Genomic DNA, 57,206 nt, shown 5'->3' on the forward strand with positions numbered 1-57,206 from the left:
AAAAGTCACCGCTAAACTTGGCCGCGATATCGGAACCAAGGGTGTGCTTGCCGATGAGGCGATTGAACTGGCGATGCGCGGTCTCAGGCGCTTTGCGTTGCTTCTTCGGGACCTCAAGGTGGAGGATGTGGAGACGGTGGCGACCGCTGCTGTGCGCGAGGCTAGCAATGGCAAGGCATTTATCGCTGAGCTTAAAAAGCTGGGCTTCAAGCCTAAGATTATTTCAGGCGAAGAAGAAGCGCGTTTGAGCGCCAATGGCGTCATGGGAGCGTTCCCCGGCGCGCGCGGGACGGTTGCTGATCTGGGCGGCGGCAGTCTGGAGCTGGTGCGCCTCACCGACGATGGCCCACAAGAGGCCGTGTCATTGCCGCTTGGCACTTTGCGCCTGCCGGATTTTCGCAGCGATAGCCGCGCAGCCATGCGCAAGGCCCTTGAAAAGGCGCTCAAGAAGGGCGCGCCACATATCGTCAGCGATGAGCCGCTATACCTGGTCGGCGGGACGCTTCGCACCATGGCCGTGTACGCCATGCAGGAAGAAGGCCACCCCCTTTCTGATCCGCACGGCTTTGAGCTGTCACCTGGCGAGGCGAAGCGCTTCATCGGGAAGGCTCTTGCAAATGAAACCATCGACACTTTGAAAGCGCGCGACCGGGTGTCCTCGATGCGCGCTGAAAAATTGCCTGATGCCTCTGTTCTGGCAGAGGCGATGCTGTCCAGATTTGAACCCAGTAAGATTGTGTTCTCCTCATGGGGTCTTCGCGAAGGGCTGCTTTACGCAGGTTTGCCCGAACACACCCAATCGCGTGATCCGCTGCTTGCCGGGGTTTCCGTTTTTGCAGCTCAGCGCGGCGCGCCGGTGACTTTGGCACAGCGCATCGCAGCTTGGACGGTGGATGCTGCCCCATCGCGCGAACATGGGAGCGAGCGGCTTCGCATGGCCTCGATCATGCTCGCGCTTGCCTCTATGCAGATCGAGCCGAACATAAGGCTTCCCCAAGCGACCGATTGGGCGCTGCATAAACGCTGGATCGCGGTGAGCAGCAAAGAACGCGCAATGCTTGCAGCGGCGATAGAGGCGAATGGCAATGCGCTTGATCTGCCCAGTGATGTCACCGCTTTGGCGAGTGAAGAAGCGCTGGATGAGGCGATTTGCTGGGGGCTTGCGGTGCGGCTTGCGCGGCGTTTGGGGGCAAGTTCGCGGCGATCCCTTCAGGAAAGCCGCCTGAGCGTTGAGAACGATGTGCTCACGCTAAAACTTGCCGAAGCACAGGCCGATTTATTTGGCCTTTCAACCGAAAAAGACATGCGGCTTTTGGCAGGGCGATTGGGCCTGGATTGGACGGTCCAGATCGTGCCCGATGATGCTTTGCGAGCCGAAGGCTAAGCCGCTTTTCCTGAGCATCGCGGCGCACTTGCACAAAATGCAAGGTGACACATGTGTCACCTTATTCCAACACAAATTCCCAACAAGCCAAGCTTTATCAATGCTTTGCCTTTGCCGAGAAAGTGACACTTTGTAAGCGCAATTCGCCGCCGGATTTGATTGTGAAAGAGCCGCAGCCATCATGACGCGCATGCCTGATGTAGGAAAACGGTTTTTCTCATGTGCTTGCAGGCGGGGCTGGCTCTAAGCCTTCGTCCTCGAAAAGGGTGAGAAGTCGGTGTCAGTGTCGAACAAATCCACCCCTTCGGCCTTCTTCAACTTGCCCACCACCAGATAGGTGACAGGCGTCAGGGCGGCCTCCCAAAACACTTTCAACAGCCAGTTGGTGATCATAACGGTGATAACCAATTGCGTGCTCCAGATCCCGTAGAAGGCAAGCGGGTAGAAGATCAGGCTGTCCACGCCTTGCCCCACAACTGTCGAACCGATGGTGCGGGTCCACAGCGCTTTGCCTTTGGTCCAGACTTTCATCTTGGCCATGACATAGGAATTGACGAATTCGCCTGCCCAAAACGCGATGATTGAGGCCGCCACAATCCGCCATGCATTGCCAAAGACCGAGACATAGGTTTCCTGGCAAATCTGTCCCAAAGGCACATCATCACCGGCGCGCGCGGTGAGGGGGCCTTGCCCGTCAAAGCCGCTTGCCGCGCATCGCCAATCATCAAACGGGGGAAGGGCCACCACCACATAGCTCATGAACGCAAGGAAAAGCATCGCGGCAAAGCCGGTCCAGATCACCCGGCGCGCACGGGCAAAGCCGTATATCTCTGTGAGAACATCGCCAATGACATAGCCCAAAGGGAAGAACAGGATGCCTGCGCCATAGATAAGGACGCCGTCTGGTGCGGGCCAAAGCCCATCGGGCCAAAAGGGCACAGAGACATAGGTGGTCTTTGCTGCGCCGATGATGTTGGAGAGGAGAAGGATGGCGACAAAGGCGGCCATGACGAAATCATAATATTTGAACGTCACAGGCGCATGGCTTGTCGCCTGAATGCCGTCAGACGGGTCATGATCGAATGCAGCAGCTGTATCGGAGGCTCGATTAGCGGCGATATCTGGCGAAATTTGATCTTTTTCCATCAAGAAGCCGTTAGCGCGATTTGAATGCAGCGCAAAGCACGCTATTGGCACCACCAACGCGCCCTTAGCTCAGCTGGATAGAGCACGGGACTTCTAATCCTGAGGCCGCAGGTTCGACTCCTGCAGGGCGCGCCACAAAGGGGACTGCCTTTCCAAAGGCGGTCCCCTTTTTGGTGGGTCAGTGGATGTGGCGGACTTTCGGAGTCGTAGCCCCAGCGACAGCGGGGCGAAGACGGGGTGGCCGAAAGGCCAGCCCACTCCTGCAGGGCGCGCCATTTTTGTTTTTCCCGGCGGTATCTTCTGGAGTGTCCTCGCTAGAGGGGCAGACACCCGTTTTAAAGACACTAAGGCCCACACCTTCCCCCCGAAGGTGTGGGCCAGTGCGCCGCAAAGAGTGCACCACTCTTTGCGCTCGGGTCGCCTCTCATAAAAAGGGCCCGCGACGCCCCCCGTCGCGGCGTGCCCTTAAGCTGCGTAAGAATTCTTTAGGTATGATTTCCAGGGGCTTCTGTGATGGCCATCACGATTATCAAATTAGGGGCCCATTTGACCGCGTGTTACACCCAATTTGCATGCCGCGCGCTCGCGCGGTAACGGATTGGCGTGCAATAGGGTTTGGGGGCACAATGAATTCTGTCGATTCTATCTTGGAAACGCTTGCGCCAGACAGCTTGCTGCGCGCGCTATCACGCGGGCAGCTCGAAGCGCTGTTGGCAAAGTCGTCGCGCCGTGAGCTTAAAAAGGGTGATGTCCTTATCAATCAGGGCGATGAGGATGGGGATTTTGCGGTTTATCTCCTTTCAGGCGCGCTCAAGATCAGTTTTGTGAGCGCAAGCGGGCGCGAGATTATCCTCAATTATTGCGCGCCCAACGAACTTGTCGGTGAGATTGCGCTCCTCGACAGTGGCCCTCGCACTGCGTCTGTTTCTGCCGTGGTGCCATCTGAAGTGCTGCTCTTGCCGACGCGCACCTTTATCGAGACAGTCTCGACTAATCCTGCATCTGTGGTGGCCGTGATGCGCGAACTTGCCCGGCGGGTGAGACAGCTCAACCTTGTGGTCGAAAGCGATCGCACCTTCTCCATGGGGCCACGCCTTGCCCGCGCGCTGGTGCGGCTTTTGGATCGAGGTGCTCAGGACGGAAGCCTTATCTATAGCCCGAGCCAGAACGATCTTGGCGCATTTGCAGGCCTTGCGCGCGAAAACGTCAGCCGGCTTTTGTCGGATTGGGAGGCGCAAGGGATCATTGCCCGCGAAGGACGCGCGCTAAAGGTGTGTGATGCCGAATATCTCGAACAGCTCGCCGAATTTGGCGATGATGCTTAAGACCCGCTAGCGGTTCTGCCGCCCGTCGATCAGCCTCTCCACCAAGCTGGGGTCAGCCAGCGTCGATGTATCGCCCAACGAGCCGTAGTCATTCTCTGCCACTTTGCGCAAAATGCGCCGCATGATCTTGCCGGAACGGGTCTTGGGAAGGCCGTCGGTGAACTGCAGGTGATCGGGCGTTGCGATGGGGCCGATTTCCTTGCGCACATGCTGGCGAAGCTCGGCGTATAGTTCATCTGAACCCTCTTCGCCTGCGTTCAATGTGACATAGCAATAGATGCCTTGGCCTTTGATATCATGCGGATATCCCACCACAGCAGCCTCTGCGACAAGCGGGTGGAGGACCAGCGCGCTTTCAACTTCGGCTGTGCCCATGCGGTGGCCTGAGACGTTGATCACATCGTCAACCCGGCCCGTGATACGATAGTATCCATCTGCGTCGCGCTTGCACCCATCGCCTGTGAAATATCTGGCTGAGTAGGTGCTGAAATAGGTTTGGATAAAGCGGTCATGGTCGCCAAAAACGCTGCGCGCCTGGCCCGGCCAACTGTGTGTGAGGCACAAATTGCCCTCATTCGCGCCTTCCAGCACGGCGCCATCATTATCGACCAATTGTGGCTGCACGCCAAAGAAGGGGAGGCCTGCAGAACCCGGCTTCATATCGTGTGCGCCGGGCAAGGTGGTGAGCATGCAGCCACCCGTCTCGGTCTGCCACCAGGTGTCAACAATTGGGCAGCGTCCATCGCCAACGGTGTCGAAATACCAGCGCCAGGCTTCGGGATTGATCGGCTCACCCACGCTGCCCAGCAAACGCAATGAAGAGCGGTCCCGGCTGGTCACATGGGCGTCGCCCTCGCGCATCAAGGCTCTGATGGCAGTGGGGGCTGTGTAGAGGATGTTGACCTTGTGCTTGTCCACTACGTCCCAGAAACGGCCGTGATCGGGATAATTGGGCACCCCTTCAAAGACGACCTGCGTTGCCCCGTTTAACAGCGGGCCATAAACGACGTAAGAATGCCCAGTGACCCAGCCAATATCCGCGCTGCACCAGAACACCTCTCCTGGTTGATAATCGAACACATAGTGGAATGTGGTGGCTGTCCAAACGCCGTATCCGCCTGTGGTGTGGAGCACGCCTTTGGGCTTTCCGGTCGAACCCGAGGTATAAAGGATAAACAGCGGGTCTTCTGCTGCCATAACCGCACACGGGACATCGGCATCGTTTCTGACATCTTGGAACCAGTGATCGCGGCCCTTTTGCATGGGGACATCGGTGCCCGTGTGCTTCACCACAAGCACGCCTTCGACCCCGCTTGCCCCCTCGATTTGCAACGCGGCATCCACATTGGCTTTTAGGGGAATAGGCTTTGCCCCGCGAAGGCCCTCATTGGCTGTCACCACAAAACGAGAGCCGCAATCTTCGATACGTCCCGCAAGCGCTTCGGGTGAGAAACCGCCAAACACCACCGAGTGGATCGCTCCGATCCGGGCACAAGCGAGCATGGCTGTGACGCCTTCGATCACCATGGGCATGTAAATGGTCACGCGCTCGCCCTTGGTCACGCCAATAGCAAGTAGCGCGTTCGCCATGGCGATCACTTCGGATTGAAGCTCGCCATACGTCAAAGTGCGGCCGGGCGCTTTGGGATCGTCCGGCTCGAATATAAGTGCAATCGTGTCACCGCGCCCCGTCTCAACATGGCGGTCCACTGCATTGTGGCAAAGGTTGAGCGACCCGTCTTCAAACCATTTGATTTGGACCGGATCGTATGACCAATCCCCGCCTTTCGCAGGAGCCTTCGCCCAATCCAAACGCTTTGCCTGCTCCAACCAAAAGCCATCAGGATCGGCAATCGAGGATGCGTACATTTCCTCATACTGCTCAGCGGTGCAGTTCGTTTCGTATGACAGGCTTGGGGCTTTGACGGCGTCGGTCACAGGTTCACATCTCCCTCACAATTCTCGTTCGTGCGCACAATAGTCGCAAGAACGGGCGGAGAGAAAGCTTTGATTATGCCGCGCGAACTTCTTCCAGAAACGCGTTGACCTGTTCGCGCAAAGTTGCCGCTTGCTTCTCTAACGAGGTGGCGCTTGAGAGGACTTGGCTTGCCGCAGCACCGGCAGAGGTTGACAGTTCTTGCACCTCTTCGATGTGCTGGGAAACTTCCTTCGTGCCTCGGGCCGCGATATCGATGCTGCGCGCAAGATCTTGTCCGGCATAGCTTTGTTGATTGACCGCGCCCGCAATGGAAACCGCAACGCCTTCGAGGCCTGACACCTGATCGGCAATGGATCGCAAGGTCGAAACGCTTGCTCCGGTGGTTTCCTGCATAACGCGAATTTGCATAGCGACTTCTTCGGTTGCGCGGCTGGTTTGCATGGCCAATTCCTTGACCTCGCTTGCCACCACGGCAAAGCCGCGCCCGCTCTCGCCGCCGCGCGCTGCCTCAATTGAGGCGTTGAGGGCAAGCAGATTGGTGCGCTGTGCAATGGTTTGAATAAGTTCAACAATATGCCCCACCTCTTCAGCACTCTGAGAGAGTTTGGCGATTGTCGCATCGGCCTTATGCGTGGATTCTGACGCGGTTCGGGCGAGCTCTGCGGAGGATGCCGCCTGCTCGCTGACTTCGCTGATCGACATGGCAAATTCGTCCGAAGCTGCCGCCGCCGCCGTCGCCCCGGCATCCGCCTCATGCATCGACGTGGTGACTTCGCTGGTTCTGGCAGAGGCGCGCTCTGCGCTTTGCGCCATGGACACAGCGGTGCTCTGCAATTGGCTTGAAGCGCTCGCGACCTGGGCAACGACATCTGTGATTTTGCTCTCGAATGTGTCGGCCAGCCTCTTGAGGGCCCGTTCTTTTTCTGCGCGTGCCTCCTCGCGCTCTTTTTGAAACTCAGCTTGCGCTTTGAGTTCTTCCTGCGCCTTTTGTGATCGCTCCATGCTCATTCGCTCAAGGCGCAGTCCCGCCTTATGAAAGACCATCATAGCGCGGGTCATGTCACCGATTTCGTCCTGCCGGTTGCTCGTTTCAATTTCGGCAACGTGATCGCCTGATGAAAGGCGCGACATTCGTGACGCAAGGCCCGACAAGGCTGCACCGACGTGTTTGTCAAAATAGCGTTGCGCGACCAGCGTTAGCAATATCAATATCCCGGCGGCCCCGATCCAAAGGGATAGCATTGTGGCAATCACAGTGCGGCTGGAATCTGTCGCGGCGCTGGCCTCTTGTTCGAATTCTCCGGCCAAACCACGCGCTTTTGCAAGGGTGCTCTCGCTCAGGTCTGTGGCATTGCCGTCACCGTTCAATCGGTCCTTCATTGTCAAAACATCAAGCGTGATCGCGCTCAATTGCTGTGCGTAAGAGGGGGGCAGGCCTGCGGATAATGCGCCCAGTTCGTCAAGCGAGGCGAGCGCGCTGTCCAAATCTCCTAGTGCGACGCTTGGGCTGACATCGGTGTTGCCTGCTGCAATGCTGTCACTGTGGCGCGCGGCTTCAGACAGGTCGACCACCAAACGCTCTGCCAAAAAGGCGCCGCGATGGGTGTCTGCTGTTTCTTGTGCTGTGTTGCTTATCTGGATGAAGGCAAGCACCACGCCAAGGCCTGCGATGAGGGCAAAGGACAGGTTCAGCCCGAAAAACAGCGTGATTTTGCGACCGATGGGAAGGCGATGAAAACGCGCCGAAAGCGCCCCGAAAAGGCCTTTGTTCATGGTGCTTTGTTCAATTTCTTGAACCGCGCGATCAGCCTGCAGGTCGATCGCGATCTCTTGCAAGGTGCTCATCGAAGGGCTCCTCTGGATACAGGTGGCAAAGGCGCAAAACCGTTCGCAGTGTCGCCTCTTTGTTGTAAAATCAGCGCATCGATTTCGTCGGCGGGCATAGCCTTGTAGTAAAGCCAACCCTGGATCTGATCGCACCCGGCCAAGCGCACCATGTCAGCCTGGTCTTGGGTCTCGACCCCTTCCGCGGTCACGCCCATTTTAAGGGCTCTGGCCACAGCGATGCTGGAGAGCATCATTGCGCGGCTACCCTCATCTTGGCAGGCTTGGACGACAAGGCTGCGATCAAGTTTCAGTTTTTCAAATCGGAATTGACGCAAAAAGCCAATCGAGGCGTAGCCTGTACCAAAATCATCGAGCGAGATTTTGACACCGAATTTGCGAATGACGTCCAAAGTGCGCTCGGCAACAATTGGGTCCACCACAAGGCAAGTCTCAGTCACCTCAAGCTCGAGCAAATGCGGGGGATAGCCCGTTTCCTCAAGAATTTCGCCAAGCTTGATCGGGAATTCAGAATTGCGCAGTTGAGCAGCGGAAATATTTACCGAAAGCGCAATGCCCTCCCAATCGCGCGCCTTGATCATGGCATCGCGCAAAACCCAAAGGCCGATGGGGTTGATGATGCCCGATTCTTCGGCCACCGGGATAAAGACATTGGGGCCAACCTGCTCACCATCCGCCCGGTTCCACCGCAGCAAAGCCTCAACCGCAACAATATCGCCTTTGTCGGCATCGACCAGCGGCTGATAGGCGAGGCTGAATTCATCGTTCTTAAGCCCGATCCGCAAAGCCTCTTCAAGGTCGCGGACAGCTTCACGCTTTCTGTCGAAGCTTGGATTGTACCAAGTGCAGCGCATTTTGCCGCCGCGCTTGGAATTGTACATGGCCAAATCTGCCCTGCGCAAAAGCTCCGATGGCATAAGGTTGAGCTCAGCGGTGCTGCAGGCAAGTCCGATGCTCGCGCCAATGGCAAGGTCGCGGTCACCCACCCGGATTGGCGTTTGCAGGCGGTCGAGGATTTTTCGGCTCAGGCCTTCCAAAATGGTGCCAGCCACCGTCCCTGAAACAACGGCTGCAAACTCATCCCCTCCAAGGCGATAGCACCGCGCCTCCTCGCCGATGATTTCGTGGAGCAAAAGCGCGCATTGATAAATCAGCTCATCCCCTTCGGCATGGCCAAAATGGTCGTTGATCTGTTTAAAGCCATCAAGATCAAGGATCGCTAGAGCGACCTCTTCTCCGCTTTTCGATAAGTTCGCCAGATCAAGCCTTAGCGCCTGGCGATTGGGCAATTGGCTCAGCGCATCAATATTTTTGCGCGTTTTGCCGTTATCCGTTTCATTGCTGGCAAAGCGGGTGATGAAGAAGATCGAAGCGGCGTAGACGAGCACCCCTGAGGTGATGATTGCCCCTGCCGCGGCAAAGGAGAGCTTTTCGCCCACCAGAAACACCAGAGCGATGGCTGATACCACAAGGGAAAGGGTCGCTGCGGGCAGCAGGACCAGTCCTCCTTGTGTCAGACGCATTCGCTGGCTTGGTTCAGGCACGCGTGATCCTTTGTTGGCGCAAATTCGCGCAACTTCCACGTCAAAAAGCCTAAAGGGCAATGGCTAATGATAGGTAAAATTGAGGCTCTGGCGAAGCTACGCGGCGGGCCTTTATGCTTAAAGCCAAACAGGCTTAGGCATGTATCGGATTAGACCCGCGAAGCACCTGATTTTGCGGCATATTGTGCTCAAAAATGCTGGCGCGGTTGCCTGATGGGACAAAGGCATTGGTGTGCGGTGAGACAGTCTCTCCGGCCCCTAACATCAAGAAACCATCGCTTTCGAGCCCTTGTGCCACACGTTCGAAGGCTCGGGCGCGATTTTGTCCGTCGAAATACAGCAGGACGTTGCGGCACAAGACAAGATCAAACTTTGTTCGTCCCGGTGCAGCTTCAAGCAGATTGTGTTGCTCAAACCGGCTGAATTGGCGCGCGCCTTCGCGCAAATGCCAGCCTTCTTGAGTTTCATCGAAATGATTGAGCATCTCTTTAACACCAAGCCCGCGCTGGACCTCAAACTGGGTGTAGACCCCGCGCTCGGCAATCCCGATGGCTCGCCGCGAGATATCTGTCCCCAAAATTTCGATGGTCCATCCGTTCCACAGCTCTTTCTGATCGTGGAACAGCATCGCGAGGCTGTGTACTTCCTGGCCCGTTGAACATCCAGCGCACCACACTTTGAGACGCCGCGAGTGTGAACGGCGTTGCCTTAGCTCGGGCAAAATTTCGTTGGGGATCTGATCAAATGTGGGCTTGTCGCGAAAGAAATAGGTTTCATTGTTGAGAAGCGCCTCGACCACCTCATCAGCCAGATCCCGGCCATCGACGCGCGTGGTACCTGCATCCAGCAGGCACACCAGCTGATCAAAATTGCTAATCCCGTGCTCACGAAAAAGCCCGGACAAAGCCGAACCCAATCGCCATTTGCGGCTATTGGTCAATTGCTGCCCGGTGCGAGCGAACAAGAGCTCGGCGATGATCTGATATGAGGCCTGACTGACTTCCATTTGCATCCAGCCCGGCCGCTATCGGCGCTCGGCGTTGATGCTGGAAGGCCTTGTGGTTGAACCTTGCGCCATGATCGCGCTGCCCAATTCCTCAGGCGGCGCAATAAGGCTGGTCAATCCCGCCTTCGCAACCGCTCCGGGCATGCCCCATACAGCGCAGGTATCGGCATTTTGCGCCCAAACCGCGCCTCCAGCCTGCGCAACTTCGCGTGCCCCTTCAAGACCATCGCGGCCCATGCCGGATAAAAGGATCGCAAGCACCTTACCCTCGCAAGCCGTGGCAAGGCTGCTGAACATTGGATCGACAGAGGGCAGGCAACCGCTTGGTGCAGGATCGTTGATGGTGCTGACCACCAGCCTGTTGGCGATGCGTCGCACGCCCAGATGGCTGTTGCCATTCGCGATCGTGATTTCGCCTGCTCGTATCTCCAAGCCGTCTTGGGCGATGTGTGAGGAACGACCACTTGCAACTTCAACTTGCCGCGCGAAAACGGGGATGAAATTGTCTGGCAGGTGCTGTGTGATGAGGATCGGCAGCGAACATTCAGGTGATAGCTCGCGCAGCATCAGATTGAGGGCATGGATACCCCCGGTCGATGCGCCAATGGCGATAACTTCAGCCCGTTTTGCAGGTCGATCAAACTTGGCGGGTCGGTTGCCGGCAGGGCTTGGTGCATCGGGTTTGGATGGGGCGGCATTCGTATCGGCACAAGGCATCCGATCCGCCGTGGAGGTCGCGTTGCCAAGCGCCCGGACTTTGCCCAGCAGCTCGCTGCGGTACTCTTCGTTGAAGCCTCCCGGGCGCGGCTTTTGCAGCGTGTCTGCCGCCCCGTTTGAAAGGGCTGCGACTGTTGCTTCTGCGCCATTTTGCGTCAGCGATGAAACCACCAGGACTTGAACACCGGGTGATGCCTCACGGATGGCTGGCAAAGCTTCAAGCCCGCCCATGCCGGGCATTTCCAGATCGAGGAGCACCACGTCTGCAGGCTCTTTCTTGATCTGAACGATGGCCCGCTCACCGCTGCTGGCGGTTCCGGCGATCTCCATCGCGGGGTCGCCTTCGACCATACGCCGGAAGATCGTACGCACGGTGAGGGAATCGTCCACAATCATCACCCGAATGAGCTTTGATGAGGTCTGGGCCTTAGATGTCTGGGCCTTAGATGTCTGGGTTGGGGAGGGCTTAGAACGCCCCCGCGCAGACGGGGAGCGGGGCGGGGCGTTCATGCAAAGCCCACCAGCTGAAGTTTGATTTGAAGCGTTTCATGATCGAACGGCTTCATCACATACTCATCAGCTCCCGCATCAATAGCCTCGCGGATATGAGCAACGTCATTTTCCGTGGTGCAGAACACAACTTTGGGTTTGTCGCCGCCTGGGCGTTTGCGCAAAGCGTTGATGAACTCGATCCCGGTCATCACCGGCATGTTCCAGTCCAAAAGGATCAAATCCGGCATCCCCGCTTCGCAGGCGTCCAAGCCCAGCTTGCCGTTCTCGGCCTCATCCACGGTGAAGCCCAAGGTCTCAAGAATATGCCTTGAAACCTTTCGGATCACTTTGGAATCGTCGACGACAAGGCAGGTCTTCATGCTCGGTTCCTAAATTGTGAGACTTGGCGATTAGACATGTAAGGTAAGAATAGCATTAAGCAGCCACCCCCATTGATGCGTGGCCACCGATTAAGGCTTCCAGATCGAGCAGGAGGGTGGGACCAACGCGCGTTTCGACTAAACCATTGGCAACACGCGACCATTGCTCTCCAAAACCGCCGGGCACGCTTGTAGGTTCGCTAACGGCGGTGCAAATATCATCGATTGAATCCACGCGAAGAGCGTAAGAATCGCCATTATAGCTGGCAACAATCGCGCGGTGATCAAGGGTGAATTGCGCGGCATGAAAGCCAACCGCGGTGCGGCAGTCCAGCACCGTCAACGCCTGACTGCGCATGGCAGTGAGCCCGGATATATATTCCGGGGTGCGCGGGATTGGGGTGATGGCCCCAACCTCGATGACCGACTGAACCTCAGGGGCAAGAAACGCACAGCGGCGCCCGGCGATAAGCGCCATAACCAAAAGAGAATTTGTCATTAAGCGGCCCCTTTCGTCGTGAGTGGTTTGGCGCGCGCCTTGCGAAGAGCATCCACCAGCCCATCGCGGTCATAACGGTAAATGGTGGGCGAACCCTCGGCGCCATCAGGCGCATCGCGCAGGCGCACAATGGGCGCTGTAAATTCGGTATCAAGGGCAAGGGCTGCCTCATATTCGTCCTCAAACCAGATCGCCACGTCCTCGCGCGCGTCAGGATCAGAGGCGATTTCATATCCAGCCGATGCAACCAGCGGGGCTAGAATTGTGTTTGACCATTCCCCGTGGGGCAGGCGGCAAACAGGCTTGCTTGGCGCATCAGGCACTTCGCCAAATTGCGCAAAAAGTTCGTGACCATCAAGCACACTTACCGTGCGATCGGCGACCAATGTGACCGCCTCGACCAATGGTTCATCAATTGCCGGTTTGAGTGCGCCATCGAGCTCCACAGCCTCTTCGACCTCGCGAACGGCATGGAGCAATTGGCTCGATCCATCGCTAAGCCGCAATAGCCGCAGCTTTTTGATGTCAGGGTTTTCGTCAGGCAGGCCGATCAGGGGCAGGATCACGCCATCAAGCACCGCGCGCACTTTTGCGCCCGAACGATCGACCGCCGATATCGGGATCGTCTCAATCCGCTTGACCAGCTCCAATCGAATGGCAAGGCTTCGCCCGTCAAAATCCTTGAACAACATGGCGCGGCTCTTGGCCTGCGAGGCGCCGTGTTCTTCGGCCTCATCATCCCCTAGCATCCGGCCGAGCACTCGGCTGCGAAGATCAGTGGCGATTTTGTTTTCAGCAGCGATGCTTGTGATATCCAAAAGCAGCACCGGTTTCCCATCATCAAGCAGTGTTGATCCTGCATAAATACCGGTCTTCATGACCGCCGGTGCGAGGGGTTTTACCACAATATCGCCGTGCGAATGGATGCCATCCACGCCAAGCGCAAACAGATCGCCATTGGCAAGGCGAAGCATGACCATGGTTGCCTCAGTTTCCGAAAGCTCGCTTGGCGGCAGTTGCAGCACATCTGTAAGGAACAGGCATGGCACCCGCTTACCCCTAAAAGTGACAAGGGCAGTTTCACCAACGCGGCTTAGGTTTAGAGCTTTGGACGAGGAGTGAATGATCTCCTCAATATAGCTTTGCGGGATGGCGAAGCGCTGTTCGCTGGCTTCAACGGTGAGGCCTGCAATGATGCTAAGGGTGAGCGGGATTTGCAAAGTGAACTGTGTGCCCACGCCTTGGGTGGAACTCACCGAAATAGAGCCGCCCACGCGCTCCAGGTTTTGGCGCACCACATCAAGGCCAACGCCTCTTCCCGACACGTTGCTGACTGTCTCTGCGGTGGAGAAGCCGGGCTGGAAGACCAATTGCATAATCGCATCATGGCTTTGCTCTGCGCTTTCAGCTTCGGTGATGAGCCCCGTTGCAATCGCCTTGTTGATGATCCGTTCAACGTTGAGACCTTGCCCATCATCGCTCACCACAATTGAGATCATATTGCCCGATTGGCGCGCTGTGATGGACAAAAACCCTATCTCGCGCTTGCCAGCAGCAAGCCGTGCGGATGGCTTTTCAATTCCGTGATCGATGGAATTGCGAATGATGTGGGTGAGAGGATCGCGGATCATCTCGATCATCTCGCGGTCGAGTTCGACATCGCCGCCTTGCACGTCGATCATGACCTGTTTGCCAAGGTCGTTGGAAAGGTCCCGCACAAGCCGGGGAAGCGCGCTAAACAGGGTTTCGATCCGCTGCATGCGCATACGCGTAATGGCGTCGCGAACATCGCTTAGAATTGCGGTCAGACGCTCAAATGGTCCGTCGATTGTGGGCTGTGTGCCTGCCTGTCGCAAGCGGTGGGCAAGATCGTTGCGCGCCAACACCATGTCAGAGACGCCGCTCATGACGCGGTCTAGCAGATCAACCGGCAGCCGGATGGAGCGTTGAACCGTGGGCGTGTTTGATTGTTTTGGGGCCGGTACGCTGCTTGTTGGCGATGCGTCTTTAGGAGCCCTATCTGCGGGGGCCCTATCTGTGGGGGTTCTATCTTTTGGGTCAGGGTGTGCGTGTGGAGGCTCCTGGTCGATCCCGGATGCGCCTGTTTCGGCCTCTTCCAGGGGCTCAAGCGCTGAAATCAGGACCTCGTCGCTGTCTTCAGGCAATTCTTCGCCAGCCTCGATAGCATCAACCATTTCAACAATCCGGTCGACAATAGCGAGCACTGCGGTGACCAATTCGCTATCCGGATCGCGCCGTCCTGCGCGGCAATCGGCAAGGGCGTCTTCGGCTGCGTGGCTGAGCTTTGCCAGGCGCGGAAAATCGAAGAAACCGCAATTGCCTTTGACCGTGTGGACAAAGCGGAAAATGGTGTCGAGACGCGCACGGTCGGCTGGATTGGCCTCCCAAGCGACAATTTCGCCTGAGCTCGCCTCCAGCATTTCGCGTGTTTCTGCAACGAAGTCCGCCAGCAGGTCGTCCATTGCGCTCGTGCCCCGTTCATCCAGAAAGACAATTACACTTCGCGTCCAATACGCGTCTTAGGGGCTTATGAACGGGGATGGTTAACGAAAGCCTACTCCAACCACTGGTTTAAGCGGAGCCTGGCGCTCTTACGCGGGTGCTTTTTGGGCGTCGGGGGCTTTGTAAGCGAGAAGCCAATAGGCCAGCGCTGCGCCTGTGATCCCGCCAAAGATGTTGGCGGCAAGTTCAGCAGAGTAAACAGCGGCGCTTCCCCAGCTGGCAAGGAAAACCCACGCAAATGGGAGCATGACCAAAAACACCCGCAAGGCCGATTGGGTGAGAGCAAAAGAGGCTTTGCCGATGGCGTTCAATATACCGTTTGCAACAATCAGCACCCCGAACCCTGCATACCCCCATGAGGCGATCTGGATGTAGAGGACGAATTGATCGACAATCTCAGGGTCCTGGGAAAAGAACCCGGCGAACCACGCGGCCATCGGCACAAAGGCCGCGACAAGGATAAGCCCCCAGACAAGGCAAAAGCCAAAGGCATACAGCGCTGCCTGGCGGGCTCTTGCGTATTCTTCTGCGCCCCAGTTTTGCCCAACGATGGCGCCAATGGACCCTGATAAAGCAAGCAGGGGCACAGTGGCGAGACCTTGCAAACGTCCCGCTGCGCCAAAGGCGGCGACGGCCGCTTCGCCTTGCGTGGCGATAACGGCGGTGAGCACGGACAGGCCAATGGGATTGATCGAATTGGAGAAGGAGGCAGGGCCTGCCACCTTCAGGATCGACATGGCCGGGTCCACCCAGCTTCCCTCGCGGATAAGCGAGAGATCAAGGGGCAAATCAGTCTGACGCAGCAGGATGAAAGCCATGACCACGCCAATGCCATACCCGATGATCGAGGCATAAGCCGCGCCCGCTATCCCGTATCCTTCAAACCCCAATGCACCTGTGATCAAAAACGGATCAAGCACCCAATTGGCAGCGGCATAGGTGATGGAGATATAGCTCGTCTTCTTTGCTTCGCCTTGCCCGCGAAGAACGCCGTTAAAGCCCATGATCGCAAGGACCAGTGGGAAACCCAGCGCGAAAGGCTGCATATATTCCAAAATCAGGGGAAGAAGGTGAGACGGTGCGTTCATTAGGGTGAAGAGCGGCTGTGCCAACGCATAAAGTACAAGCCCAATGATGATCCCGATGACCACTGAGAAAAGGAGGCCAAAGTTGGCTCTTCGCGCACATCGCGGGCCGTCGCCTTCTCCCAATGCCCTGGCGACGACGGAATTGATCCCAACCATCACGCCCACGCCAAGCGAGGATAGCGCCACGGTCACTGGGAAGATAAAGGCAATCGCGGCAAGCGCCTCCGGCCCCAATTGGCCAATGAAATAGGCATCCACGAGGCCGATCGACATGATTGCCGTAACGCCGATGATAGCAGGCAGGGTTTGTCCCACCAAATGCCCGGTAATGCTCCCTTTGGTGAGCTTTGCAGTCATGGCTGTCTGGGAAGGCGGGTCGGATTTGCTCATCGAGACGGTCGGCTTATCCGCGTGGACGCCATCGCGCAAAGCAATTCCCCTTGGGCGGGGGAAAGAATGGCTTTGCCTCCCATTGCATGACCATCACGACAGGTGCTTGCCGGGAAGGGCTGAATAATGCGATAAGCCTCTCAAACACGATGACGATGAAAAGGGATACCCCATGGCAACGCAATTGAAGCCTTCAGAAAGCCTTGAAGGGCAAGTGAGCAAAGAAGAGTGGCAGGCGCGCCTTGATCTGGCGGCGTGCTACCGGATTTTTGAGCACCTTGGTTGGGGCGAATCGATCTATAACCACATCTCATTGGCCGTGCCCGGTGAAGAGGGCGCGTTTCTGATCAACCCGTTTGGGCTCCTTTATGATGAGGTAACCGCATCCAATCTCGTGAAGATTGATGTTGAGGGCAACAACATCGGCGGTTCGCCTTACATGGTGAACAAAGCAGGCTTCACCCAGCACGCGCATTTCCACAAGACACTTGGCGGGCGTGCCAATGCAATCTGCCACGTGCACACCACCGCAACGATGGCCGTATGCAGCCACAAGGACGGCCTTCTTCCGATCAGCTTTTACGCCTGCAACTTCCAAGACCAAATCGGTTATCACGATTTTGAAGGTGTGACGGTTCGCTCAGAGGAAGGCGATCGTCTGGTCCAAAACCTTGGCAACCACTCAATCCTGATGCTGCGCAACCATGGCCCTGTGGTAATGGACGGCGGCATTCAAGGCATGTTCCTGAAAATGTGGGCGCTGCAACGCGCTTGTGAAATCCAGATTGCGACCCTTTCCCAAGGCGAGCCAACAGTGGTTCCCCAAGAGGTGATCGATGTGCACCAGCGCGATCTTTCCGTCATGTCCAGCCAGGGCGGTGCAGGCGTCTTCGATTTCGAGGCGTGGAAGCGCAAAATCGACAAAATCGACGACAGCTGGCGCAACTAATCGGGCACCGTGTTTCCGGTTCGCGCGGCTCAGTCACCTCGATGGTAAATCGACCCTGATGGTAAATCATGCCTAGGATGACGATCAATGAGCGTCCGGTTGAGTTTGATCTTGACCCGGATATGCCGCTGCTCTTCGCGCTTCGCGAGGCGGCAAACCTTACCGGCACCAAAAACGGGGCCGGCGGGGCGACGTGCGAATGCGGGGCATGCACGGTGCTGGTCGATGGCGCGGCACTGCGCTCTTGCCGCATCACTTTGGCAGAGGCCGAGGGGCGCTTTATCACGACTATTGAGGGGCTTTCGCGTGATCGCTCTCACCCGGTGCAACAGGCGATGGTCGCAGAAGGCGCGATCCAATGTGGCTTTTGTACGCCGGGTATGGTGATGGCAGGAGCGGCGCTCCTTGCGCGCAATCCGGCGCCCAGCCGCGAGGAAATTGAAGAGGCCATCCCCAATGATTGCCGCTGCGGGGTATACCCCCGGCTGGTGAGCGCGGTTGAACGGGCAAGCCGGGTTACACAGCGCGAGGAAAGCATCAGCGCTGCGCCTGCCCCTGCAATCGATGCCAAGGATGCAGCAGAGGCGGTTCCGGCGCTAAGAGTGGTCCCGGACCCCGAAGAGCCCGAGACCTGATCCCTCTTAGAACCGTCCCGAAATCGCAAACCGCGCGTTAAGCGGCGCGCCAACACTTGCCTGATGCGTGGCGTGGGCGTTGGGGAAGTATGTTGTATCGGTGAGGTTTTCGACGTTCACCTGAACGCGGATGTTCTCGCTCACATCATAGTACGCCGCTGCATCAATCCGCGTATAGGCAGGAAGGATAGCGGTGTTGCCATTATTGATGAAGCTTTCATCCTGATGGGTCAGGCCAAGACCGATGCCAAAGCGTTCGGTGACTTCCACCTGGTTCCAGATTGAAAACATGTTTTCAGGAAGTTCGCGCGGGCGAAGTCCGGTTGGGCCGGTCCGGTTTTGCTGCTCGCCATCGAGATAGGAATAGCCAGCAACCACTGTCCAACCCGGCGTAATCTCACCTTGAAGTTGCAATTCAAAGCCTTGGATTTCAGAATCGATCACGTCGAGCGTCGCCGGATCATTGTCATTGGGCTGGGGCGAACTTTGCTGAATTTCGAAGACGGCAGCGGTGAGGCTGAACCCGCTTTCAAAATCCCATTTGAGACCCGCTTCAAGGTTTTCAAACGTGTTTGGATCAAGCGCATTGTTGTTGCCATTGATATTAGCAAATTGCTCGCCTGAACGCGGCAGGAAGCTTTCCGAATAGCTCGCATAGATGGAGATATTTTCCTGCGGCTTGATGATGATGCCGCCGCGCGGGGAGAATTCTTCATCCTTGCGGGTGCGGATTTCGGCAGCAGGCACGTTGTTGACGGTGATATCAAAGCTGTCGAAACGGCCGCCCACGATGACATTGAGCCAATCGGTAACCTCAATCTCATCCTGAATATAAAGCGAGACGACGTCGATGTTGACGCGCGTATCATCGTTAAGGCTGACCGCCGGGTCGAAGGCCACGCGGGTTACGTTGCCATCGGCATTAACACCCACACCATTCACAAAGTTGAGAGGACGAGCGATCAGGAAAACTTCATTGTCATCATTGGTCTGGTCCCAGACCGGGTTGATGCGGTCCTGATCAGAATTGGTGCTGATGTACTCACCGCCAATGAGCAAAGTGTGCGCGAGGCTTCCGGTTTCAAACTCGCCCACAAGGTTGCCTGAAAGGATGAGGTTGTCGCGCGTGGTTGTGTCGATGTAGCCATCGGTCGTCACCCGGTCAGGCGTGTTCACCTGGTCGTATCCGCTGGCGTAGAAGTTGGAATACACCTTGTCATAATCGCCATAGAAGGCGTTGAAGACACCCTTCCAATTGTCAGAGAAATTGTGAGCGACATTGGCACGCAGGATATGCGCCTCAAGCGTCGTAAAGTTCAGTTCCTCATCGCCAAAAACAATGTCGGTAAACGCTTCAACCGGGCGACCATCGCTGCCTGTTGGGATGCCGCGATCGATGAAGCGCTCGTGGTCGGCGTACTCATAGGAGAGGTCGATGATTGTGTCCTCGCCAAGCGCAAACCGTGCGGTTGGATTGATGCCGATCCGTTCACCATCGTAAAAGTCGCGGTGATTGTTCAGGCTCTCATAGGCTGCATTAAGGCGAAACGCGGCTGTGTCCGAGGTTGAAAGGTTCACATCGGCAAAGACGCTGAATTCACCGAAAGTATCGATGGCCAGCTGACCGCCGGTGAAGTTCTCGCCAAACTCCCCTTTCTTGGTCACTCGGTTCAAAACACCGCCCGCACCGCCGCGTCCGAACAGGAGCGCATTGGGACCGCGAAGGATTTCGACCTGTTCGATGTTGTAAAGGCTGCGATAGTATTGAACATCATCGCGCGCGCCATCGATGAAGAAGTCAGCCGTTGAGCGAACGCCGCGAAAGACGATGGCGTCACGGTGGCCTTCGCCCTGCGATGTGTTCACGCCGGGTGTGTAGTCGATAATCTGACCAATGCTGGTCCAGCCGCGCTCTTCGATCTGCTCAAGCGTGGTGATCGATAGGCTTTGGGGTACATCGATAATTGGGGTTGGGGTTTTGACCGAGGCAACGACATTGGATTGCAAAATGTCGCCGGTCACCAGGATATCCTCGCCCCTTGTTTCCATGATCGGGCCGGGCTCGACGATCAGGTCTGAGCCTTGCTCTGGGGTGGCCCCATTATTTGATGTGGCCTCAGTGGTCGTTTCTGCCGCGGCAGGAAAGGCGATGGCGGCGCACGAAAGAAGAAGCGCTGCGCGAGAGAGGTGAGTGGTCAAGATGTTCCCCTTGAATGAATGTCCGACAAGAGCGCTATTGCAAACCATTCTCACCTGCAAGAGAAAACTTGAGAATTATTCTCATTTTTAGATTGTGTGGCAAATCCGATGCGTCTGAGGTAGGGGAGCGGCCATCTAACCAAGAGGATACAGCAGGCATGAAAGCGACCATCTGGCACAATCCCAAATGCGGCACTTCGCGCAAGACATTGGCGATTCTTGAAGAACGCGATGACGTTGAGTTGACGGTGGTTGAGTATCTCAAACAGCCTCCCACCCGCGAAAAGCTGGCGCAGCTTTACGCAGATGCTGGCGTCACGCCAAATGAGGCGCTTCGTATCCGAGGGACCGATGCAAAGGAGCGGGGGCTTCCAGAGGCGGATGCGGATACAGTGCTCGATGCGATGGCTGCTGAGCCAATCCTTATCGAGCGCCCGGTTGTCGAAACCGAAAAAGGTGTCGCTATTTGTCGCCCTCAGGACAAGGTGCTGGACTTGATCTAAAGCGGCTTAGCTATCAGCGGTCTGTTGTGAGCACCTCGTCATGTGTCAAACTGCGCGCACCCACTAGCGCAACCGCAAGGCACAAAGCGATGATCGTCCCAAAGCCGAGCCAATCGTTTATCGAGTACAGCCAAACACCAAGGCCGGGAGCATAAATGAAGCTTGCCCCTGCAACACTGGCGGTGATCCCGGAGGCCTGCCCCTGTTCAGCGCGAGAGACGGCGAGTGATGTGCCCGCTGTCGTGCCGGGGCGAAAGAGGCCAAAGCCAAGCGAGGCAATGGCATAACCAAGGCACAAGCCAACGACCGTGTCAGCAACGCCCAGTATCGCAGACCCAAACGCGGCCACAATAAGGCCGGATAGGGTCGCAGCGCGCGGTCCGATCTTAAAACGCGGGATAATGCCCCATTGTGCAAGAAGGGTGGCAATCGCTCCAAACACCATCACAAGGCTGACCAGAGCGGCCCCTTGGGTAAGGTTATCACGCATATCCAGACGATCGAGCACCAGAAAGCCGGTGACCCCCATGATCATCGCTTGCGCATGCCCACCAGCGAGCGAGGCGATGACCCAGTGCCGAAGGCGCGGCTCAAACCATCTGAGACGCTTTTGCTCGCCGACCGGTAAGCCCGCCTCTTCGCCGGCATCCCCATCTTCATCCTCATCCTCGTCGTCTATCCCTTCAGGATCAGAAACGCCTGCCCCCGGATCGCCAAATGTTTTGCCGCGCGCTGCAAACTTGGGCTCATCATTGGGCAGGCGAAGCCTAAGGACAATAAGGGTTGCGACCCCCAGAAGGGCAAAGCACCAAGCAGGTCCTGTCAGTCCAATACCGAAAAAAGGGATAATCATCAGCGGTGCAAGCACAGGGCCCACAACCGTTCCAAGCCCAAAGCTTGATGCAATAAGAGAAAGCGCCTTTGTCCGTTCAGAACGCGGCGTGCGCGAGGCGACATAGGCTTGGACAGCGGGCGGCGCGGCGCTGCCAAAGCCACCATAGGCGCTTCTTGCAAGGGCGAAGAGAAGGAGAGTGGTGACACCCGTTATCCAGCCCGCAAAACCCATCCATAAAACAAGCCCGCACAGCGCCATGGAGACGATAAAACCCACAAGGCCAAGCGCCATCATCGCCTTGCGTCCCCGCCTGTCAGAACGCCGTGCCCACATGGGTGCGCACACCACCCAAAGCAGGGCTGACCAGGAATAGGCAAGGCTAATCCAAACGTCGTCGATTTTAAGCGCTGTGCCAATCGAAGGCATCACGGAATGCATCGCCGTATTGCCAGCAGCGGTCACCAACATGACCATAAAAAGCAGCGCCATGCGCCCTTGGGGTATAGCGTTCTGGTCGCCCATGCCGTGCTCGGAAGGGCTTTGAGAGGAAGGCGCGCGATCAGCCATTACCAAAGCCGCTAGGGCACAGCTTGCGCAGGATCAATCTGTGATTGCGCCAAAAACGGCTATCAGGGGTCTGCCGTGAAGCAGATTACCCGAAGGTGTCATCGATCGCTTCAATGCTTGGGCCCGACAGTTGGCCATGCATTGAGGTCGCAATTGCGCACATGACTATGCCGTAGACCATCCCTGTCAAACCGCTGGTAAGGCCAAGGATGAGAGCAGAGACAAGCCCTGTTCCGGTGATGGCTGCGATAAGCCCAAAGACGCTGGAAAAGATCAGGCTGGCCACGACCATGATCACGATGATGACGGTCCAAAAACCGGTGATCGGCCACTGCTTTGGAGCGGTCAGCTTGAAGCTTTTCGCAACCGCCTTGATGGGGTTGAGCGTGTCTTCCAACACAAGCACCGGCAGCGACATCGACATGCGCGCTGCTAGCCAGGCCACGAACACAATAACCGGAATAAAGCCAATCCCTGCAAGAACTGGCGATCCGGCAAGGCCCCCCAGAATGGAGAACGGGAGGATGATTACGAACGCCCCTAGCATGTATAAAAGCAGAAAAATGACGAAGACCGCGATAAGGCTCGGCACGGCTTTGATGCCTGCCATGATCGCTTGTCCAACGGTTGGCCGTGCATCGCTCATCAGCCCGACCATCGCTGAATTGCCTGCAAACTGGATCGCCATCAAGACGCTGCCCATTGCGATCAATGGTCCCACAATGCGTCCCATTTGCGCAGCAACCACATCAGGATCAGCCATGGGATCCACGATCGATTGCATGTCAGGGATGAACATATAAAGCGCGACATTGGGCAGCAGCAAAAAGACCGCGGCGAGGATCACCAAAATCTGGAAGTTGGCTTGGATAAGCTCAACTGCGCGCGACCAGCAGGTGTTCATGTCAAAGTTCATGGATATCCCCTAAGGCGCACCCTTGGCGCGCTTTGCTTCTTGATTTTGGCCGACATTGCCGCCACGCGGGGGTTATGGCAAGCGCTGCTCAAATTTTGCCCCAAGACTTAGGCGCCTTAGGTGCATCGAGCCTGGAATGGCGCCGGGACATGGACCTTGTGCCCTATCGTGAGGCTTTGCAGGGCATGGAGGCGCGCAATGAGGCGATCACTGCTGGCACCGCAGATGAACTTGTCTGGCTGCTCGAACATCCCCCCGTTTACACCGCAGGGACAAGCGCAGACCCGGCAGAGCTGAGGACCCCGCGCTTTGACGTCGTCGAAACAGGACGCGGCGGGCGCTACACCTATCACGGGCCGGGACAGCGGGTTGGCTATCTGATGCTCGACCTCAATAAGCGCGGCAAAGATGTGCGGTGCTTTGTCCATGCGATTGAGGGCTGGGTGATCGACACCCTCTCCGATTTCGGTGTTCAGGCGTGGCGGGCCGAGGGGCGCGTGGGCATCTGGTGCGAGGACATCGACGGTCGCGAGGCAAAGATTGGTGCGATTGGCGTGCGCGTGCGGCGCTGGGTGACGATGCATGGGTTTTCGGTGAACCTTGATCCGGACTTGTCGCATTTTGGCGGGATCGTGCCATGCGGGATCGACGAATTTGGCGTCACCAGCATGGCGCGGCTTGGCAAAAACGTCTCAGCGGGTGAATGGGATGAGGCGCTGATGGCGCGCGCAGATGGGTTTTTGGGCACGCTTGAGGCGGCTCGGCAAAAGGCTTGCAGGACATGACACGAATTTGGATGCCATTGGTTGCAGCGCTCGCTCTGACAGCTTGCGAAGAGGAGGCCTCCGAAGCGGTCTCCACCGAAACAGGCGGCGAGGCGGCTGGCGAGATCCTGGGCGGAACGATCAGCGATGATATGATCCCGCTTGAGGAGCTTACATCGACTTCGCCCCCGGCCGAGCGTGCACCCAGCGATAATGTGGCGGCAGGTCCGTCGCGGCCTCAACCTCAATCCGAACCAGAGCCTGAAACGCAAGAGGCCGAGCCCTCAAGCGAGAGCCCGGCCTCTGAATAGTGTGCGGTTGGCTTAGGCCGCGTTTGCAGCGGCTTCCTCTTCTTCCATCGTTGGATAGTCGATGTAGCCTTCCGGAATTGGGAAATACCAGCTCTTGGGCACGTCCTTATTCGGGTTGAACGGCGCGCCTGCCGCGATCCGTTTTTCCAGATCAGGGTTCGAGATATACGGACGGCCATAGCTCACCGCATCGCAGCGTCCGCTCGACACATCCGCATCGCCTTCCTCAGCGGTGTAATCCGAATTGAGGATCAGCGCGCCTGTGTAGAGACCCCGGATGAGCTTATCTTGCTGAGGCACATCGGTGCGGCCAAAGGTGCCCTCGGGGCCCGGTTGGCGAAGCTCGAGATAGGCAAGGCCAAGCTCTTCGATCACCTTGGTCGCCGCGCCAAAGATGCTTTCGGGATCGCTGTCGTCTGCGCCTTGCGTCTCGCCATTGGGTGAGAGGCGAATGCCCACACGGTCCGCGCCCCATACATCGATCAGCCGCTCCAAAACCTCGCGCATAAAGCGGGTGCGGTTTTCCGGGGAGCCGCCATATTCGTCTTCGCGAAGGTTCGTGCTGTCGCGCAGGAATTGGTCCACGAGATAGCCATTCGCGCCGTGCAGCTGCACGCTGTCAAACCCGGCTTTCTTGGCGTTCTCTGCGGCACGCTGATAATCGTCGAGAGTGCGATTGATATCGTCCTTGGTCATAGCGCGGGCGACGTCGTATTCTTGGCGGCCCACAGGTGTGTGCGCTTCGCCCGGAGCCTTGGTCTCACTTGCAGAAAACGGGCGTTCACCGTTCAGGAAATAGGACGAAACGATCCGCCCCATATGCCACAGCTGCATGGAGATAAGCCCGCCTGCCTCGTGCACGCCCTCAACAATAGGCTTCCACGCTTCGGTTTGTTCATCGCTCCAGATACCGGGCGCTGATGGCCAGCCGAGCCCTTCGGTGGAAATGCCGGTCGCCTCGGTCAGGATCATGCCAGCGCCTGCGCGCTGCTTGTAATAAGTGCCCATCATTTCATTGGGCACAAACATCGGATCAGCCGCGCGGCCGCGAGTGAGCGGAGCCATGAAAATGCGGTTCTTGGCCTCTAGAGCGCCCATTTTGAGCGGCTGGAATAGAGCAGGGTGCTGCGTCTCTGGCATGTGTGGAAGTCCTTCCGGTCAGTTTCATTTGGCTATTCACTTGGAGATGATCGGGCTAGTGCGCAAGCATGGAAAAGGCTGGGGCCCTGAAAGAAGAAGTGACACCGCTGCGCTCGGCCATGCTTTTTGGTGCGCTGCTGCTCGGCAATGTGGCGCTTGCTCTTGGGCCATGGCTGGTGCGGCTTGCCGACACGGGCGAGGTGAGCTCGGCCTTCTGGCGGCTGTTCCTGGCGCTGCCGTTTCTGGTGCTGTTCGCGCGCATGGCGGGCCAGCCTATGCGGGGACTGCCTAAAAAGACGCTTATCGTGGTGGCCATTGGCTCCATCGCTTTTGCCAGCGACCTTGCCAGTTGGCACATCGGGATTGAGATGACGCGGCTGGGCAATGCGACATTGTTCGGCAATGGCGGCTCGATCATCCTCTTGTTCTGGGGCTTTATTATTGCGCGAATGATTCCGCGCGGGTTTGAGTGGCTGGCGATTGTCTGCGCGCTTGGCGGGGCGGGGATACTCTTGGGCCGGTCCTTGGAGATTTCCGCTGAAACCTTCGTCGGCGACCTCTTCTGCATCACCGCAGGCCTGCTTTACGCGGTGTATCTCCTCACCTTGCAAAAAGAGCGCGCACAATTCGGATCGTGGAGCCTGCTCGTCTGGGTGAGCATTTTCGCCTGTCCCTATTTGCTTGGCATCGCGCTGATGCTGGGAGAGCCGGTTTGGCCGACCGATTGGACGCCGATCATCGTTCTGTTTGTGACGAGCCAGCTGGTGGGCCAAGGGCTGATGGTCTATTCTCTAGGCCACTTCCCCCCGCTGATTATAGGCCTTACGCTCCTGACCCAACCCGCCATTGCTGCGGTGATTGGGTACTTTGCGTTTGAAGAGGTGCTGAGTGCGCTGGACGTTGTCGGGATGCTGCTTCTGGGCTCAGCGCTTGTTGTGGCGCGGGTTGCGCAATCCAAGCCCACAACCGTCACCCCGGCGAAAGCTGGGGTCTAGGGCGACAATACGCAAAGCCAGCCAAATGAAGCGCGGCGGCGACGTCTACATCATGACCAACAAACGCTACGGTGTGTTGTATATCGGCGTGACCAGTGACTTGGCTGCGCGCGCCACCCAACAGCGCGAGGGCAAGGGCGGCGAGTTCACGTCGAAGTACAATATAAAGCGGCTGGTCTACGTCGAGGAATAGCCGACGATCAAAGAAGCCATAGCCCGCGAGAAAGTCATGAAGGCTTGGAAGCGCGAATGGAAGATTGACGCGATTGAGAAGCAGAACCCTATACCTTAAGCTTTTGTCTTAACCGCCTGAGACCCCAGCTTTCGCTGCGGTGACGAAAAAGGAGAAACCGTCATGCCAGTGGAGTCGTAGGCTGCCGTAGGCCACCGCTGGCATCTAGGGCGCTCATACTCGTTCAAAAACAACGAAAACACCGTTTGAAACTTCTTCAAAAGCGAATGTGTAGCCTCCCCCTTCATAGATTCGGAAATCGCGGGGTTGACCATACAAAGGGTCACGCAAAGAGACGGTTCTTGAGTGTTTGGTGCATACATTCCAATAGTTGCACGGCCAATGCGGCATAGCCTCGCCTTGCATAGGTGTTCCGGCGAACCGCCACCCTTTCAGGCGATTGAAAAGCAAGGCCTTTAGAGACCTCACCCCCAAACTTTACAAAGCCCAAATCGCCCTGTCCCACAGTCCCGCTGGCCATCTCAAGCATCCGATCAAGGCTCTTCTTCGCCTCCAAGCGAAGCTCCTCATCCATCTCAATCCGCGGCTCTAGGTCGCGAAGGGCGGTGTACATTTTCTCCATGGTATTCAGCGCCATGTAGGGGCAGATGTTGCAGTTGCAGTTGCCGTCCGCTCCCGGCGCTCCGATGAAGGTTTTTTCGGGCAGAGCCTTTTCCATCTGGTGCATGATATGCGGCTCGGTCGCGACGATCAGAGTGTCGCCTTCGAAGCTTTGCGCAAATTTCAAAATGCCGCTGGTTGAGCCCACGTAATCGGCGTGGTCTACGATGGCTGGCGGGCATTCGGGGTGCGCGGCGACAGGCGCGCCGGGGTGCTGTTCTTTGAGCTTTAGAAGCTCGGTTTCAGAAAACGCCTCGTGCACCACGCAAACGCCGGGCCACAACAGCATTTCGCGGCCAAAATTGCGCGACAGCCAGCCGCCCAGGTGACGGTCGGGGCCAAAGATGATCTTTTGATCTTCGGGGATTTGCGCAAGGATCGTCTCAGCGCTGGAGCTGGTGACGATGATGTCGCTCAATGCTTTCACTTCGGTCGAGCAATTGATGTAGGTGAGCGCGATGTGATCGGGGTTTGCCTCGCGGAAAGCCTTGAACTTCTCCGGCGGGCAGCTGTCTTCCAAAGAGCACCCTGCGTCCATATCGGGCAGGATCACGGTTTTTTCTGGCGAAAGGATTTTGGCGGTCTCGGCCATGAATTTGACGCCGCAAAAGAGGATCACATCCGCGTCGGTCTCTGCCGCCTTGCGCGATAACTCCAAGCTGTCGCCCACGAAATCGGCGATGTCCTGAATATCGGGCGTCTGGTAATAGTGCGCGAGGATCACCGCGTTGCGCTCTTCCTTAAGGCGCTTGATCTCCGCGTGGAGTTCTTCCCCGCTTGGCACTTTGGTCTCAAAACTCATGGATGCATCCCTGCTTGAATTGTTTCCCTAGATATAAGCACGCGGAGCCCATTTTGCGAGAGTTCAGTTTGCGAATGACTCTCGCGCACAGTGTGTTAGCTTTGCGGCAAGTGAGAGAGGGAAACACGATGTACAAGCTTGATCTCAAAGAGGCTTATTGCCCGGCGCAGGCTGACACTGAGTATAAAGAGCGCACGATTGAAGGGACCTTGCGCGAGCAGGTGGAGGCACGGCCTGACGCGCTGGCACTGCGTGAGCTGTTGCCCGATGGATCAGCGGGGCGCGATTGGACCTATGCTGAGCTTTTGGCTGACAGCGAGCGGGCAGGGCGTGCATTGGCCTCTCGCCACCCTAAAGGCACGCGGATCGCGGTGATGGGCGGCAATTGCCCGGAGTGGGTGATTGTGCAAATGGGCGCAGCGATGGCGGGGCTTGTGATCGTTACCGTCAACCCCAGCTTTATCGCGCGCGAGGTGCGTTATGTGCTCGAACAATCGGGATCGGGCGCGGTCTATTATCAACCCAATGTACGCGGCACTGCGCTTCGGCCCGTGGTGGATGAGGCGGCGGCCGGGCTCGCGGCGTCTGAGTATGTGCTCGATATGACCGACCCGGGTGAGCTGTTCGCAGGCGAAAATGACGGCGAACTGCGGGGTTCTGAGCCGCGCGATATTGTGATGATCCAATACACATCGGGCACCACTGGCTTCCCCAAGGGCGTTTTGTTGCACCAACATGGGCTGGTCCAATCGAACAGAGACATTTTTGAGCGCTGGAACATCGGCGTGGGCGACAAAGTGACCTGTCCATTCCCGCTGTTCCATACCGCTGGCAGCGCGGTGTGCGTGCTGGGCACTTTTGCGCGCGGCGGCACGTTGATGCTGGTCTCGCTGTTCGATCCGGTGGCCGTGGCTAAGGCGATTGAGCGCGAAAAGCCCGAAGTGCTGGGCGGCGTTGCGACCATGCTTTTTGCGATCATGGAAGCGGCTAAGGCGACGGGCACCGATGTGTCGAGCGTTCGCACGGTGCTTTCAGGCGGAGCGATGGTGCCCCCTGAACTCAACCGCGAGGCGCAGAAGGTGTTCGGCGTGCCGATCCTCATCGTCTACGGTCAGACAGAGACCTCTCCAGCGATCACCGGGGCTTGGCCGACGGACACAGGCGCAGAGCTTATGGAGACCATCGGCCAGCCGTGCAGCCATATGGAAGTCTCGATCCGAAGGCCCTCTGACAACACAGTGTGCGCAGTCGATGAGCAGGGCGAGATTTGCATGCGCGGCTTCAATATGATGGCGGGCTATAACGACAATCCAGGGGCCACGGCGGAGACCATCGACGAGGACGGTTGGCTTCACACAGGCGATTTGGGCAGCATATCAGCGCGCGGCTATGTGAAGATTACAGGCCGGGTTAAAGAGATGATCATTCGCGGCGGCGAAAACCTCTTCCCCGCCGAAATCGAGGCCGCGATGATCGAGAACCCCGCGATTGCCGAGGTTGCCGTTGCAGGCGTTCCAGACGAGAAATGGGGCGAGATTGTTGTTTGCTTTATGCGGCTTGCAGACGGTGCGCAGCGACCCACGGACGATGACCTCAAAGCCTTTGTGCGCGAGCGGCTGTCCCCGCAAAAGACCCCGGCGCATTGGGTCTGGATGGAAGAGTTCCCGCTGACGGGTTCTGGCAAAATCCAGAAGTTTCAACTGGCTGAAGATTTCGCCAAAAAGCTTGGTGTCTCTCATTAATCCATGTGGCACGCCCACTTTACGGTGCTGGAGAAAGAGCCCGATGAGGCCGCGCTGTCCTGCGTGGTTGATGGCTATCAGCTATGGCGCGAAAGCCGGACGGGGCTGCATTTCCTGACCGCTCATGCAAAGAAATTGGGCCGGCGTCCTGACTTTGGCGAGAATTTGGAATGGAGCGTTCAGACCAAGCTTGATCTGGAATTTCTCGAAGACTGGGTCGCAGGCCAAAAGGGCGCGCTTGACTGCCATAAGTATCAGGTCGGCTATGAGTTGATCCAGCAAGCCGCAACGCTCTCGCGCCAATTGGGTATGGGAGTGATGAACGCCGAAGACACTGATGAGGATTGGGGCGCGGCAGCTTTCGTCAAAGATGGCGCGTTGCAATATCTGCGTTTTAAGACTGACCGCGATGTGGGCGACGATGCAGACATCAATGGGGACTACGGCGTCCATGTGACCTATACCAAGGCGGAAGGGTTCACTGTTACCGCTGACTATGAAGACGATATGTATGCAGTGCCCATGAACGCGATTGCAGACGTCTTCGGTGCGGCGGACCTCAATCTGGTCAATTTCGCAGACGAAAAACCCTCGCGCGAGCAAGCTAAGAAGATCGCAGGCCGTTACGGCACATCGGTGAGCGCCTATCTCGATAGCTTTGGCGTGTTCAAGCGGCTCAGCCATGCCCAAGCGCAACGCAGCGCAATGGATAAGCTGCGCATGGCAGCGAGTTTAGTGATGAGCGCCTTGCTTCTCCCATTTCTGCTCACAGGAATGTTTGTCCAGGCGGTTTTCTTTAACCCCCGATCAGACGATGACTTCTCAGAGTGGAAAATGATCCTATTGGGTGTCGCAGTTCTTGCACTCCCGCTTTGGGGCATTTTTGCGTTTTTACGGGCTATTGGTGGAGCGATTTTGTGACGATTTTGAAAGCGATTGTCTTGGGAAGTGTTGGCCTTGTTGTTCTTGGTGTCGCCGCTTTCTTTGGGCTTGGCATTGCCTCTCAAAACGGCACTGCGCCCGGCCTGGTGGATGGTCGCTTGTCGCCCTGTCCAAACTCGCCCAATTGCGTCAGCAGCGAGGAGGGCACCCGCGTTGATGCCGCGACTGAACCTCTTGCATTGGAGACGTGGGAAAAACTCCCTGAAGTCATCGCCTCGCAGGGCGGGACCGTCACCCGGCAAAGCGAAGACTACATCTCAGCTGAGTTCAAATCAGCCATTTTTGGCTTTGTGGATGATGTGGAATTCAGACGCGGCGAGAGTGTTATCCACCTGCGTTCAGCGAGCCGGGTTGGATATTCCGATGCAGGCGCCAATGCCGCGCGCGTCGACCAAATTCGAGAGGCTCTTCGCACCGCGCCTGGTGAATAAGGCGCGAAGCAAAGCTAGCCCAAGGCGCTAGCGTACCCGGACAAATATGCGCCCACGAGCACTGTCGCCTTGTTCTTGAGCGGTGTAATCGACGTAAGTGACGCCTGTAAAACCGCTTGCGGGCATAAGCATTATCGTGCCGGCGCTGTTGATGGTGGCTGAAATTTCGCCCGCGTTTGCGGCGGGAACCTCCACGCCGGTGATCTCAATCCCGCCTGAGAGAAAGCCGATGGTCCGAGTGCCGCTGTTGGTTGCGTATCCATCGTTTTCGAGAGGGTGTCGGTCAAGAGCGAAGAAATCGCCGTCGTCCCTAAGGGTGATCGGAGTATTGAGACTGGTCTCGTAATAGTCTGACGCCAGAAACAGGAACCCCTCGGTTGTAGCAGGGATGACCTCGTCAAAACGTTCTATTGCATCGAGAACGTTTTGCGGGCTGGTGGCTTGAGCTCCCGCAGCAAGCATGCTCGCCTCAGCCATCGGCGCGGAGCACAATTCGCGGATGCGCGGGAGAAGGAAACCGTCAATTCCCAACATAAAGCGCGATGCAAACTCATTGCGATCAATGCGCAATGCAACGGCTGCGGCATAGACGTTGATCAAATGTGCAATCGCGCTTTGCACATCGGGTTCAAGCGCGCTGAATTCGTCAATCGAATTGACAACAGCTGTCATCGCGGCGTTATCGTTGAAGATGAACTGATCTGGGGCCGCAATAAGGGCCTCCTGAAGTTCTCTCGATCCAAAGTCGACGAAAGATGAGTCGCAGCTCATGCCCATCGACTTAATCAGCGCCAAAGCTCTTATGTTGCCTGCCAAGAGCCTTTGCGCATCCGCAACGATATCAGCGTCCGCGTTGCTCAGTTCTGCGATGGGATCGAAGGTATTGATATCTGGATCAATCGTGCGCAACCGAAAGACGTTTTCCGTAACGCCCAGTTGCCGCTTTAGCTTGTCTTGCGCAGGGCCTTCGACCAAGAGGTGTGTAAGCGGTGAGACAATCTTCGCCTCGGGAAGCGCATTAAATATCATCTGAATGTTCGTATTGGTGTCAATGAGCTGCACTGACTTGTATTGATCTGAAAAATCGGTGCTCCGATCAATACCGGACTGGCGGGCCTGAATACCGCGAAGCGCGTTTCTATAGCCAGGGAAATACTCGCCATCGCGCGTGCCATATCCCGCTGCAAGAAAGTCGTTTTGCCCCGGCGTTGAAAAAAATCGCCATGATGCCGGTCCCGCAGTCGCTGCAAGCGTGCGCGCTGTGGCCACAACCGGGGTTGGCGTCGGAGTTGGCGTAGGGGTTGGGCTGGGTGAAGGCGCGGCAGTTGGAGGAGGCGCACTGCCTCCGCCGCCTCCACATGCTACCAATGATAGAAGTGCAAGACCTGAGAAAAATGCTCTGTTCATTTGCCTAATACTGATCGCCATTGGAGGTGGTCACAGATTAAATTGATACCTAGAAAAGACAAGCAAATTGATCCGTTCTTTGATCATGCGTTAATGCCGTAACTATTGATCACTTACGCGAAATTCGGCTTGTTCTACTATTCTTAAACTACCCCATCCCTTACCAGGGGTGCTCAGAGCCATCCCAAGTCCAAAACCGGCCCGACATTTCTTGGGTGAGGTTGGCGGTAAGCTCGAAAATCCCGCCTGCGCTTTCCTGCGGAGAAATCGCGGCCTGCGGCCCGCCCATATCGGTGCGCACCCAGCCGGGATGGAGCGGGCACACAATGATGCTGTCGCTCGCAAAATTGGTTGCCAAGGCTTGCATCGCCTTGTTCACGGCCGCTTTGCTGGTGCGATAGGCAATTGCGCCATCAAGGCTTTTGTTAAGCGAGCCCATTTCGCTCGACACGGTGACGATACGCGGGTTTGACGAGCGTTTAAGGTGCTCTTTGAACGCCATGGCCATGCGAACCGGCGCGATGGAGTTGATCGCAAACATCTGAAGCCATTCGTCATCGCCAACCGCTGAGATATCTTCGCGGTTTGTATCGAGGACACCGGCGTTGTTGATGAGCACATCAAGCGGCTCGTGACCCAGCTCATCGAGAAGGGCCGCGATGTCATCGCCATTGGTCACATCAAGCTTGCAAATCTGCACATTTCCTGCATCTTGAAGACCGGTCAGTTCCACGCCGCTTTGCGGATCGCGGCACCCTGCGACCACTTTCCAACCCGCCTCAGCAAAGCGTTTTGTCAAAGCCAGACCAAGGCCGCGATTGGCCCCTGTAATCAATACGGTTTCCATTGTCGAAGTCCTGTTCGATTTCGCTTTAGACGGTGCGCCACATCTCTTGATCGAGCACGGCAAGCCCGCGTTTCTCGAGATCGAAAAGATGCGCCGTCACGCTCATTTCAGCAGCGCCGATAAGCCGCTCATCAAGGCCCTTGTACATGTCGGGAATAAACTCAGAGACAGGCCGCGCGCGCTCTTCCATCAGGCGCAGAATCTGGTTTTCGCGCTGACGGCGGTGCCCCATCATGCCGCGCACAAGCTGCTTGGGCTTGGTGATCGCAGCGCCGTGGGCAGAGTGATAGACTGTGTCCTCGCGCGCCATCAGTTTCTCAAGGCTCGCCATATAGTCGCCCATGTCCCCATCAGGCGGAATGACGACGCTGGTGGACCAGCCCATCACATGATCGCCTGTGAAGAGCGCCCCGCTTTCTTCGAGCGCAAAACATAAGTGGTTTGACGTGTGCCCCGGTGTCGCCACAGCGGTCAGCGTCCACCCGGTCCCGCGCATTTGCTCGCCATCTTCAAGGACGCGGGTTGGCTCGTAGGTTCTGTCGAAGGATTCGTCGGCGCGCGGGTGATCGCTTTCGAGCACTAAAGGCGCGCAGCCCACGATGGGAGCACCCGTTTTGACAGCGAGAGGCGCGGCAGCCGGTGAGTGGTCGCGGTGCGTGTGGGTGCACATGATCGCGCTGACCGTGCGCTCGCCAATTGCTGCAAGGATCGCCTCGATGTGCGCTTCTTCATCTGGGCCCGGATCAATGACTGCACAATCAGGCCCGTTTGCCTCGCCCACCACATAAGTTTGCGTGCCGGTGTAGGTGTAAGGCGATGGGTTGGGCGCGAGCACCCTCATCACAAGCGGTTCGACCGGATCGGCAAGGCCTGTGGGCCAGGGCTTTGGGGGTATCTTTGCCATAGCGCTTGCATATGGAGGATGGGTTGGCAGAAGTCATTAGTGGGTTTTGTTTTCAAGCGGGCCGGTAAGCTCAAAGGAAATGATAAATGGCTGATTATATTCTTGTCCTTGATGAAGGCACCACCTCAACCAGAGCTATGCTTTTTGCAAAGGACGGTGTCCTTGTCGCAAGCGCTCAAGAGGAGCTTACACAGCATTATCCGCAAGATGGCTGGGTCGAACATGACGCAGGCGAGATCTGGGCAAAAACGCTGACCTGTGCGCAAGAGGTCATGCCCAAAGCCGGCGGCGCGGCCATGATCGCCGGGATCGGCATCACCAACCAGCGCGAGACGGTTGTTGCGTGGTGCAAGGAAAGCGGCGAACCTTTAACCAAAGCGATTGTCTGGCAGGACCGTCGCACCGCGCCATTTTGTGAGGAGCTGCGCGCGAGCGGACATGAGCTGCAAGTACAGGCGCAGACCGGCCTGCTGCTCGATCCCTATTTTTCCGGCACCAAAATGCGCTGGATGCTCGATAATGTGCCAGCGGTAAAGGCTGCGGCGCAGGCTGGAACTTTGGCCTTTGGGACAGTGGAAAGCTGGCTGACCTACAAGCTGTCGGGAGGCGCGTCCCACATTACCGATGCAAGCAACGCCAGCCGCACGCTTTTGATGGGGCTTGCCGATAGCGGGTTCGACGAGCGGCTTTGTGAACTCCTCGGCGTACCAATGAGCGCGCTTCCCAAGGTGGTCGATATGTCGGGCGACCTTGCTCACACTGACGCCTCACTCTTCGGGCGCGATATACCGATCACTGGGCTTGCAGGCGACCAACAATCGGCGACGATTGGACAAGCGTGTTTTGCGCCCGGAGAGACCAAGGCGACCTATGGCACGGGCGCGTTTGTACTCACCAACCAAGGGCATAAAATCCCCAAATCGGACAACCGCCTGCTTGGCACCGTGTTGACGCAGATCGCGGGCAAGCGGACTTATGCGATAGAGGGGTCGGTCTTTGTCGCAGGCAGCCTTGTCCAATGGCTTCGCGATAGTCTTGGCATTGTGGAAGTTGCCAGCGAAACCGAAGCTTTGGCGCGCTCTATCCCGGACAGCGGAGGCGTCACGATTGTGCCTGCTCTTTCAGGGCTTGGCGCACCCCATTGGAAAGCGGACGCGCGCGCTGTGATCACGGGGCTAAGCTTTGCCAGCGGCAAGGCGCATATTGCGCGCGCGGCGTTGGAGGCTATGGCACACCAAACGCATGACTTGGCGCAGGCTTTTGCCGCCGACGGCACCGATTGGCAGAGTTTGCGCATAGATGGCGGGATGTCGGCCAACGACTGGATGGCACAAGACCTTGCCAATATGCTGGGGGTCAGAGTTGAGCGGCCCCAATTTGTTGAAACAACGGCTTTGGGTGCGGCCATGCTGGCAGCGGCGGGCGCTGGACTTTATGATGATGTGGAGGGTGCGGCTATGGCAATGCGCGGCGGGCTTACCACGTTTGAACCGTCAATGGATAAGGCCGCACGCGAAGAACGGCTGGCCTCGTGGGAAAAAGCTCTAAGCGTTGTTTAGGCGGCTGGTCGTCGCCTTGGGCTAGGTCCCAATTCAGAGGCTCAAATCGCTCAACCGCCGCTCAAGCCGTGAGTGGATTGCGCGCGCAGGCGATGCCATCTCAAATCCGGAACGCCATGCCTGATCAAGGCGCGCGATGCGTTTGTGGAGTTGTTCGCTTTCGGCGATTAAGTCGCGGGTCGCAGGCTCAAGCGTCGCCAGTGCCCTATCGTCAGAGGGACGATCGGTTGGCAGGGTTCCGTGTTGGCGCACCTGTGTCTCGGTCAGTTCACCAGAGAAAAACGCCCGTTGATTAAGCAACCATGCAAGGATGTGCATCATGCGCGTGGTGGTCTTCAACCCTTCTGTTGAAAGGGCAAGACGGGCCATGGTGTCACGGGCGCTGGTGTCTTCACCAATTTCGGGCTCATGCGTACCGCGCGCAAACACAGAGCGCACTTCATCAGCCAGCACCAAGGCTTCGGTGTAAAGCGCTTCCACAATTGGGCGCGAAAGGTTCGTTGCTTGTGTCATCGCTCATTCTGCTACTCTTGAGGAGGCTGGCAATCCAGAGGGTTATGGTTACTATCCAGCTGAGATTTTCCGCCTGTCTCTTTCAGGGACGATACGCCTTGCATGCTTACCCAATCAGGGGCGATCCTTAGGTATTCCCCCTTATCAGGGACACTACGTATAAACCTCCCACTGGCGCTGACGTACGCCAAATTTGGGTTCAAAAAGTTAAGCTGTGACAGATGTTTACGTAAGAAAGAGCGATGCAATTCACCCTCGCGGGTGCCTTCGCCTCTGTCGTTGCCTTGGGCCGTGACTTATCTCACGCGATGATATCGGGCAGCAGGGTGTCCTCGATAATCGCAATCTGGTCTTTCAGCCGCAATTTGCGTTTCTTCAAACGCGCGATTTGCAATTGGTCGCTCGCCCCTGCCTCAATAAGCGCTGCAATCGCAGCATCCAAATCGCGGTGCTCGGTCTTCAAAATTTCAAGTCGTTTTTGCAGTTCTTGCTCATTCATGACTTGTGTGGGCCCGGATTGCTGTGCACGCGATGTGTCCACGGCCAACGGCCAAGAACCTCATCAGCAATGACGCCATCGCGCCCGCTCTGCAAGGCTTAGCGTCACGCGATCAGCCGCAAGCCCGATTGGGGGTGGGCGCAAAACCCTCATGCATTTCGGACCCTTTTGCATTTCAACTAAGGGTATCCGCGCAATTGCCGAGCCACGGCCCGTCTCGCATAAAGACGCAGTGATCGATTCACACTTGGGTAGGACTTTGCAAGTTACCCCAAGATGTGATTTGATCCTCAATGCAGCTCGCGCCGCAAGGACGAGTCGCCACCCGGGGGCAAACCCCCGACACCAACATAGGAGACCAAGTATATGGCAACCGCGCATTCTTCAGGCGTTTCATCCACTCACGTGGATGCTCTCCAAACCAAACACGCAGGGTTAGAAGCCCGTCTTCGTGACGAGATGGCTCGCCCAGTTCCCGATGCAGCAGCGGTCCAGTCGATTAAAAGACAGAAACTCCGACTAAAAGAAGAGATTGCGCGCTGCTGACCGGCAGCGCCCGCATTCCCTTACAAAAGCACCCATTTTGCAGCTTCAGTCGAAGCGAGACTGGACGGGTTCGCCTATCTAAATGAGAGCGCTTACCTTGGCCTTTGGGTCCCTTGGCGCTAAGGCTTTGAGCAATCATGACAGCCGTTGATGCAGCCCGCCAGATTCTAACCAGCCTTCACGATGTGATGGCCTCGCGTTCGCGTGCGCAGGCGAAGCTGGATAATGTGGTCGACATCATCGGCGAATGCCTCTCATCGGAAGTGTGTTCGATCTATCTCCTGCGCGAAGGGATGCTCGAACTGTTCGCAACGCGCGGCCTTAACAAAAGCGCTGTGCACGTCACCCGTATGGCTATCGGTGAGGGGTTGACGGGAACGATTGCGGAAAAGGTCGAAACGCTGAACCTTGCAGAGGCAAAGGCACACCCAGACTTCCAATATCGGCCCGAGACAGGTGAGGACAAATTCCATTCCTTTGCCGGCGTTCCGATAGTTTACCGAGAGCGCGCTGTGGGCGTTTTATGCGTCCAGCACGTTGATCCGCGCCGATATGAAGCGGTCGAGATCGAGGCGCTGCAAACCACAGCCATGGTGCTTTCTGAACTCATCGCCAATGCGGAATTGGTTGATGAGGAAGAGGCGCTTGGCCTGACGCCTGAGCAATCGGGTCCCCAACTGATCACCGGCCTTACATTGGTGAAGGGTCTTGGTGCAGGGGTGGCAGCATATCACCAACCGCGCGTCCAGATCACACAGGTTGTGGCCGAAGATATCGAGGCAGAGCGCCACCGGGTCTACAACGCCTTTGACAAAATGCGCGAACAGATCGATGGTCTTTCTGCTCAAGCAGAATTTGGCATTGGCGGCGAACACGAAGAGGTGCTCGCGACCTATAAGATGTTCGCTTATGACGAGGGTTGGTCAAGGCGCATCAACGAGGCGATCGATTCAGGCCTTACTGCTGAGGCCGCGATTGAGCGGGTACAGCAACACACCCGCATGCGCATGCGCGAGATTGATGACCCGCTGCTGGCTGATCGGATGCACGATCTGGAGGATTTGGCGAACAGGCTCCTTCGCATTGTTGCCGGGCAATTGGGGACCGCAGCGCAGGCCGGGCTTCGCAAAGACACCATCCTTATCGCCCGCAATCTGGGACCGGCAGAGCTGCTGGAATATGACCGCAGGCGCCTCAAAGGCGTCATTCTTGAAGAGGGCTCGCTCACCGCGCACGTGGTGATTGTCGCGCGCGCTATGGGTGTGCCTGTCTTAGGCCGCGCGAACCGTGGCAATGGCGGCCTTCGCGGCACTGTGCGCGATGGCGATGAAATCCTGCTCGATGCAGCCGCAGGCACCGCAACCGTGCGCCCCACAGCTCAGGTCGCCGATGCATTCGCGCACCGCTTTGCCAAATCAAAAGAGCGCCAAGCCGCCTATGCAGAGCTTCGCGATGTGGAGCCTTTTACCAAATGCGGGACACGCATTCAGGTGATGATGAATGCAGGGCTTCGCGACGATATGAGCGCGCTTGCGATGACCGGCGCGGACGGGGTGGGCCTGTTTCGCACCGAGTTCCAATTCCTCGTATCGGCCACCCTGCCACAGCGCGAACGCCAGCAGAAACTTTACCGCGACGTGATCGATACAGCTGGCGACAAGCCGGTCATCTTTCGCACAGTCGATATTGGCGGCGACAAGTCGGTGCCCTATCTGGCGTCCGATATGGCGAGCCAGGATGAAAACCCGGCTATGGGTTGGCGAGCGCTTCGTCTGGCGCTTGAACGCGATGGCTTAATGAAAGCGCAGGCGCGTTCTTTGCTTGAAGCTGCAGCCGGCCGTTCGCTTTATGTGATGTTCCCCATGGTTTCCGAAGTGTGGGAATTCGACGCTGCGAAAAAGGTGTTTGACGAACAGCTCGCCTTTCTTCGATCGAAAAAGAAGATGGTGCCCGAAGCCATCCACTTTGGCGCGATGCTCGAAGTGCCCGCTTTGGCTGAAGTGCTCGATCTGCTTTTGCCGCGATTGTCGTTTCTTTCCATCGGAACCAACGATCTTACGCAATTCCTTTACGCAGCTGACCGGGGCAACCCTGCGCTTGCGGAGAGATATGATTGGCTCTCCATCCCTATCTTACGGTTCCTGCGCCGCGTTTCTCAGCAAACGCTTGGCAGCGGAGTGGATATCGGCGTTTGCGGAGAGATGGGTGGCCGCAGGCTTGAGGCGTTAGCGCTTCTGGGGATTGGCTATCGCCGCCTTTCGATTACGCCAGCGGCCGTTGGCCCGATCAAGGAATTGGTGCGCAAAGTGGATTTGGCGGACATCACCGAATCTATGACAGGCTGGCTTTCAAAGCCGGACACCGACCTTCGCAAAGAGCTTAGCGCCTGGGCAAAAGCGCGCGAAATCGAGGTCGATTGAGCGTTTCAGGCCAAACACGGCTCATTTTAGCGATATTCGGGGGCACTCTAGCCTTTGGTATCAGTTTTTTGCGGTCACTCCCTTGACTCGTCTGCCAACGCAAAGCTTCTATGCATCGATAACAAAACAAAAGTCTTTGGGCGCAAACGCGAAGTGAGTTGATGGACAGCGACGACAACACACCGGACGACACAGTTGAGGAACACGCAGACGCCGTTGGCTCTGGGGCGGGCGACCGGTTGAGAGCCGCACGCGAGGTGCGGCGCATGGAGTTGTCGCACATCGCTGCGGAAACCCGGATACCTGTACGGCATTTGGAATCGATCGAGGCAAGCGCCTTCGATGCGCTTCCCTCGCGCACCTATGCCATCGGCTTTGCGCGCAGCTATGCCCGCACGGTTGGGCTCGATGAGAAATCCATCGCCGATGCAGTGCGCGAAGAGCTTGCTGAAGGCGGAATGCATCAGACCATTATTGCAGGCGGGATGGAGCCGGGTGACGCGGCCAAACTTCCATCACGAGGCCTTGCATGGTTTGGCGCCTTTGCAGCGCTCATTTTGATGGTCGGCGTTATCGCCTTTGCGAGCACCTATTTTGGAACAGGCGCTGAACTGCCCTCGCTTGTTGCGCAAAATGACGAGGCAGCTGAAGTGGAGGCGAGCGCAGAGGCGGTAGCCGATGCAGGGGCTGAGACAGCAGCTCCCAGTGCGCAAGGCCAGGTCGTCCTGACGATGTCAGGTGATGAGGCTTGGGTGCGTTTTTACGAGGATGGCGGTGAGCGTTTGTTCGAAGGCGTAATGGCGCAAGGCGACACCTATGAGGTGCCGCTCGATGCTGATGATCCGCGCATGAACACCGGTAGGCCAAACCTTTTCAGCGTAACCATAGGCGGGCAAGCGGTTGCCCCCTTGGCGACCGAAATGATCCCCGTCAGCGATGCCCCCGTTTCGGCGCAGGCTCTGCTTGCGCGTGGTTCCGAGGACGCTACCCCTTAATAGCCTTTAGCAAACGCCTCATCGTACCCCTCGTGTGTTCTGCTGGCACAGTTGGGCTGCACATTCCCCGGTTTAGTGCAGCTACGGGCTCGACTTGGGGGCTGCGCTTGGGCAAGATTCGCCTTAGGTTCAGGTGCCTTGCGTCATCTTGGACCCATCAAACCCGCTTTATCATGCCCAAGAAGGATCCTCAGGGAGCTACGATCTGTCATGAAACTGACCCGTTCAATCACCCTTCTGCAAAAATCGACCCCCTTGCTTGGCGCCATAACGGCGGCTGCGGTGGTCGCCACAACCCCTATCCCCGCTGTTGCTCAAGACAACACTGAGGCGCGCCTGCGCCGGGCCGAGGCAGAGATCCGCGCTTTGCAGCGCCAGGTTTTTCCAGGCGGTGACGGCCGCTTTTTTGAGCCTTCGATTACAACGGGCAACAACCCGACCCGCACCACGCCCAACACAACGGCGCGCGCTGCCACAACGACCAGCGCGCTCACCGACGTGCTCGCGCGGCTTGATGCGATGGAGCTTCAGCTTCAGCGCTTGACCGCAAAATCAGAAGAAAATGCCAATGCACTGGCAGCGCTCGACACCCGCATTTCTGCGCTTGAAGCAGGCGGAGCATCGCGCACAGTTCCGGTGTCAGAGGGCAGGATTGGCGGCGCGACGGACAGCAATCTTGGCGCGATGACCGGAACTGGTTCTGGCTCTGGAACGGTTTCTGGAACGGGCGTGCAAGATCCCGCTCCAAGCGAAACACCAAACACCGCCTCGGGCCCAAGTGCCGAACGCGTGTCTGGCGTCCAAGCGATCACCAAACCGCAGACCGATGATGCGGGCGATGATGAATATTCCTACGGCTTCCGCCTTTGGAATGCCGGGTATTTCCCTGAGGCCCGTCAGCAATTGGCTTCATTCGTTGAGAAATACCCAAGCCACCCGCGCATCACCTATGGCCGCAATCTGCTTGGCCGCGCGTTTCTTGATGATGGTCTGCCCGAAGAAGCCGCGCGCTGGTTCTTGCGCAATTATCAGGCCGACCGCACCGCGCGCCGTGCGCCGGACAGCCTGTTGTTCCTCGCAGAAAGCATGATTGCGATGAAGGATACCCGCCGCGCGTGTATCGCTCTTGCTGAATTTGGTGAGACATATCCCGCGATTGCAACCGGGCGACTTGCAAGCCGGTATCAGGGCAATATCGAGAAAATCTCTTGCGAGAATTAAACCTGTCAGGCTCAGCACGCTGAGAGCCTAAAAGGGGTGGGCGCTGATTGATACTCCAATGGACCTTGAGAGCATTGACCCTGAACTAATTGAGCGGTTTTTGGCGGCTACCCTTCGCCTGTGGCCCCACAAAGACCGAACAGGGCCATTGGGGCTGGCGGTCTCGGGCGGGCCGGACAGCCTGGGCCTGTTGCTCTTGGCTGCGGCCACAATGCCCGGCGAAGTCGCCGCTATGAGCATTGACCACGGCCTTCGGCCCGAGGCGGCAGGCGAGGTCGCCTTGGTCCAAGAGTTATGCGAAAAGCTGGGCGTCCCCTTTGCCACCGCTAAGGTCAAACTTGGCGCTGGCAATCTTCAGGCCAAAGCGCGCGAGGCGCGATATACGGCTCTTGCAGATTGGGCGCGGCGTGAGGGGCTGGGCGCGATTGCAACAGCGCACCATATGGATGACGCGGCAGAAACTGTATTGATGCGTCTTAGCAGGGGAAGCGGTCTGGCTGGGCTCGCAGGTGTGCGCGAATGGACGCATGTTCCAGGTGATGATGCCGATGGTTTGCAGCTCCCCTTGTTCCGCCCGCTTCTGGGCTTTCGCAAAGCGGAGCTTGAAGGTGTGGTGGCCTCTTGCAAGGTCACCCCTGCGCGCGATCCCTCTAATCAAGACACCTCTTTTGACAGGGTAAGAGTGCGCCAACATTTAGCCGAAAACGACTGGCTCGACCCGCAAGCTCTTGCCGCCAGCGCGCAGCATTTGGCCGAAGGATGGCGGGCGCTTGAATGGTATGCGCAGATTGACTGGGAGGAGATGGTGGCGCTTGAGGAGGCACCTGATGGCACTCCTCAATATCGCTATTACTGCAATGTCCCGCGCGCCATCCAAGTGGAGAGCGTGCGGCGTATCGTTGCCAAGCTTGGTGGACGGGTAACCCGAAGCGAAGCGGGCCGGGCCGCTGACCGCCTTTGGCGCGGCGAGAATGCCTCGCTTGGCGGTGTGTTAGGGCGCTGCGATGTCGAGAAAGTCGCTAAAATTGGCGTCGAAATGCGGGTATGGCGGTTTGCTCCTGAACCGCCACGGCGCATGCATTAGAACACGAACGTCGTCCTAGCTGTTGAGGAGCTTGTCGCCCACGCCAACCATTTTGCCACGCGTCACGATGACTTTGTCGCCGCGCTTGGCGATGGCAAAGAGCTTTTCAGCAAAGGGATCAGGCACACCAACACAGCCATGCGAGGCATAGCCATTGGCAACAGGTGAGCCGTGGATCGCAATCCCATCCCAAGTCATACGCAGCGTCCAAGGCATTGGCGCATTGTCATATTTCTCTGAGACATTGTCCTTCTCCTTAGTCAGGATCGGGAAGGTGCCAACGGGCGTCGGGTGGCTCTTCGTGCCGAGCAGAGCAACGGCGGTGCCGATTTCATGGCCATCGCGGAACACGCTGATGACGCGGGCATCAAGGTCGACGGTGATGACGAGCTTGCCGGTTTTGGGTGCGCGGCTTTCGTCCCAGAACCATTCGCCATAACGGATGGTGCCTTCAATCGGCAGGATCGAGTTGATCACGAAGGGGTCGTCGGATGCTTTTTCTTCGGCGCCTTAGCGATGGATGGCGCGGGTGCGGGTGCGGGTGCGGGTGCGGGTGCAGGCGCTGCGATGGGCGGGGCGACTGCAGGTGCCTTATCCATCGCGCGGGCTGTGATTTCTGCGGGTGCTGAAGGAAGCTCAGGAAGGTCGCCGTCTTGCGCTTGGATCATGCGAGCAGCGGGGCCGCGCGCCAAGCCGTCAGCATCACCGATTTGTGCGCCGGTTGCACCTTCAATCGAAGCATTGGTCATCTCAGCACCAGCCGATGGAAGCTCAGGAAGGGTCTCTTCACCCGCTTCATATGGCTGTGGCAGCGACGGGTCGAACACGAGCGATGCGCCGCCCGTTGTCGGGTCGATTGCACGAATTTCCTCATCGGCCTCAAGCGCGATGCGCATTGCATCGTCGCCCGCCATATCAGCGTTTGATTGCCCTGCAACAATCGTTGCACCGCCTGTCAAAGCTGCCAATCCTACCACGGTCGCAAGGCGCAGTTTGCCGAAAGCCATAATCAAGAATCCCTTCATAACACAGCCATTATGGCGCTTTTGCGCCTGAACCGCCAGTGACTATGGCACGCACGTCCCTCGCGGGGACGCATTTAGGGGGCAAAGGTTAATATTGGCGAGGGGGCTCTGGTAAACTCTTGTCTTCGCTGTGAGCGGGCAAAAAGCGTCTAACCATGCGCGCCAAACTGGTTGGCAATCGCAACAGACAAGCGCAGCATCAGGCCATAAGCGCGTTCAATCGGGTCGATGTAATCGCGGCTGATCGCGCCATATCCCTCGGTGTCTGCGTCCGGATAGTCAGCGGGCGCATCCATCGCAAAATCGGTTGGTGAGGGGAATTTCACCGGGAAGGCGCGCCGCATTTGGGCAAGCGCGTCTTCGATGCGCAAGGAGAACACCATCTCCAGCACATCCTCGCGGCTGATATCGTTGGCACGGCTGAAGACCGGGACGGATACCGCGCGAAGGAAGATAAACTGCATCAACGCCAAGCGAAGCGCTTGCGCTGCCCCAATCATCCGGCGCGTGTCTTGGTTAGAACCGACCCGCGCATCTGGCGGCAATAGGTCGAGCAATCGGTGGAACTTCAATGTGTCCACCCGCAGACGTGATGCAAGGCGGCGGTAGACCCCGGTGCGATCGTCTTTCGTGAGATATTCCGCGAGCGTCTCGCATGCGCCCGATAAATGCGGTTCGGTCCCGCGATAGGGGCGGCTGGCCCAATAGGCGGAGTTGAACAGCTCGCCGTAAGCGGCGACCGTCTTAATGCTGCCAAGGGCGTTGGAAGTTTGCGCCAAGGCCATGAGCTGACGGCCTCTATCACTTGACGTGAGGAGCGCGGCCAACTCTTCATAATTCCCGTCACTCGCGCTGCCGATCCCGGCGATGACGTTTACGGGAAAGCCGAGTTGTTGAAGGATCGAATTGTGCGGAATGGCGCGAATTTGCCGCAGGTTCATATCGCGGTCAGCGCTCAAATCGCTTTGACGGCGCGAGACGCGGCTTCCCGTGGAATTGAGCAGGCCAAGACCAAAGGCAGTGACGGCGCGCGAATAGGTCTGGCTACGCAAGTGTGCGCGTTGGTGCGCGCGGATCGCGCGGTAGAAATCGAGGCTTAAATCCGTACGGCTGTAAAGCGGATCATCGCACACTTTGTCTGGCACGGGTGTATCATTGATGATCCGGGTCAGTGTAGCGCGGGCAAGCGTTGGGTTTGCGAAAGGCAAATAGCCATCGCCGCCTTGGAAGGAGACCTCTGGCTCAAGCCCGATACCATGGCGATGAAAGCGGCTCCTCGCCCAAGGGCTGAGCGGCCATGTCAGACGGTCAGCAAACGACGTCGGGTGCGCGCCGCGGCCCATGCTTTCGCCGTGGGTGTTGAAGATGAGCGCGGCAACATCGGTGAGCTTATTGCGCTCCATCGCTTGGGCAAGGCGTCCCTGTAGGCGCTCGATAGCGAGGCTAGCGGGGATTTGACCCACAAAGCGGCCCGCGTCTGAAAATCCGGTTTGGATGCACACCCGGCCTCGTCCGCGCGCGTATTCCTGATAAGCTTCTTCCTTGCACAAAGCTTCAAGGAAGCGGCCACCGTGCTCCAGAGCCTCTTCGGTCTCGAACAGGGGTGAGACATCCACCTTGCCCTCAATGCCAAAGAGCCGTGAGAGATAGAGCGCCGCCAATACCGTTGAGGGCTGTTCGCATTCGGCGATAAGCATACGAATGGGCGTATCGGCATCGATGTGCTCAAGGATTTGCGCCATCGCTAGGAACTGCCGGGTAGCGGTTGAGCTTTCGATGGCAAGTGATGCGAAATTGGTGCGTTTGGGGCTGACCTTGGAGAGCATCCGGCGAAGCGTTGCCACCGCGCCTTTGCTCGCAAGATCAAGCTCGGGGCTTTCATGCAGGTGCACACGGATGGCGTTGTGGAGCTGCTTGGCGTTTACCCGGAAATGGATATGCGCCATGCCCAGCCCATCGGCGCGCATCGCTGCGGCTAAGGTCAAGAGATCGGCGGCGCGTGGATTGTCTTCGAGCCCTTGCGCCTCTTCCTCAAGCCGCGCAATCACGCCCTCAAGGCTGGTGAGCTTGGCCGCATCATCCGCGGTCAGGCGGTTGGCAGCCGCTGACAGAGCCTCTGGAGCGGACAAGTCTCCTGCAAAGTCCTCAGCGCTTTTGGCGGCATGATCACCGGCAGCTTTCAAAGTCGCGATCAGAGCATGGCTTGCATCAATCGCTGCCAGCTCGTCAGCGTAGCGCGCCAGACGCTCCGCTTTTTCGGACAAACGGAAGCGGATCGAGGTGTACCACGCAATATCGGTGCGCCCGTCCATGTCATAGCCGACCCATGTGGCAAAACGAAATGGCATCGGGCGAAGCGCCTTCCACTCGCTCGGCCAGCACCCCAGGCTATGCTCAAACACCTCACGCACGATCGCACTGCGGGCCTCTTGCGCATGGGCAATCGCCGACATGGCCTCGGCGTGTTCGTATTCGAGCGTTACCGGCGGGCGCTCCGCTCCGCTTAAGTCTGGCGAAGCGTGGATTTCGGTGCCGGTGCTCGCTGCATGCGCGACGGCGCTGGTTTGCGCAGGGGTGAGAAGGAAGGTCGGGTGCGCTGTGAAAACTGCATGAAGGCGCGGGGCCTCCCAGCGCTTTTGGTAGGTCTCGAAGTCTTCCTGGCTCTCACCAGCCGCCACAGTTTGCGGCGCATCAGGCTGGATCAGCGAACGCAGCCGCGTGGTGCGCGCGTTAAGGCTTTTACACTCAAGCTCCTCGACCAACGCCTCAAGACTGTCCAAGTCCAGTGTATCACCCTCGAGACCGCGCGATAGGTCAAGGCCAAGTTGAAACACCGGATTGAAGAGCGGCGTCTCGCGGGTGCGGGCGTGGAGCTCTTGCAGGCGCTGAGACAGGTGGTCGATGGTGTTCAAAGGAAGGTTCATTGAGTGTCCAGATGGGTTTGGGCAAAGGCGGCAGCCGCGCCCAGAAGGCCGGGCTGTGGATGGGTGATGAGCTTTACCGGAAGGGAGGCCATAAGCGAGGCAAAACGGCCCTTGGCGCAGAAGCGTTGTTCAAAACCGGAGGTAAGCAGAGTGTCGCGGATACGGTAGCCAAGGCCCCCTGCGATCACAACGCCGCTTGCTCCTTGAACAAGGGCTATATCCCCTGCGACCGAACCCAGCGCGAGGCAGAAGCGGTCGACGGCGGCGGCGGCAAGGCTGTCTTCACCCGATGTGCCAGCGGTCCAGATTTCGACGTCTGTTTGTTCGAGCACAGCGCGGCCCTCCATCGCGGCGAGCGCCTGATAGATATCGATGATGGCAGGGCCTGAGACGACGCGCTCGTTGGAGACGCGGGTGTGGCGCTGGCGCAGGCGGGCAAGGATGGCGTCCTCGATGCTGTCGAGCGGCGCGAAATCGCCGTGGCCGCCCTCGGTTGCTTGCACGTGGTAGTGGGTGGGGGACAGCCGCTTGAAGTGGGCAACGCCGAGGCCAGTTCCGGGACCAAGCACGCTGATCGTACCGGTCGCGGGAACGGGCTCTTCAGGGCCTGCGAGGTGGAGGAACTGGTCTTCGCTCGCGATGGCTGCGGCGTGCGCGACCGCCTCGAAATCATTGATGACCACATGCGAAGTGGCGCCCAATTTCTCGGCGATCAGAGGCGGGCGGATCAGCCAAGGGTTGTTGGTGAAGCGGATGAGATCGGGCTTGATCTTGGCTGCAACCGCCATGGCGAGTTTGCTTGGCAGCGCGCCGCCTTGGACGTCGCGAAAACGCTCCCAAGCGGTTTGAAAGCTGGCGTATTCCGCCGTGCGCAAAGTGGTCGGTTCACCAAGAGTGATAGAGCCATCTGCGACGATGTTCGCAATCGCAAAGCGCGCATGGGTGCCGCCGACGTCGACGGTGACGATTTGTGTTTCCGTCATGCTCCCCTCCCGCTTGCGGGAGGAGCAGTGAGACTTAGCGGCTTGCCGCTTAGTCGCAACGGGGTGGGCCCACCCCGACCCCTCCCGCAAGCGGGAGGGGAGAAGAAAGTGCCATCCTCACAGCCCCGCTGCCACCAACATGGCCGAGGCGCCTTTTTCTGCTTCGTCGGCTTGCAGCTGCATCATGCGGAACAGCTCGCGGCCAACGCCCCATTCTTGCGGCGGATTCGGGGCAGGGGTGCGCGATGACAGGTCCGCATCGGTGCTGAGCGTGCCGGTGGCGGCGCAAACTGTCACCACGTCGCCGTCAGCCAAAAGGCTCAAAGGCCCGCCGTCCATCGCTTCGGGGGAGCAGTGGATTGCGGCCGGCACTTTGCCCGAAGCGCCTGACATGCGGCCATCGGTGACGAGCGCGACTTTGAAACCTTTATCCTGCAACACGCCCAGCGACGGGGTGAGACCGTGCAGTTCCGGCATTCCGTTGGAGCGCGGCCCCTGGAAGCGTACAACCACCACGACATCGCGATCTAGCTCGCCAGCTTGGAAGGCCTCTTTCACCGCCTCTTGGGTCTGGAACACGCGGGCAGGCGCGGTGATGGTGTAGCGTTCTTTGGCGACCGCAGAGGATTTGAAACACGCCCGGCCAAGGTTGCCGGTGAGCAGCTTCATTCCGCCGTCCTCTTGGAACGGGGCGGAGGCTGGGCGCAGCATGGTGTCGTCCTGGCTCTCCGTAATCCGGCTCCACGCCAGCGCTTCGTTTTCCCAGACAGGCTCGGCGCGGTACGCGTCGAACCCATCGTCCCACACGGTGAGGATATCGCCATGCGCGAGCCCTGCGTCGAGAAGCTCGCTGATCACATAGCCCATGCCGCCAGCGGCGTGGAATTGGTTCACATCGCCAGAGCCATTGGGATAGACGCGGGCGAGCAATGGTACCGCGCCCGAAAGCTCAGCCATATCGCTCCAGTCGAGCACGATACCAGCAGCGCGCGCCATGGCGGGCAGGTGGATCGCGTGATTGGTGGAGCCGCCGGTGGCAAGTAGCCCGATAACCGCGTTCACAATCGCCTTTTCATCGACGACTTGGGCAAGTGTGCGCTCCGTCGTGCCGGACAGCTCGGCCAAGCGGTGCACCGCCGCACGGTCAAGGGCTTGGCGCAGTTTCGTGCCCGGTTGGACAAAGGCGCTACCCGGAATGTGCAGACCCATCATCTCCATCATCATCTGATTGGAGTTGGCGGTCCCAAAAAAGGTGCAGGTGCCCGGCGAATGATAAGACGCAAGCTCGCTTTCAAGCAGAGCATCACGGCCCACTTCGCCGCTTGCATATTTCTGGCGGGTGGCCTGTTTCTGGCTGTTCGAAATGCCGCTTGGCATGGGTCCAGAGGGGACGAAGACGGCAGGCAGGTGCCCGAACCGCAGCGCGCCCATGAGCAAACCCGGCACAATCTTGTCGCAAATTCCCAGACACGCCACGCCGTCATACATCTGGTGAGAGAGCGCAACGCCTGTTGCCATAGCGATGTTGTCGCGAGAAAAGAGCGAGAGCTCCATCCCATCCTCGCCCTGTGTCACCCCATCGCACATCGCAGGCGTCCCGCCTGCAACCTGACACGTTGCGCCCTTTTCGCGGGCGTAGACCTTCATGCGGTCGGGATAGCGGCCATAGGGTTGGTGGGCGCTGAGCATGTCATTGTAAGAGGTGACAATGCCAATATTGGGCCCGCGATTGTTCTTGAGCGCGTCTTGGTCCTCTTGAGCACCCGCAAAGGCATGGGCGAGGACCGAACAGGAGACGGCTGAGCGTTCAGGCCGACGATCCGCCTCGCGCTGCATGAGCTCAAGATAGGCGTCGCGGGAGGGTTTTGAGCGTTCGATAATCCGCTGCGTCACTCGCTCGATAACAGGGTTGAGATTACTCATGCCAGCTTACCCCGTCGCGTTCGGTCAAGGCCACAGCGCCAGACGGCCCCCATGTGCCCGCCATATAGGTCTGTGGTTTGACATCATTCTCGTCCCACACGGCGCGGATACCGTCGATCCAGTTCCATTGCGCTTCCACTTCATCACGGCGCACGAAGAGGGTTTGATCGCCCTTGATAAGGTCGAGCAGCAGCCGCTCGTAAGCGATCCGCCGCTGCGCCTCGGCAAAGGCATCGGGCATGGTGATCGCAAGCGGCACTTCGCGCAGACGCACGCCGTCTTCATCAAGCCCCGGCACCTTGGCCATCAGCGACAAGGTGATGTTCTCATCAGGCTGAATTTCGATCAGCAGCTTGTTCGGGTGAAGCGCTCCGCCGCCTGTGCCCTCGAAGATCGAGTGAGGAACACTGCGGAACTGCACGAGGATTTCGGTCACCCGTTCGGGCAGACGCTTGCCGGTGCGAAGGTAAAAGGGCACGCCTTTCCAGCGCCAATTGTCGACATGCGCTTTGATCGCAACGAAGGTTTCGGTGTCGGACGCTTCGCCTAGCTCTTCATCGTAGCCGGGGACGGCTTGGCCGTTGCTGGCGCCCGCGCGATATTGGCCGGTCACCGTTTCGCCTGCCACTGCCTGGCGCAGCGCCCGCAGCACTTTCACCTTCTCATCGCGCACGGCGGTTGCGTCGAAGGAAGTCGGCGGTTCCATCGCAACCAGCGCCAGCAATTGCAGCATATGGTTCTGCACCATATCGCGCAAAGCGCCCGCATCATTGTAAAAGCCAACCCGGCCCTCAAGCCCCACGGTCTCTGCGACGGTGATCTGCACATGCTCGATCACATTGGAGTTCCAGATGGGCTCGAACAAAATATTGGCAAAGCGAAGCGCAAGAAGGTTCTGCACCGTCTCTTTGCCCAGATAATGGTCGATGCGGAAAATGCGTTCCTCGGGAAAAGCCGCCGCCACTGCATCATTGATCTCAGCAGAGGAGCCAAGGTCCGTGCCCAGCGGTTTTTCAAGGCACATGCGCACCTCGTCTCCCGTCAATCCTGCCTTCTCAAGCCCCGCAATGGTCGGTTCAAAAAGGCTAGGCGCAGTCGAAAGGAAAATCGCAAGACCCCCTTGGGTGCCCCCCGCCTCGTCAATTTTGGCCGCTAAAGCATCAAAGCCTTCCAACGTGCTCGCATCCAATGCCTGATAGCTTAAGCGGTTGAGAAACCCTGCCATTCCGCCACGGCGCTCTGCGGGAAGGAACTCTTCCAATGCCGCGCGGGCCATATCGCGAAAGCCTGCATCATCAAGATCACTGCGCGCTGTACCGATAATTTTGAGCGTATCAGGCAAAAGGCCATCGGCGTCCAAAGCGCACAATGAAGGCAGAAGTTTGCGCCGGGACAAATCGCCGGTGGCGCCAAACAAAAGCAGTCTATCGGCAGCAAATTCGGGTGCAGCCATCAATTTCCCTCCTTGAAGGCGCAATCGCCCGCCATCTTCCGTCACCCCATAGCAGTATGTGCTAGATGTGGACCATACATTGCATAGCTATTCAAATGAGGCGCGTGCTAACATATGGCTGCGATACCGCTGTTGGCAAAGGGCCTTAATGCTATGGACGATCTTCGCCGCAACGCGCGGATCACCAGTTTTGATGTGGCAGAACGTGCTGGTGTAAGTCAGTCGACGGTGAGCCGCGCCTTGTCCGGCTCAGCTGTCATCAGTGAGGCAACCCGGCAAAAGGTCATGACCACGGCCGAAGAGATGGGCTATTTCGTAGATGAGCGCGCGGCCCGGTTGAGGCGTGGGCACACTGGCACCTTGGCTGTGGTGGTTATCTGCAAACCCGGCGAGCGTGCGCGCGATGTTAACCCGTTCTCCTATGCTCTTTTGGGCGGGATTTGCGCCGCTGCTGCTGAACAAGGCTTGGAGGTGCTCGTCTCGCTTCAAGCTGAGGAAGACAAGCTTTTCGGCCATTATGTTGAGCGGGGACAGGCCGAGGGGCTGATTGTCATTGGCACTACAGCCAACAGGGCGGCTTGGGAGTATTTCCGGGGCGTTGGCGAAAGCGCTGCTGCGACCGGTGCGCCCGTTGCGTTTTGGGGCTCGCCGCTGGGCGATCTCGATTGGGTGGTTTCTGACAACGAAAAAGGCGCGAAGGCGGCGGCGGATCATTTGACCAAACAAGGTTCCAAGAACTTGGTATGCATCGGGTCATTGGGTAGCCCCCAACGCCAGTTTGCAGAACGCGCAGAGGTCTTCCTTAAACAAGCGCGAGAAAGCGGCGCGCACGCTGATCTTATCGAGATTGAACCGGCAGGAGACCGACGCGAACAAGGCCGCTTGGCAACCCGCAAACTGCTGTCAGAGCACCCGACTTGCGATGGCATTTTTGCCGTGTGCGATGCGCTGGCATTTGGAGTGATCGAAGAACTGCAAGCTGCGGGCAAAAGAATTCCTGACGACGTGCGGCTGGTGGGTTTTGATGGCATTCCAGCAAGCGAGATGACGTCGCCTACTCTTACCACGATAGAACCTGACCTTGATATGGCGGGGCGCATGTTGGTCGAGGCGGTAGCGGGCGCGCTTAACGAAGGGGCAAAGCTGCCTAAAGTGCAGCGTGTGCCAGTGAAGATGGTTCTTCGGGCGAGTGCCTAAATTTTGTTGACTGCAACCTGACTTGAACGAAAGCAGTTTGGCCCAAACGTCGTGAGGAAGCTGACATCGGCTGCATCGCGTCCCACACCAATTATGGCTGTTTCCTGAGGCTCGGCCATCCTTGTCGCATCGACCAATTGCCAAATGCCAACCTCAGGATTGGCAGGATCAGCCAGAAATACCTGCGCGACCGCATGAAAATCTTGCGGTGTGACGCCGGGGGCATAGCATGCAACATACCGGGCAGGGATCGTCGAGGCACGCGCCAAAGCGACCACCATATGCGCGTAATCGCGGCAGATGCCCTGGCGGGTGATAAAGCTCTCGGCTGCATCGGTTTGCACGTTGCTTGCACCGGGTACATAGGCGAAATTTTGAGCGACCCAGTCGCAGATTGCTTTGATCCGTTCGCCGCCTGTCATTGAACCAAATTGCTTGGCTGCAAAATGCTCAAACTGTCCACCGCGACAATAGCGCGAATCCATCAGATACTGCACCGCTTCACCGGGAATTTTGTGCATGGGAAGCTGCTGAAGCGAGGCAAGCTCCGGGATGCGGCGCCCAACCTCTACGCTCGCTTCATATTCGACCTCAACTGTTGCGTGCGCGCGTAGCCAGATCCGCTCTCCGATACCGTCTTGCGCTGGCACCTTGGCCATAGTGTCTGACGGGCTCAGCCTTGTGTTGCTCTTTATGATGCGTTGTTCAGGCAGGGCTGCGGCTTCGAACTGCATCAAAGCATCGGTGGGTTCGTCCAAATCGAATGCGAACCGCGAAGTAATCTGGATCATCATGGCGATGTTTGCGCTTTCGGAAGGGACAACCGGTTATGTTTCACGCAAAGCGATCTTGTCTATTGCTTTGAAACGACGCCGAAAAGGTCGTGTGCATCGGCGTCTTCGACGTTCACATCCACTATGTCGCCTGACCGGAGGGTTTCGGGGACGTTGCGAAGGTATACTGCGCCGTCGATCTCTGGGGCATCCGCCTGTGATCTGCCAGTGGCACCTATGTCGCCGTCTTCGTCAGGCTCACCCACCTCGTCGATGATAACGGGAAGCGTGCGTCCGATTTTGGACTGAAGCTTTGCCGCGCTGATCCGGGTGGTCGCTTCCATAAGCGCAGCGTACCGTTCCTCTTTGAGCTCTTCTGGTACCGGGTTCGGCAGGTCATTCGCCCGCGCGCCTTCGACGGGTTCGAAACGGAAACCGCCAACGCGGTCCAATTGCGCTTCTTCGAGCCATTCGAGCAGATATTGGAAGTCCGCGTCCGTCTCACCGGGGAAGCCGACGACGAATGAGGAGCGGATAGCGATATCGGGACAGATATCGCGCCATGCTTTGATCCGATCGAGCACCTTCGCCTCATTTGCGGGGCGACGCATAGATTTAAGGACGGAAGGGCTAGCGTGCTGGAATGGGATGTCGAGATATGGGGTCAAAAGCCCCTCAGCCATAAGCGGGATGACTTGGTCGACATGCGGGTAGGGGTAGACATAGTGCAGCCTCACCCAAGGCGCGCGGTCTTCGCTTGTGCGCAGTTGGCCAAGTTCACGCGCCAAGTCCGTCATATGGGCGCGGACCTCGCGGCCCTTCCACTTTCGTGGATCATGCTTGGTATCCACGCCATAGGCCGACGTATCTTGGCTGATCACCAAAAGCTCTTTTGTGCCCGCCGCGACCAGCTTCTCCGCCTCGCGCAGCACCGCGTCGATGCGTCGGCTGGCCAGCTTCCCACGAAGGTCGGGAATGATGCAGAACGAACAGGAGTGATTGCAGCCTTCGGAAATTTTCAGATAGCTGTAATGGCGCGGGGTGAGCTTGATGTCCGGTTGCGGGATCAGGTCTACAAACGGCCCTTGGCTGGGGGGCGCGTGTTCATGCACGGCCTCAACCACTTGCTCATATTGATGTGCGCCCGTTACTGCCAAAACCTGTGGGTGAGCGGCCCGGATCGCATCGGCTTCCTCGCCCATACACCCGGTGACGATGACACGGCCGTTCTCGTTGATCGCCTCGCCGATGGCGGCAAGGCTCTCTTCTTTGGCGCTGTCGAGAAAACCGCAAGTGTTGACCAGCACCACATCCGCGCCTGCATAATCGGGGCTCATCGCATAGCCATCTGCGCGAAGGCGCGTGAGAATGCGCTCAGAATCGACCAGCGCCTTAGGGCAGCCAAGCGAGACCATGCCGACTTTCTTGGCGTCTGGGAGAGTTGTTGCGTTGGTCATGATGGGCGCGCCCCTACACCGTAATTGACGGGAGTGCCAGTGCCCACCCCCAACCCCTCCCGCAAGCGGGGTGGGCTTCAGCGCTCGCTTTCCTATGCGCGCCCAGCCCGCTACACCAAGCCGAGAATTAAGGAGGGATCAAACATGAATGACTTCGCACTATGGCCAGTGCTGGCCGGAGCCGCCGCGTTCTTTGTGGTGGGCATGATTTGGTACGGCGCGCTGTTTGGGAAGGCTTGGCAAAAGGCGGCAGGGCTGTCGGACAAAGACGTAGAGGGCGGCAATATGGTGCTTATCTTCGGGCTTTGCTTTCTGTTTGAGATGCTGATTGCCATGGTGCTTTGGCATCTGATCGCGCGTACGGGCGCTGCGCCGCATGTTGTCATGATGATGTCACTGGGCTTTGCGGTCGGGATTATGGTGCCAGCAATGGGCATAAACTATCTGTTTCAGCGCAAATCAGGAATGCTCTTTGCAATCGATAGTGGCCACTTCATCCTTGGAATGGCGGCAATGGGTGGGGCTTTCCTGCTCTTCCTTTAAGACAGGTCAGCTGTCCCCGTTGACCTTTTCCGAAGGCACAATCTCGACAATCACGTCGCCGGGTTGGAGGTTCTCACATTCCTCCTCCCAAAAGCCGATGGCGCGGCCATTGCGATAAATACGAAGGCCCCTGCCGCCGGTACTGAGCTCGCCGATAGAGCAACCACACTCCGCCTCTGTGATGACCCGTTCGACCAACTGGACGCGCCCTGAGACAGAGGCGAGGTCCGCAAGATAGTCGGCGATGTGCGGGCCGTTGGCTGAGCCTGCGAGCAGAAGCCCGGTAAAGCGCACCGGGTTGATGACATTGTCCGCGCCCGCCTGCCTTGCCAGCAATTCGTTATCATCCGCGCGCACCACCACGCTGATCGGGACGCGCGGGGCAAGGTGGCGCACAGTCAAGACGATCAGGATCGAGGTGTCGTCGCGCCCTGCCGAGACAAGCACATTCTTCGCCGTTTGAATGCGCACCGCTTTCAACGTTTCATCACGCGTCGCATCAGACGCCATGACATTGACGCCCAGCTTCTCTGCTTCGCGCAGGCGGTCTTCGCTTGGGTCGACGACCACAATACGGTCAGCATCTGTGCCGCGTTCAATCAGTTCCTCGACACTTTGCGAGCCCGAAACACCATAGCCAAGGACAACCACATGGTCAGAAAGCTTATCCTGAATGCGAGCCATGCGCCATTTCTCCCAGCTGCGTTTGATGATGAAGTTATAGGCTGTGCCTACGAAAATAAAGAAAACGAGGAAGCGGATCGGGGTCACAATCACCGCCTCTTTCAATCGCGCGCTATCCGTTACAGGCGCAATATCGCCAAAGCCCGTCGTCGTGATCGAGATCATGGTGAAATAAACCACGTCTAGGAAGCTGACATGGCCATCAACGCTATCGACCAGCCCCTCGCGGTCGAACCAGTGGATCATGATGACAATGAAGATAAGGAAAAGCGCTGCGCCAAGGCGAATGGTTACATCGGCCCAGACCGGCAGACCAACCGCGCGCCGCAGCGGCCTTGGACGCTTTTGTGCCGGGTGACGACCTCGTTGCCTGTCGCCAGAGCGAGTAAGGGAACGCTCTGTGTCGCGTAATGCCATCGCGTTTGTGCCTTACCCCTCGAACCCGCTCACGAAAATCTGCCTGCGAGATTGTCGATTGTTGGGTAATGCGTCAAGTCGAGTTGGAGCGGTGTGACAGTGACATATCGGTCCGCAATCGCTTCCAAGTCGGTGCCATGGTCAAGCGTGTGCTCAATTGGGTGGAGCCCAAACCAGAAGTATTTAAGGCCGCGCGGGTCAGTCCCCTCGACAACGCTGCCGCGCGAATAGTCGTGGAAGCCTTGGCGCGTGATGCGAATGCCTTGCGCGCCCACAGGCGGGAAATTCACATTGAGAAACGTGCGATTGCCAAAGGGCGCATCGACCAATGGTTTAATCGCTTTGGGCGCCCATTCCTGCGCCTGCGCAAATTCCGCGTCACTACCGCGCGTCTCTGGCGAGATGACTTGGCTAAGCGCGATAGAGCGAATGCCAGCAAGCGCGCCTTCCATCGCTGCGGAGGCTGTACCGGAATAGGTAACATCATCGCCAAGGTTCGCGCCGCGATTGACGCCTGAAAGGATTAGGTCTGGCTTGCGGTCGGGCCCCAATACTTCGCGAAGGCCCATAGAAACGCTGTCCGTCGGCGTTCCCGTCACGGCAAAGCGGCGCTCAGAAAACTGCTGCAAGCGCACCGGGCGATTGAGGGTTAGCGAGTGCCCCGCACCCGATTGCTCTTCAGCAGGAGCGCATACCCAAACATCGTCGGAAAACTGCGCTGCGATCTGCTCCAAGACCTCAAGGCCCGGTGCATGAATGCCATCATCATTGGTAAGCAGGATGCGCATTAGGAGATAGGCTCAAGCTTGGTCACACCGCCCATATAAGAATGCAGCGCTTCGGGCACCAGGACCGAGCCATCGGCCTGCTGATAGTTCTCGATCACCGCAACAAGAGTGCGTCCAACTGCAAGGCCAGAGCCGTTGAGGAGGTGGAAATACTCGCTCTTCTTCGACCCTTCCGGGCGATA

49 protein-coding genes, 1 tRNA gene and 2 pseudogenes (2 of these 52 only partly in view) are annotated in these 57,206 nt (G+C 57.8%); 21 read left to right on the forward strand and 31 right to left on the reverse strand.

Going from position 1 to position 57,206, the window contains the following annotated elements:
• Positions 1-1,384: the 3' portion of a Ppx/GppA phosphatase family protein gene (locus AC0V61_RS10650; RefSeq protein ID WP_486157368.1), read on the forward strand. The gene continues 146 nt to the left of window position 1, outside the view; 1,384 of the gene's 1,530 nt are visible here — the last part of the coding sequence; its start codon lies beyond the left edge, outside the window; it ends in the stop codon at positions 1,382-1,384.
• Between the two features lie 243 nt (positions 1,385-1,627).
• Here AC0V61_RS10650 and AC0V61_RS10655 read toward each other — a convergent pair whose 3' ends face one another.
• On the reverse strand, positions 1,628-2,530 hold the full coding sequence (locus AC0V61_RS10655) for a queuosine precursor transporter (RefSeq protein WP_486157370.1): 903 nt from the start codon (positions 2,528-2,530) through the stop codon (positions 1,628-1,630).
• Between the two features lie 58 nt (positions 2,531-2,588).
• Here AC0V61_RS10655 and AC0V61_RS10660 point away from each other — a divergent pair.
• Both AC0V61_RS10660 and AC0V61_RS10665 read left to right on the forward strand, forming a co-directional pair.
• Positions 2,589-2,665, forward strand: a tRNA-Arg gene (locus tag AC0V61_RS10660).
• A gap of 491 nt (positions 2,666-3,156) precedes the next feature.
• Positions 3,157-3,855 (forward strand): Crp/Fnr family transcriptional regulator, encoded by a 699-nt coding sequence (locus AC0V61_RS10665; RefSeq protein ID WP_486157371.1) that lies wholly within the window; start codon positions 3,157-3,159, stop codon positions 3,853-3,855.
• Positions 3,856-3,861: 6 nt separating this feature from the next.
• Here AC0V61_RS10665 and acs read toward each other — a convergent pair whose 3' ends face one another.
• The 9 genes from acs to AC0V61_RS10710 all read right to left on the reverse strand — a co-directional run bounded on the left by acs (position 3,862) and on the right by AC0V61_RS10710 (position 16,317).
• Positions 3,862-5,793, reverse strand: coding sequence for an acetate--CoA ligase (acs, locus tag AC0V61_RS10670; RefSeq protein ID WP_486157373.1), 1,932 nt, complete (start codon positions 5,791-5,793; stop codon positions 3,862-3,864).
• Between the two features lie 73 nt (positions 5,794-5,866).
• Complete coding sequence (locus AC0V61_RS10675; protein WP_486157375.1) at positions 5,867-7,639, reverse strand: methyl-accepting chemotaxis protein; 1,773 nt, start codon at positions 7,637-7,639, stop codon at positions 5,867-5,869.
• A complete protein-coding gene (locus AC0V61_RS10680; protein ID WP_486157377.1) occupies positions 7,636-9,183 on the reverse strand; it encodes a putative bifunctional diguanylate cyclase/phosphodiesterase in 1,548 nt (515 codons plus the stop codon). Before AC0V61_RS10680 ends, AC0V61_RS10675 begins: the two co-directional genes overlap by 4 nt.
• A 133-nt stretch (positions 9,184-9,316) precedes the next feature.
• Positions 9,317-10,189, reverse strand: coding sequence for a CheR family methyltransferase (locus AC0V61_RS10685; protein WP_486157379.1), 873 nt, complete (start codon positions 10,187-10,189; stop codon positions 9,317-9,319).
• Between the two features lie 18 nt (positions 10,190-10,207).
• Positions 10,208-11,416, reverse strand: a complete 1,209-nt coding sequence (gene cheB, locus AC0V61_RS10690; RefSeq protein ID WP_486157381.1) for a chemotaxis-specific protein-glutamate methyltransferase CheB — start codon at positions 11,414-11,416, stop codon at positions 10,208-10,210.
• Positions 11,413-11,778: a response regulator gene (locus AC0V61_RS10695; protein ID WP_486157383.1), complete on the reverse strand. Its 366-nt coding sequence runs from the start codon at positions 11,776-11,778 to the stop codon at positions 11,413-11,415. Before AC0V61_RS10695 ends, cheB begins: the two co-directional genes overlap by 4 nt.
• A gap of 55 nt (positions 11,779-11,833) precedes the next feature.
• Positions 11,834-12,277, reverse strand: coding sequence for a chemotaxis protein CheW (locus tag AC0V61_RS10700; RefSeq protein WP_486157385.1), 444 nt, complete (start codon positions 12,275-12,277; stop codon positions 11,834-11,836).
• A complete protein-coding gene (locus AC0V61_RS10705) occupies positions 12,277-14,760 on the reverse strand; it encodes a chemotaxis protein CheA (RefSeq protein WP_486157387.1) in 2,484 nt (827 codons plus the stop codon). The genes AC0V61_RS10700 and AC0V61_RS10705 overlap by 1 nt, the downstream gene beginning before the upstream one ends.
• Before the next feature lie 129 nt (positions 14,761-14,889).
• Entirely contained in the window at positions 14,890-16,317 is a 1,428-nt protein-coding gene (locus AC0V61_RS10710) for an MATE family efflux transporter (RefSeq protein ID WP_486157389.1), read from the reverse strand.
• A 133-nt stretch (positions 16,318-16,450) separates the two neighbouring features.
• On the opposite strand from AC0V61_RS10710, the gene AC0V61_RS10715 reads away from it, so the two are divergent.
• On the forward strand, positions 16,451-17,227 hold the full coding sequence (locus AC0V61_RS10715) for a class II aldolase/adducin family protein (RefSeq protein WP_486157391.1): 777 nt from the start codon (positions 16,451-16,453) through the stop codon (positions 17,225-17,227).
• A gap of 68 nt (positions 17,228-17,295) precedes the next feature.
• A complete protein-coding gene (locus AC0V61_RS10720) occupies positions 17,296-17,862 on the forward strand; it encodes a (2Fe-2S)-binding protein (RefSeq protein ID WP_486157393.1) in 567 nt (188 codons plus the stop codon).
• Positions 17,863-17,868: 6 nt separating this feature from the next.
• Here the strand turns inward: AC0V61_RS10720 and AC0V61_RS10725 are convergent, their stop codons facing one another.
• Positions 17,869-20,061, reverse strand: a complete 2,193-nt coding sequence (locus AC0V61_RS10725) for a TonB-dependent receptor (RefSeq protein WP_486157395.1) — start codon at positions 20,059-20,061, stop codon at positions 17,869-17,871.
• Between the two features lie 158 nt (positions 20,062-20,219).
• On the opposite strand from AC0V61_RS10725, the gene arsC reads away from it, so the two are divergent.
• On the forward strand, positions 20,220-20,564 hold the full coding sequence (arsC, locus tag AC0V61_RS10730; protein WP_486157397.1) for an arsenate reductase (glutaredoxin): 345 nt from the start codon (positions 20,220-20,222) through the stop codon (positions 20,562-20,564).
• 13 nt (positions 20,565-20,577) lie between these two features.
• Here arsC and AC0V61_RS10735 read toward each other — a convergent pair whose 3' ends face one another.
• Positions 20,578-21,966 (reverse strand): MFS transporter, encoded by a 1,389-nt coding sequence (locus AC0V61_RS10735; protein ID WP_486157399.1) that lies wholly within the window; start codon positions 21,964-21,966, stop codon positions 20,578-20,580.
• 85 nt (positions 21,967-22,051) lie between these two features.
• On the reverse strand, positions 22,052-22,882 hold the full coding sequence (locus AC0V61_RS10740; RefSeq protein ID WP_486157401.1) for a hypothetical protein: 831 nt from the start codon (positions 22,880-22,882) through the stop codon (positions 22,052-22,054).
• A gap of 74 nt (positions 22,883-22,956) precedes the next feature.
• Between AC0V61_RS10740 and lipB the strand changes: the two genes are divergently transcribed.
• A complete protein-coding gene (lipB, locus tag AC0V61_RS10745; protein ID WP_486157403.1) occupies positions 22,957-23,667 on the forward strand; it encodes a lipoyl(octanoyl) transferase LipB in 711 nt (236 codons plus the stop codon).
• Entirely contained in the window at positions 23,664-23,957 is a 294-nt protein-coding gene (locus AC0V61_RS10750; protein ID WP_486157405.1) for a hypothetical protein, read from the forward strand. The genes lipB and AC0V61_RS10750 overlap by 4 nt, the downstream gene beginning before the upstream one ends.
• A 12-nt stretch (positions 23,958-23,969) precedes the next feature.
• On the opposite strand, the gene AC0V61_RS10755 is transcribed toward AC0V61_RS10750, so the two are convergent.
• Positions 23,970-25,097, reverse strand: coding sequence for an alkene reductase (locus tag AC0V61_RS10755; RefSeq protein ID WP_486157407.1), 1,128 nt, complete (start codon positions 25,095-25,097; stop codon positions 23,970-23,972).
• A gap of 68 nt (positions 25,098-25,165) precedes the next feature.
• On the opposite strand from AC0V61_RS10755, the gene AC0V61_RS10760 reads away from it, so the two are divergent.
• Together AC0V61_RS10760 and AC0V61_RS10765 are read left to right on the forward strand one after the other, a co-directional pair.
• Positions 25,166-26,092, forward strand: coding sequence for a DMT family transporter (locus AC0V61_RS10760; protein WP_486157408.1), 927 nt, complete (start codon positions 25,166-25,168; stop codon positions 26,090-26,092).
• Between the two features lie 25 nt (positions 26,093-26,117).
• Positions 26,118-26,384 (forward strand): annotated as a pseudogene (locus AC0V61_RS10765) (GIY-YIG nuclease family protein).
• Between the two features lie 385 nt (positions 26,385-26,769).
• Here AC0V61_RS10765 and nadA read toward each other — a convergent pair.
• Positions 26,770-27,747: pseudogene (gene nadA, locus AC0V61_RS10770) on the reverse strand (quinolinate synthase NadA); the annotation flags it as partial.
• A 128-nt stretch (positions 27,748-27,875) separates the two neighbouring features.
• On the opposite strand from nadA, the gene AC0V61_RS10775 reads away from it, so the two are divergent.
• The 3 genes from AC0V61_RS10775 to AC0V61_RS10785 are packed head-to-tail and all read left to right on the forward strand — an operon-like array spanning position 27,876 to position 30,862.
• Positions 27,876-29,489, forward strand: a complete 1,614-nt coding sequence (locus AC0V61_RS10775) for a class I adenylate-forming enzyme family protein (RefSeq protein WP_486157409.1) — start codon at positions 27,876-27,878, stop codon at positions 29,487-29,489.
• A 3-nt stretch (positions 29,490-29,492) separates the two neighbouring features.
• Positions 29,493-30,410, forward strand: coding sequence for a hypothetical protein (locus AC0V61_RS10780; protein WP_486157411.1), 918 nt, complete (start codon positions 29,493-29,495; stop codon positions 30,408-30,410).
• Entirely contained in the window at positions 30,407-30,862 is a 456-nt protein-coding gene (locus AC0V61_RS10785; RefSeq protein ID WP_486157413.1) for a DUF1499 domain-containing protein, read from the forward strand. Before AC0V61_RS10780 ends, AC0V61_RS10785 begins: the two co-directional genes overlap by 4 nt.
• Positions 30,863-30,889: 27 nt before the next feature.
• Here AC0V61_RS10785 and AC0V61_RS10790 read toward each other — a convergent pair whose 3' ends face one another.
• From AC0V61_RS10790 to AC0V61_RS10800, 3 genes are all read right to left on the reverse strand, one after another.
• Positions 30,890-32,269, reverse strand: a complete 1,380-nt coding sequence (locus AC0V61_RS10790; protein WP_486157415.1) for a hypothetical protein — start codon at positions 32,267-32,269, stop codon at positions 30,890-30,892.
• 160 nt (positions 32,270-32,429) lie between these two features.
• Entirely contained in the window at positions 32,430-33,116 is a 687-nt protein-coding gene (locus AC0V61_RS10795; protein ID WP_486157416.1) for an SDR family oxidoreductase, read from the reverse strand.
• Positions 33,117-33,141: 25 nt separating this feature from the next.
• On the reverse strand, positions 33,142-34,020 hold the full coding sequence (locus AC0V61_RS10800; protein ID WP_486157418.1) for an MBL fold metallo-hydrolase: 879 nt from the start codon (positions 34,018-34,020) through the stop codon (positions 33,142-33,144).
• An 86-nt stretch (positions 34,021-34,106) separates the two neighbouring features.
• On the opposite strand from AC0V61_RS10800, the gene glpK reads away from it, so the two are divergent.
• Entirely contained in the window at positions 34,107-35,579 is a 1,473-nt protein-coding gene (glpK, locus tag AC0V61_RS10805) for a glycerol kinase GlpK (RefSeq protein WP_486157420.1), read from the forward strand.
• A 33-nt stretch (positions 35,580-35,612) separates the two neighbouring features.
• On the opposite strand, the gene AC0V61_RS10810 is transcribed toward glpK, so the two are convergent.
• Both AC0V61_RS10810 and AC0V61_RS10815 read right to left on the reverse strand, forming a co-directional pair.
• The gene (locus AC0V61_RS10810; RefSeq protein WP_486157422.1) at positions 35,613-36,092 is read right to left on the reverse strand and encodes a DUF1465 family protein; all 480 of its coding nucleotides are present in this window, start codon (positions 36,090-36,092) and stop codon (positions 35,613-35,615) included.
• Positions 36,093-36,393: 301 nt separating this feature from the next.
• Complete coding sequence (locus AC0V61_RS10815) at positions 36,394-36,591, reverse strand: YdcH family protein (protein ID WP_486159522.1); 198 nt, start codon at positions 36,589-36,591, stop codon at positions 36,394-36,396.
• Between the two features lie 366 nt (positions 36,592-36,957).
• Between AC0V61_RS10815 and AC0V61_RS10820 the strand changes: the two genes are divergently transcribed.
• From AC0V61_RS10820 to tilS, 5 genes are all read left to right on the forward strand, one after another.
• Positions 36,958-37,137: a YdcH family protein gene (locus AC0V61_RS10820; RefSeq protein WP_486157424.1), complete on the forward strand. Its 180-nt coding sequence runs from the start codon at positions 36,958-36,960 to the stop codon at positions 37,135-37,137.
• A gap of 137 nt (positions 37,138-37,274) precedes the next feature.
• Positions 37,275-39,557, forward strand: coding sequence for a phosphoenolpyruvate--protein phosphotransferase (gene ptsP / locus AC0V61_RS10825; protein WP_486157426.1), 2,283 nt, complete (start codon positions 37,275-37,277; stop codon positions 39,555-39,557).
• 161 nt (positions 39,558-39,718) lie between these two features.
• Entirely contained in the window at positions 39,719-40,552 is an 834-nt protein-coding gene (locus AC0V61_RS10830; RefSeq protein WP_486157427.1) for a helix-turn-helix domain-containing protein, read from the forward strand.
• A gap of 210 nt (positions 40,553-40,762) precedes the next feature.
• Positions 40,763-41,773: a tetratricopeptide repeat protein gene (locus AC0V61_RS10835; RefSeq protein ID WP_486157429.1), complete on the forward strand. Its 1,011-nt coding sequence runs from the start codon at positions 40,763-40,765 to the stop codon at positions 41,771-41,773.
• Between the two features lie 58 nt (positions 41,774-41,831).
• Positions 41,832-42,857: a tRNA lysidine(34) synthetase TilS gene (gene tilS / locus AC0V61_RS10840; protein WP_486157431.1), complete on the forward strand. Its 1,026-nt coding sequence runs from the start codon at positions 41,832-41,834 to the stop codon at positions 42,855-42,857.
• Positions 42,858-42,872: 15 nt separating this feature from the next.
• On the opposite strand, the gene AC0V61_RS10845 is transcribed toward tilS, so the two are convergent.
• The 6 genes from AC0V61_RS10845 to zwf form a co-directional block, all read right to left on the reverse strand.
• A complete protein-coding gene (locus AC0V61_RS10845) occupies positions 42,873-43,334 on the reverse strand; it encodes a L,D-transpeptidase family protein (protein ID WP_486157432.1) in 462 nt (153 codons plus the stop codon).
• Entirely contained in the window at positions 43,331-43,864 is a 534-nt protein-coding gene (locus AC0V61_RS10850) for a hypothetical protein (RefSeq protein WP_486157434.1), read from the reverse strand. The genes AC0V61_RS10845 and AC0V61_RS10850 overlap by 4 nt, the downstream gene beginning before the upstream one ends.
• Positions 43,865-44,031: 167 nt before the next feature.
• The gene (locus AC0V61_RS10855) at positions 44,032-46,806 is read right to left on the reverse strand and encodes a phosphoenolpyruvate carboxylase (protein ID WP_486157436.1); all 2,775 of its coding nucleotides are present in this window, start codon (positions 46,804-46,806) and stop codon (positions 44,032-44,034) included.
• Positions 46,803-47,789, reverse strand: a complete 987-nt coding sequence (locus tag AC0V61_RS10860) for a glucokinase (protein ID WP_486157438.1) — start codon at positions 47,787-47,789, stop codon at positions 46,803-46,805. The genes AC0V61_RS10855 and AC0V61_RS10860 overlap by 4 nt, the downstream gene beginning before the upstream one ends.
• 117 nt (positions 47,790-47,906) lie before the next feature.
• A complete protein-coding gene (gene edd / locus AC0V61_RS10865) occupies positions 47,907-49,712 on the reverse strand; it encodes a phosphogluconate dehydratase (protein WP_486157440.1) in 1,806 nt (601 codons plus the stop codon).
• Positions 49,705-51,165 (reverse strand): glucose-6-phosphate dehydrogenase, encoded by a 1,461-nt coding sequence (gene zwf / locus AC0V61_RS10870; RefSeq protein ID WP_486157442.1) that lies wholly within the window; start codon positions 51,163-51,165, stop codon positions 49,705-49,707. The genes edd and zwf overlap by 8 nt, the downstream gene beginning before the upstream one ends.
• A gap of 114 nt (positions 51,166-51,279) precedes the next feature.
• Here zwf and AC0V61_RS10875 point away from each other — a divergent pair, with 114 nt between their 5' ends.
• Positions 51,280-52,362 (forward strand): LacI family DNA-binding transcriptional regulator, encoded by a 1,083-nt coding sequence (locus AC0V61_RS10875; protein WP_486157444.1) that lies wholly within the window; start codon positions 51,280-51,282, stop codon positions 52,360-52,362.
• Here the strand turns inward: AC0V61_RS10875 and AC0V61_RS10880 are convergent.
• Both AC0V61_RS10880 and rimO read right to left on the reverse strand, forming a co-directional pair.
• On the reverse strand, positions 52,359-53,156 hold the full coding sequence (locus AC0V61_RS10880) for a transglutaminase-like domain-containing protein (RefSeq protein ID WP_486157446.1): 798 nt from the start codon (positions 53,154-53,156) through the stop codon (positions 52,359-52,361). The two genes, AC0V61_RS10875 and AC0V61_RS10880, sit on opposite strands and share 4 nt — an antisense overlap.
• A gap of 59 nt (positions 53,157-53,215) precedes the next feature.
• The gene (gene rimO, locus AC0V61_RS10885; protein WP_486157448.1) at positions 53,216-54,592 is read right to left on the reverse strand and encodes a 30S ribosomal protein S12 methylthiotransferase RimO; all 1,377 of its coding nucleotides are present in this window, start codon (positions 54,590-54,592) and stop codon (positions 53,216-53,218) included.
• A 144-nt stretch (positions 54,593-54,736) separates the two neighbouring features.
• On the opposite strand from rimO, the gene AC0V61_RS10890 reads away from it, so the two are divergent.
• Positions 54,737-55,135, forward strand: a complete 399-nt coding sequence (locus tag AC0V61_RS10890; RefSeq protein WP_486157450.1) for a DUF1761 domain-containing protein — start codon at positions 54,737-54,739, stop codon at positions 55,133-55,135.
• Between the two features lie 6 nt (positions 55,136-55,141).
• Here the strand turns inward: AC0V61_RS10890 and AC0V61_RS10895 are convergent, their stop codons facing one another.
• The 3 genes in view from AC0V61_RS10895 to serS are tightly spaced (at most 29 nt apart) and all read right to left on the reverse strand, a layout consistent with a single transcriptional unit that may run on beyond the window.
• The gene (locus AC0V61_RS10895) at positions 55,142-56,236 is read right to left on the reverse strand and encodes a potassium channel family protein (protein WP_486157452.1); all 1,095 of its coding nucleotides are present in this window, start codon (positions 56,234-56,236) and stop codon (positions 55,142-55,144) included.
• A gap of 29 nt (positions 56,237-56,265) precedes the next feature.
• Positions 56,266-57,024 carry a 5'/3'-nucleotidase SurE gene (gene surE / locus AC0V61_RS10900; RefSeq protein ID WP_486157454.1) on the reverse strand — a complete coding sequence of 253 codons (759 nt, stop codon included), beginning with the start codon at positions 57,022-57,024 and terminating at the stop codon, positions 56,266-56,268.
• On the reverse strand, positions 57,024-57,206 hold the 3' portion of the coding sequence (gene serS / locus AC0V61_RS10905; protein WP_486157456.1) for a serine--tRNA ligase. The gene runs 1,098 nt beyond the window's last position; the window shows 183 of its 1,281 coding nt (coding positions 1,099-1,281); its start codon lies beyond the right edge, outside the window — the gene reads right to left on this strand; it ends in the stop codon at positions 57,024-57,026. The genes surE and serS overlap by 1 nt, the downstream gene beginning before the upstream one ends.

This window comes from Erythrobacter sp. JB1-4 (assembly GCF_057365025.1).

What these genes read in the sequence shown, in the direction of transcription:
- AC0V61_RS10655 (WP_486157370.1), bottom strand. Translation starts at nt 2,530, where the DNA reads ATGGAAAAAGATCAAATTTCGCCAGATATCGCCGCTAATCGAGCCTCC.
- AC0V61_RS10665 (WP_486157371.1), top strand. Translation starts at nt 3,157, where the DNA reads ATGAATTCTGTCGATTCTATCTTGGAAACGCTTGCGCCAGACAGCTTG.
- AC0V61_RS10675 (WP_486157375.1), bottom strand. Translation starts at nt 7,639, where the DNA reads ATGAGCACCTTGCAAGAGATCGCGATCGACCTGCAGGCTGATCGCGCG.
- AC0V61_RS10685 (WP_486157379.1), bottom strand. Translation starts at nt 10,189, where the DNA reads ATGGAAGTCAGTCAGGCCTCATATCAGATCATCGCCGAGCTCTTGTTC.
- cheB (WP_486157381.1), bottom strand. Translation starts at nt 11,416, where the DNA reads ATGAACGCCCCGCCCCGCTCCCCGTCTGCGCGGGGGCGTTCTAAGCCC.
- AC0V61_RS10695 (WP_486157383.1), bottom strand. Translation starts at nt 11,778, where the DNA reads ATGAAGACCTGCCTTGTCGTCGACGATTCCAAAGTGATCCGAAAGGTT.
- AC0V61_RS10700 (WP_486157385.1), bottom strand. Translation starts at nt 12,277, where the DNA reads ATGACAAATTCTCTTTTGGTTATGGCGCTTATCGCCGGGCGCCGCTGT.
- AC0V61_RS10705 (WP_486157387.1), bottom strand. Translation starts at nt 14,760, where the DNA reads ATGGACGACCTGCTGGCGGACTTCGTTGCAGAAACACGCGAAATGCTG.
- AC0V61_RS10715 (WP_486157391.1), top strand. Translation starts at nt 16,451, where the DNA reads ATGGCAACGCAATTGAAGCCTTCAGAAAGCCTTGAAGGGCAAGTGAGC.
- AC0V61_RS10720 (WP_486157393.1), top strand. Translation starts at nt 17,296, where the DNA reads ATGCCTAGGATGACGATCAATGAGCGTCCGGTTGAGTTTGATCTTGAC.
- arsC (WP_486157397.1), top strand. Translation starts at nt 20,220, where the DNA reads ATGAAAGCGACCATCTGGCACAATCCCAAATGCGGCACTTCGCGCAAG.
- AC0V61_RS10735 (WP_486157399.1), bottom strand. Translation starts at nt 21,966, where the DNA reads ATGGCTGATCGCGCGCCTTCCTCTCAAAGCCCTTCCGAGCACGGCATG.
- AC0V61_RS10740 (WP_486157401.1), bottom strand. Translation starts at nt 22,882, where the DNA reads ATGAACTTTGACATGAACACCTGCTGGTCGCGCGCAGTTGAGCTTATC.
- lipB (WP_486157403.1), top strand. Translation starts at nt 22,957, where the DNA reads ATGGCAAGCGCTGCTCAAATTTTGCCCCAAGACTTAGGCGCCTTAGGT.
- AC0V61_RS10750 (WP_486157405.1), top strand. Translation starts at nt 23,664, where the DNA reads ATGACACGAATTTGGATGCCATTGGTTGCAGCGCTCGCTCTGACAGCT.
- AC0V61_RS10755 (WP_486157407.1), bottom strand. Translation starts at nt 25,097, where the DNA reads ATGCCAGAGACGCAGCACCCTGCTCTATTCCAGCCGCTCAAAATGGGC.
- AC0V61_RS10760 (WP_486157408.1), top strand. Translation starts at nt 25,166, where the DNA reads ATGGAAAAGGCTGGGGCCCTGAAAGAAGAAGTGACACCGCTGCGCTCG.
- AC0V61_RS10775 (WP_486157409.1), top strand. Translation starts at nt 27,876, where the DNA reads ATGTACAAGCTTGATCTCAAAGAGGCTTATTGCCCGGCGCAGGCTGAC.
- AC0V61_RS10780 (WP_486157411.1), top strand. Translation starts at nt 29,493, where the DNA reads ATGTGGCACGCCCACTTTACGGTGCTGGAGAAAGAGCCCGATGAGGCC.
- AC0V61_RS10790 (WP_486157415.1), bottom strand. Translation starts at nt 32,269, where the DNA reads ATGAACAGAGCATTTTTCTCAGGTCTTGCACTTCTATCATTGGTAGCA.
- AC0V61_RS10795 (WP_486157416.1), bottom strand. Translation starts at nt 33,116, where the DNA reads ATGGAAACCGTATTGATTACAGGGGCCAATCGCGGCCTTGGTCTGGCT.
- AC0V61_RS10800 (WP_486157418.1), bottom strand. Translation starts at nt 34,020, where the DNA reads ATGGCAAAGATACCCCCAAAGCCCTGGCCCACAGGCCTTGCCGATCCG.
- glpK (WP_486157420.1), top strand. Translation starts at nt 34,107, where the DNA reads ATGGCTGATTATATTCTTGTCCTTGATGAAGGCACCACCTCAACCAGA.
- AC0V61_RS10810 (WP_486157422.1), bottom strand. Translation starts at nt 36,092, where the DNA reads ATGACACAAGCAACGAACCTTTCGCGCCCAATTGTGGAAGCGCTTTAC.
- AC0V61_RS10815 (WP_486159522.1), bottom strand. Translation starts at nt 36,591, where the DNA reads ATGAATGAGCAAGAACTGCAAAAACGACTTGAAATTTTGAAGACCGAG.
- AC0V61_RS10820 (WP_486157424.1), top strand. Translation starts at nt 36,958, where the DNA reads ATGGCAACCGCGCATTCTTCAGGCGTTTCATCCACTCACGTGGATGCT.
- ptsP (WP_486157426.1), top strand. Translation starts at nt 37,275, where the DNA reads ATGACAGCCGTTGATGCAGCCCGCCAGATTCTAACCAGCCTTCACGAT.
- AC0V61_RS10830 (WP_486157427.1), top strand. Translation starts at nt 39,719, where the DNA reads ATGGACAGCGACGACAACACACCGGACGACACAGTTGAGGAACACGCA.
- AC0V61_RS10835 (WP_486157429.1), top strand. Translation starts at nt 40,763, where the DNA reads ATGAAACTGACCCGTTCAATCACCCTTCTGCAAAAATCGACCCCCTTG.
- tilS (WP_486157431.1), top strand. Translation starts at nt 41,832, where the DNA reads ATGGACCTTGAGAGCATTGACCCTGAACTAATTGAGCGGTTTTTGGCG.
- AC0V61_RS10850 (WP_486157434.1), bottom strand. Translation starts at nt 43,864, where the DNA reads ATGGCTTTCGGCAAACTGCGCCTTGCGACCGTGGTAGGATTGGCAGCT.
- AC0V61_RS10855 (WP_486157436.1), bottom strand. Translation starts at nt 46,806, where the DNA reads ATGAACCTTCCTTTGAACACCATCGACCACCTGTCTCAGCGCCTGCAA.
- AC0V61_RS10860 (WP_486157438.1), bottom strand. Translation starts at nt 47,789, where the DNA reads ATGACGGAAACACAAATCGTCACCGTCGACGTCGGCGGCACCCATGCG.
- edd (WP_486157440.1), bottom strand. Translation starts at nt 49,712, where the DNA reads ATGAGTAATCTCAACCCTGTTATCGAGCGAGTGACGCAGCGGATTATC.
- zwf (WP_486157442.1), bottom strand. Translation starts at nt 51,165, where the DNA reads ATGGCTGCACCCGAATTTGCTGCCGATAGACTGCTTTTGTTTGGCGCC.
- AC0V61_RS10875 (WP_486157444.1), top strand. Translation starts at nt 51,280, where the DNA reads ATGGCTGCGATACCGCTGTTGGCAAAGGGCCTTAATGCTATGGACGAT.
- AC0V61_RS10880 (WP_486157446.1), bottom strand. Translation starts at nt 53,156, where the DNA reads ATGATGATCCAGATTACTTCGCGGTTCGCATTCGATTTGGACGAACCC.
- rimO (WP_486157448.1), bottom strand. Translation starts at nt 54,592, where the DNA reads ATGACCAACGCAACAACTCTCCCAGACGCCAAGAAAGTCGGCATGGTC.
- AC0V61_RS10890 (WP_486157450.1), top strand. Translation starts at nt 54,737, where the DNA reads ATGAATGACTTCGCACTATGGCCAGTGCTGGCCGGAGCCGCCGCGTTC.
- AC0V61_RS10895 (WP_486157452.1), bottom strand. Translation starts at nt 56,236, where the DNA reads ATGGCATTACGCGACACAGAGCGTTCCCTTACTCGCTCTGGCGACAGG.
- surE (WP_486157454.1), bottom strand. Translation starts at nt 57,024, where the DNA reads ATGCGCATCCTGCTTACCAATGATGATGGCATTCATGCACCGGGCCTT.